Consider the following 57,671-nt stretch of genomic DNA (forward strand, 5'->3'; position numbering starts at 1 on the left):
GTTCTTGCGCGACACGCCTGGCGTGTCGCGCAAGAACTCCGCACTCACGGTTGGAGGGGCAGAGGTGGGGGTGGGGTCAGCGCACGTGCACCGTCCGGTGGACGGTCAGGTCGCGCGACGACGCCCCCACCGACACGGTCCGGTCACCCTGCGCGACGGTCCAGGCGTCGCGAGCGGTCGACCAGTACGACAGCTCCCGTTCGCCGACGGTCAGCGTCACCCACCGCGACCGGTGCGCCGGCACGGTCACCCGGTCGAAGGCCGCGAGCGCCTGCTTCGCGAACTGCGCGCCGGACGGCTGGTGGGCCGGGGCGCCCAGGTAGACCTGGGGCACGGCGTCACCGGAGGTGTGGCCCGTGTTCGTGACCTTGACGCGGACCCGGAGCGACCCGTCGTGCTGCTGACGGACGGTCAGGTCGGAGTACCGGAACGACGTGTACGACAGGCCGTACCCGAACGGGTACAGCGGCGTCAGGTTCTGCTCGTCGTACCAGCGGTACCCGACGAAGATGCCCTCGCTGTAGTCGGTCTCGCAGTTCGGCACGGTGCCGAAGCTGCCGGGGTCCGTGCAGGGCGTGGTCGTGCCGGGGTCGACGCCCTTGCTGGCGCGCTCGGGGTGCGCGGGGTCGTTCGCGACGCCCTGGGACAGCGCCGTCGGCCACGTGTACGGCAGGTGGCCGCCCGGGTTCGCCTTGCCGGTGAGCAGGTCGGCGAACGCCCACCCGCCCTCGTCGCCGGGGAACCAGCCCTCGAGCACGGCCTTGACGTCCCCGAGCCACGGCATCGCGACGGGGTTGTTGTTCTGTAGGACCACGATCGTGTTCGGGTTGGCCGCGGCGACCGCGCTGATGAGCGCGTCCTGCCCCTCGGGCAGCGGCGTGGAGAGGTTGCCGCTGTTCGTCGCGTAGGCGAAGACGACGGCGGTCGCGGCCTTCTTCGCGGCGGCGACGGCGGCCGCGGTGTTGGCCACCTGCTGCGACGGCGTCACCCAGTACAGGTGCACCTGGACCGGCGACCCCGAGATGTCGGCGATCTGGTCGACCTTGATGGTGTGGGCGCCGGCGCTCAGGTCGAGCTGGACGCGCTTGTTGTTGAGCCCGTCGGTGCTGGGCAGGACGCCCGTGTCACCGGCCTTGACCGTGCCGTAGCGCGGCGCGGCGGACAGGAACCCGTCACCGGTGATCACGGTCTTCCCGTCGACCTCCACGGTGCCCGACGTCCCGAGCTCGCCGAAGTTGAGCCAGTAGCTCCCGGACTCCGGCGCGGTCAGGGTCCCCGTCCAGGTGTGGTTCGAGCCCGCGGGCAAGGCGTCGTGCTTCGCCGTCGTGAACTCGAGCGTGGCGTCGACCTGGGTGGCCGACGAGCCCGCCGTCGTGCGCAGGAGGCCCGGCTTGCCGTCGTGGCTCAGCGCTGACGCCGGCACGACGGTCCCGGTGAGGTCGTCGCCGACGGCGTAGCTGATCCTCGCGTTCGGTGCCGCCTTCTTCAGCGTGGTCGCGGTGCCGACCCAGCGGTCGGCGCGGCCCGTCGAGCTCTCCCCGCCGCCGCCCGTGGCGATCGTCTGGCCGGCCCCGGGGCCGATGAGCGCGAGGTTCGCGAGGTCGCCGCGGCCGAGCGGCAGCGCGCCGTGGTCGTTCTTGAGCAGGACGGCGGCGTCGGTCGCGGTCCTGCGCACGACGGCGGCGTCCTGGGTCACGTTCTCGGGCGTGACCGTGTGCTTGCTCGCTCCCTCGAGCAGCCCGAACTTCTCGTACTGGCCGAGGATGCGGGACACCGCGTCGTCGACCTGGGCCTGCGTGACGGTCCCGGCCGCGAGGGCCGCCTTGACCTTGTCGGGCGCGAAGTACTGCGGGATCACACCACCCAGCCCGACGCCCGGCATCTCGAGGTCGAGGCCCTTGGCGAGGAAGTCGGTCGCGTGGTTGGCGCCCCAGTCGGACGTCACGAAGCCCTGGAAGCCGAGGTCCTTCTTGAGGATCTGGTTGAGCGTCGTGTCGTTGCCGCACGCGTCCTCGCCGTTCACGGCGTTGTACGAGCACATGATCGAGGAGACCCCGGCGTCGACCGCGTCCTCGAACGGCTTCACGTAGATCTCGCGGAGCGTCTGCTCGTCCACGACGACGTTGCCGCTCGCCCCGTCGTACGCGACGTAGTGCTTCGCCTGCGCCATGACGCCCTGGCTCTGGATGCCCTCGATCACCTGGGCGCCCATCGCGCCGGTGAGCAGCGGGTCCTCGCCGAACGTGTTCCACGTGCGGCCGCCCGCGGGGTCGCGGTCGATGTTGATGAACGGCTCGAGCATGACGTCCTGGCCGAGCGCCTTCGCGTCCTTGCCGATGACGACGCCGTTCGACCGGGCCGCGGACTCGTCCCACGTGGCCGCGACGCCCATGGTCGAGGTCATGCCGGTGGAGACGTCCTTCGTGGCGACCCCGGGAGGGCCGTCGGCGAGCCGGATCGAGGGGATGCCGAGCCGCGGGATGCCGGGCAGGTAGCCCGCGGCGAAGGTCTTGCCGGCCGGGTCGGTGCCCTCGTCGGCGCCGGTGATGAGCGTGAGCTTCTCGTCGAGCGTCATCTGCGCGAGGAGGCGCTGGACCGTCGAGGCCTTGCCGGGCGATCCGTGGCCGTGCCGGCCGGGGACGTTCGAGCCGTGGCCGTTGCCGGCGTGCTGGCCGGAAGCGCCGTGCGCGGCGGCTGCCGTGCCGGACGCGACCAGGCCGGTCAGGCCGAGCGCGGCCGCCGCGACGCAGGCCGCGACCTGCCGTGCGCGGGGTCGGTGGAACATCGTGTCGTTCATCTGCACCACTCCATCGGGGCGACGTGCCCCGGCGCCACTCGTGGGTCGGGAGTCGTTCAAACGACTCCGAGGCGGCACCAAGGCGGGACCCTGTGACGGTAGAAATCCACGCCGCGAAGGGTCAAGCATCTGTGCCGTTGCAGTCTGATCACTTTCGAACGAGTAAGCGAATAAGAACGAACGCCTCTGACTACGCTGGCGTCATGCCTGACCGCACGCGCGCCACGAACGAACGCATCGTCGCCGAGCTCGAGCACGCCGCCCCGCTCACCCGCCGCGAGCTCGCGACCCGCCTCGCGCTGCCCGTCACGACCGTCACCAGCGCCGTCGAGCGGCTGCTCCTCGACGGGACGCTGCGCGAGCACACCGACGAGCCCGGCCGCACGCCGGGCCGCGGGCGCCCGCCCCGCCACCTGGCCCTCGCGGCCCGGCAGCTCGTCGCCGTGGTCGTCGTCGGGCACCGGACGCTCGAGGCCGCGGTCGTGACGCTCGACGGCGTCATCGAGACGCGCGCCGTGCGGCCGTTCGACCCGCGCGCCGCCGACGACGTCGTCGGACCGGGCGTCGCCCTGCTGCGCCAGGCGCTCGACGGGTCCGGGCTCGACCCCGAGGAGATCGGCGGCGCCGTTCTCGCGCTCCCCCGCCCCTACCGCGCGGGCGCCGGATCGCCGTGGCCTGCGCGGTCGACGATCCGTGACCCGGCGGCGCCGCCCCCCGCGTGGCTCGCGACCGACCCGGCACCCGCGCTCGCCGACGCGCTCGGCGTCCCCGCGGTCGCCGAGAACGACGCCAACCTCGCCGCCCTCGGCGAGGTCGCGAGGGGCGCCGCGACCGGGCTCGACGACGTCGTCTACGTCGACCTCGTCCCCGGCTTCGGGGCGGGCGTGGTCGCCGGCGGCGCGCTGGTGCACGGCAGGCTCGGGTTCGCGGGCGAGCTCGGGCACGTCCAGGTCGACGAGCACGGCCCCCTCTGCGTGTGCGGGAACCGCGGCTGCCTCATCCGCGTCGCGACCGTCCAGCACGTCATCGAGCAGCTCCGCCCGACGTACCCGGCCTCGCTCACGTTCGAGGACGTCGTCGGGCTGGCGGAGGCCGAGGACCCCGACGTGCACCGCGTGCTCGCCGACCTGGGCCGGACCCTCGCGCCCATCCTCGCGACCGTGTGCCTCGTGCTCGACCCGCAGGCGATCGTCGTCGACGGGGCGCTGGGCGCGGGGAGCCGGGCCGTCGTCGCGGGCATCCGGGAACGGATCGAACGGGCGCTGCCGCGGCGCGTGTTCGAGGAGCTCCGGCTCGTGCCGGGGACGCTGGCCGACCAGGCCGAGCTCGTCGGCGCCGCGGCCCTCGCATCGAGCACCCGCCTGCTGCGCGCACCCCGGCGGGGCGGGGCCGACGAGTCTGCGGCCGTCGCGGGGTCGGTACCGGCATGACGAACGAACCACGGGTCGCCGAGCGGCCCCCCACCCCCTACGTCGGCGTCACGCGAACGGTCACCATGGCCACGATCGCGGAGATCGCCGACCAGATCCCGCGCGTGATCGAGAGCGCCGTCGCGCTCGGCCTCGAGCCCGCAGGCGCACCCTTCCTCCGCTACGACGTCATCGACATGGCGAGGGAGCTCGTGGTCGAGGCTGGCATCCCCCTCGCCCACCCCGCCCCGCCCGGCACTCCGCTCGGCGACCTCGAGGCCGGGGCGCTGCCCGGTGGCCGGTACGCGACGGTCGTGCACGTCGGGCACCCCGCGACCCTCGCCGACGCCACGGCCGCGCTGCTGCGCTGGGCCGCCGACGGCGGACTGGCGTTCGACGTGCTCACGGACGAGCGGGGCGACGTCTGGGGCTGCCGGCTCGAGAGCTACCTCACCGACCCGCGCGACGAGCCCGACATGAGCCGCTGGGAGACCGAGCTCGCGTTCCGGCTCGCAGGCGACCCGGCCTGAGCGCAGGCTGGTCGCATGACCGATGCCCAGCCCTCCGTCGAGATCCGCACCGTCGCCTACACCGTGTCCGCCGACTACCTGGCGAGCGTCGGCGGGGACTTCGACGCACGCGGCGTCGACGACGCCGTCCTCGACCGCCTCAACGCCGACCTCCCCGAGGGCGTCGTGGTGCACCGCGACGGGCGCGTGTTCGCCACGCCCGAGCTGGCCGCGACAGCGCGCGAGATCGACTTCGACCAGCTCCTCGCCGACATGGACCTCGACCAGATCCTCTCCGAGCACGGCCGCTGACCGCGAGGTAGACCGGCGGCCCGTCTACTTCGCGAGGTAGACCGGCGGCCCGTCTACTTCGGCGGGCGGGCAGGATGCGGAGGACGTGCGCCCGTGACACGGTCGAGGCATGTGGTTCCTCTCGTGGATCGTCATCGGCCTCATCATGGGCGCCATCGCGCGCGCCATCCTCCCCGGCCGCGCCAGCGGCGGATGGTTCATCACCCTCGTCGTGGGGGTGGTCGGCGCGATCGTCGGCGGGTTCATCGGGCGCGCGTTCGGCGCAGACCCGAACCAGCACTTCTGGTCGTTCTCGACCTGGTTCTGGGCCTTCGTGGGCTCGCTGATCGTCCTGTTCGTCTGGGGCCTGATCGCCGGCAGGCGCCGCACCTGAGCCGCCCTCAGACGAGCCCTGCCTCGTAGGCCGCGATCACGAGCTGCACGCGACCCCGGCAGCCGAGCTTGCGGAGCACCTCGGAGACGTGCGACTTCACCGTCTCCTCCCCGATCACGAGCTCACCCGCGATCTCCGCGTTCGACAGCCCCCGCGCGAGCCCCGACCGCGCGCCCTCCGCGCCACGAGATACCGAGAAACGGCCGAGATACCGATGCAGACTCGGTATCTCGGCCGTTTCTCGGTATCTCGCGGCCCGGGCGGGTGTCAGCTCGCCGACGACGCCGCGAGGGTCGGGAGCAGCTCGTCGAGGCGCTCGTACCCCTCGGTGAGCCCGCCCTCCATGCCGCTCGCGACCATCCCGTCGCGGTCCTCGACGCTCTGGTAGACGGCGTGCGTGGTGACGCGGGTGCGGCCACCGTCGAGCGGTTCGAAGCGGGCGGACTCGAGCGAGACGTGCCCCGGGTAGCCGTCGAACTCGAAGGTCTGGACGACGAGGTCGGGGGCGATGCTGTGGAACGTCCCGTGGAACCCGAACGCGCCACCCTGCGGGTCGCGATGGGTGTAGGCGTACGAGCCACCGGTGCGGGCGTCGAAGTGGTCGACGTCCATCTCGTAGGCGCGCGGGCCGAGCCACTTCCCGACGAGGTCCCGGTCGGTGTAGGCCCGGAAGACGAGCTCCGGCGGTGCGTCGAAGTCGCGGACGATGTCGATGAACGGAACGCCGGGCTCGGCGGTGACCGTGGTGGGGTTCGTCATGGTTCCTCCTGCGTGAGCGACGCCAGGACGGCGTCGAGGCGGCGGTGGCTGCGCTCGGTGGCGAGCCGGAGCCCGTCGATCCACGACGTGAGCTCCTCGAGGGCCGCGGGGTCGAGGTGGCACGGTCGGCGCTGGCCGTCGCGCGTGCGGGTGATGAGCCCGGCGTGCTCGAGGACCTGGACGTGCCGTGACACGGCCTGCTTGGTGATCGGGAAGAGCTCGGTGAGCTCGTTCACGGTCGCGGGGCCGCGCGAGAGGCGGGCGACGATCGTGCGACGCACCGGGTCGGCGAGGGCCGTGAAGGCCTGGTCGAGCCGGGCATCGCGGGGGTCGTCGTCGGTCATCGCATCCTTCTTAGTCAACCTGGTTGTTGATCAACCTATACGTTGACCATAGGCCCCGGCTAGGCCGCCGTCAACCCCGCCGGGCGCGGGCGGTCGCAGGTCAGGAGAGGGCGGGGGGTTTCACCCGCGCCCGCCGATGCCGGTCAGCTCGGCCCGCGCCACACTCGGCAGTGCCGGGGGGCACGTCGCGTCGAGATCCGATCGAGAGATCGTGCGAGCCTCCGCGGCCCGTCCGGACGGAACCCGCGCCCGACCGCGCGACGCACTGCGCCGCGCCACACCTGGGTCCCCGGGCCGACCCTTCCGAAGGGGATCGCCCCGACCGTACCCGCCCACGATCGACTCTCCAGGAGTTCCTCATGAGAAGGCACCTCACCGCCGGTCTCGCCGCCGTCTGTCTGGCGGTCGGCGCGGCATTCGCGATCGCACCGACCGCCTCAGCCGGGCCCCTCGACGCGACCTGCACCGGCACCGTCGCCGTGGACTACAGCCCTGGCCTCACGCTCACGGCCCAGACGGTCACCGCGTCCGCAACGAGCACGTACCCCTCGTGCCTGACCAGCCAGACCGGCGTCACCTCCGCGTCCGCATCGGGCTCGGTGACGGACACCCTCGACTGCAACTCGCTGCTCACGACGACGACCGGGGTCAAGACCTACCACTGGAACGACGGCACGACGAGTCGCTTCGAGTACACGCGGACCGGCACCCGCGTCCTGTCCCAGACGGTCGTCACCTTCACCGGCACGATCACGTCCGGCAAGTTCTCGGGCGACACCGCCGTCGAGACGAACATCGCGGCGAACCTCGGGTTGCTCGACTGTCTGGCACCCGGCGGCGTCACGCACGTCGACTTCACCGCGCTGGTCGAGCTGACCTGACGCTTGGCGAGCGGGCGCCGGCCGAGGGCCGTGCGGCCGCCACGGCGAGCACGGTCCCGCCCAGCGCATACAGGACCGCGGCCCGTCCGGATGACCGGACGGGCCGCGGTCTCGTGGTCAGCGTCATGAGGGCAGCGGGAGGGGTACCGCGTCACTCGCGACGGCGCGTCCACAGGGCCGCGAAGAACACCACGAGACCCAGCGCCAGCACACCCGCGGCGAACAGCCCCAGGTGCCACAAGTCTGCACCCGTGAGCGCGAGGCCACCCGTGCCGCTCGTGGCCGTCGGCGACGGCGGCGCCGCCCCGAACGTGTTGGTCACGGTGATCGCGACGCTCGAGCCGACGGGGACGGTGACCGTGCCCGGGTCGATCGTCGTGGCGTCGGAGCCGCCGTCCTTCGTCTCGGTCAGGGTGCACTCCGCGTTCGCGGGAAGCCCGGCGTAGGTCGCGTCCTTCGCGACCGAGACCGCGCGCGTCGCTCCGCCCGGGATCGTCACCGCGGTCGCCGTCCCGTCGACGTCCTGCGTGCAGGCCAGCGACACCGTGAACGTGTCGGACCGGTGCTCGGCCGCGCCGTCCCCGTCGAGCGCCTTGTGGACGACGATCGACCCGACGTCGAACGTGTTCGTCACGGTCACCGCGGCGGCCGCCGGCGAGGCGTCCGGCCCGGGCACGGTCACGCCGTCCTCCGGGGAGATCGCCGACGACGTCGCCCCGCCGGTCCGCGGCTCGGTCACGTCGCAGTGGGCACCGGTGGGCAGGTCGTCCACCGTCCAGGTGAGCGCACCCGGCTTCAGCTCGTGCGTCGCGTCGTAGACCGGGTCCGGGTCCGTGCCGTCGAGCGTGCAGACGAGCCGCACCTGGAACGGGCCGCTCCCCCACGCGTCCGCGCCGTCACCGTCGAGCTGCTTGGTGACGGTCACCGCGCCGACCGTGTAGTGGTTCGTCACGGCCACCGCGTTGACCTCGGCGCCGCCGTCGCGGAGCACGAAGCTGCCCGACGACGTCCCCGTGGTCGCGTCGCGCGCGTCACCGTCCTGCGTGATGACGACGGTCGTGGACGGCGCTCCCTGCGTGTCGGTCTCCTCGACGTGGCAGACCGAGTTCACCGGGACCCCGGTGACCGTGTGCGTCGCGCCGTCCTTCAGCGTGAACGTCCGGTCGGCGTCCGCGAGCTGCTCGGACCCGTTGAACTCGCACGAGGCGCTGAACGCGTACGTGCCCGTGTAGTCGACCGGGTCGCCGGACGCGTCCTTCGCGCCGCCGTCGTCCACCGTCTTGGAGACCGTGAAGCCCGTCGCGCCGAACGTGTTGGTGATGGTCACCGTGTTCGCGTCCGGGTCGTCGTCGGGCAGGACGACGGTCGCGTCGCCGTCCGGGGTGACGTTGCTGCCGGTGATCGTCGTCGACGTGGCACCGCCGTCGTCGACCTCCGTCACCGAGCACTCGGTGCCGATCGGCTCGGGGATCGTCGTGAACGGCTGGTCCGGCCCGATCTCCTCCTGCACGGGGCCCGGGTTGTCGCCGGCGTCCTCGACGGGCAGCGGCACCGGTCCGGCGGCCGTCGGGTAGAAGCACTGGATCGTCACCGGGAACGTGGCCGGTGCCGCGTCCGCCGCGTCGCCGTCGACGACCTTCTCGATCGTGAGCGGCTCGGTCCGGAACCCGTTGAGGCCGAAGACGGAGGCCGTGCCCCCTTCGCCGACCGTCACCGTGCGCGAGGTGACGAGGTGCAGCGGCGGCGCGCCGCCGTCGGGGAACAGCTCGGTGATCTGGCAGGTGGCGCCGGTGGGCAGGCCGGTCCAGCGGCCCACGGGGTCGGTCGCCGGCGTGACCTGGATCGGGTTGTCTCCCGGGATCTCGACCGGGACCGGGACGCCGTCGACGATCCGCGTGCACTGGATCGAGAACGTGTACGCGCGGGCCGCGGCCTCGTCGTACTGGGTGTCCCCGGGCTGGCCGAGGCCGGCGATGATCTTGCGGACCGACACGGCACCCTCGGTGAAGGTGTTGGTGACCGTCACGACCGCCGGGTTCTCGGCGTCGTCGCCCACGGTGACCGTGGGGTTGTCGATCGACGTGCCGTTGGCACCGCCGGTCCGCGGCTCGGTCACGGTGCAGCTCGCGCCGGTGGGCAGGTCGCCGACGGTCCACGTCTCGCCCGGGGTGAGCGTGTGGTCGGCGTCGTAGACCGGGTCCGGGTCGGTGCCGTCGAGCGTGCAGGTCAGGTGGACGGTGAACGGCCCCTGGCCCCAGTCGGCGGCGCCGTCGCCGTCCACGGCCTTGGTCACCCCGACCGAGCCGACCGTGTACGTGTTGGTCACCTCGACGCTCGTGGACACCTGGCCGAGCCGGTTCGCCGCGATGGTGAACTCCGACGACGTCCCGTCCGTCGGCTCACCCGTCTCGCCGCCCGCCGTCGTGGTCGTCGTGGTGGAAGCCGCGCCGCCGTCGTCGGTCTCCGTCACGGTGCAGTCAGCGCCCACGGGCAGGCCGGTGACCGTCTTGCTGTCACCGTCGTTCAGCGTGAACGTGCGGTCCGCCGCCGGGACGACCTCGTTGCCGTCGAACGTGCACGACGCCGTGAACGTGTAGTCCCGCGTGTACGCGATGGCGTTCCCGTCCTGGTCGACGGCGCCGCCGTCGTCCACGGTCTTGGTGACCGTGAAGCCGCCCGCGTCGAACGTGTTGGTCACGCCGACGGTCGCGGTCGCGGGCGAGTCGTCCGGGCCGGGCACGGTCACGCCGTCGGCCGGGGTGACCGTGGTCGACGTCGCGCCGCCCGCGTCCGGCTCGGTGACGTCGCAATGGGCACCCGTCGGCAGGTCGTCCACCGTCCAGGTGAGGTCGTCCGGAGGCGTGAGCGTGTGGTCGGCGTCGTAGACCGGGTCCGGGTCGGTGCCGTCGAGCGTGCACGTGAGGTGCACGGTGAACGGCGCCGTCGCGAAGTCGGCCGCGTCGCCGTCGATGGTCTTCGTCACCTGGACCGAGCCCACCGTGTACGCGTTCGTGACGAGCACGGAGTTCGTCACCTCGCCGTCCGCGTCGGGCGCGATCGTGAACGTCGACGTCGTCCCGTCAGCCGGGTCGCCTGTCTCGCCGCCGACGGTGGTCGTCGTCGTGCTCGACGCCGCCCCGCCCGTGTCGGTCTCCGTCACGGTGCACTCGGCACCGGCGGGGAGCCCGTCCACGGTCTTGGTGTCGCCGTCGTTCAGGGTGAAGGTACGGTCGGCCTCGGGCACGACCTCGTTGCCGTCGAACGTGCACGACGCCGTGAACGTGTAGTCCCGCGTGTACGCGATGGCGTTCCCGTCCTGGTCGACCGCGCCGCCGTCGTCCACGGCCTTCGTGACCGTGAAGCCACCCGCCGCGAACGTGTTCGTCACGGTGACCGCGGCCGTCGCGGGCGAGTCGTCCGGGCCGGGCACGGTGACGCCGTCGGCCGGGTCGATCGTGGTCGACGTCGCGCCGCCCGCGTCCGGCTCGGTGACGTCGCAGTGCGCGCCCGTCGGCAGGTTCTCGACCGTCCACGTCAGGTCGTCCGGAGACGTGAGCGTGTGGTCGGCGTCGTAGACCGGGTCCGGGTCGGTGCCGTCGAGCGTGCACATGAGGTGGACCGTGAACGGCGCGGTCCCGAAGTCCGCCGCGTCGCCCGCGAGCTCCTTGGTCACCTCGACCGACCCCACCGTGTACGCGTTGGTCACCGCGACCGCGTTGGTGACGGTCGTCGGGTCGGTCTGGTCGCTGTCCGGGGTGAGGGTGAACGTCGTCGACGTGCCGTCGACCGGGTCGGCTGCGCCGTCGCCCGTGGTCGTGGTGATGCTCGTCGACGCGGCGTCGCCCGCGTCCGTCTCCGTCACGGTGCACACGGAGCCTGCGGGCAGGCCGGTCACGGTCTTCGTGTCGCCGCCGCTGATCGTGAACGTCCGGTCCGCCTCGGGAACCACCTCGCTGTCGTTGAACGTGCAGGACGCCGAGAACGCGTAGTCCCGCGTGTACGCGATGGCGTTCCCGTCCTGGTCGGCCGCACCCCCGGCGTCGACCGTCTTGGTGACGCTGAAGCCCGCGTTCTGGTACGTGTTCGTCACCGTGACGCCGTTGATGGTGTCCGGGTCGGTCGAGATCGGGTGCGCGATGTCCGTGCGGTCCGAGTAGTCGCGCAACGCCTCGATCGACGCGGAACGCGCCGGGAGGATCGGCGACGACGGGTCGTAGGTCACCGTCGAGCCCTGCGGCGTCGGCTGCTCCTGGGCGTAGCACTCCGCACCCCACGGGAGGGTCACGTTCGACCACTGCGTCGTGTCAGGGTTCGCCCGGTCGTTGACCGTGATCGTCGTCCCGTCGGCCGGCACGTTCACGACGCTCTGGTCGGTCCCGTTCGTGTCGAGGATCTGGACGGGCACGGGGATGGGCTGGTCGACGGCCCCGACCGACGTGCAGAAGAGCTTGACCGGGTAGCTGTCCGGAAGGGGGAAGTCGGTGCCCGGCGGCGTCACGACGTCCTTCGTCAGCTTGATCGAGCCCGTCGCCATCGCGACGCCGACCTTCGGCGGCTCCGTCACGAGGCTCACCGGGTGCTGGACGACCGAGTCCGGGTCGTCCGGGTCGGTGTACGTGCCCTGCGCGCCCTCCGCGACCGAGTTCCAGGCGATCGGCTCCTGGCCGGCCGTGGTCTGGGGCGCGTTGGCGGGCGTCCGGGTGTCGAACGTCAGCGCGAGGTCGTCGCCGGGGGCGAGCCCCTCGTTGGCAGCGTTGTAGGTCAGCACGGCCTTGAGCGCCGTCGCCTGAGCCAGGTCGCTCTCCGGCGTCTGGCTCGTCACCGCCGTCCACGTGCGGCCCTCGACGTCGGCCTGGCAGCCGCTGTAGTCCGGGTCCGACCAGTCCACGCCGCCGGGCGTGGTCTCGTTGAGGATGTCCGCCTCGTTGCAGGTCTCGTCGAGCGTGTCCGTCGTGTAGTACAGCTTCATCGGCGTGTCGACCCCGACGGGCTGGCCGTCGTAGGTGAAGTTCCCGACGAGCCGCGGACGCCACTCCGAACCGCGCGCGGTCGGGACCACGACCCCGGTGTCGCCCGGCGTCGGGAGCACGTCGATGCCCGCGACGATGTGCGCCGGGATGTTGCCGGCGTTGACGAGCCGGACCTGCCAGCGCTCGATGCCCCCGGGCCGGGTGATCGGGACGCACGAGCTGCCGTAGTAGATGACGTCGCCCGCATAGTTCGGGACGCTCGGCTCCTGGCAGCCCGAGGCGTTCTGGTCGTTCGCGTTGACGTCGAGGACGCCGAGGTCGTCGTAGTTCGGGTCACCCGGGGCGGCATCCGGGTCGCCGGCGCCGACGCCCTTGACGGCCTTGGTGATCCGCAGCGGGGTCAGGGCGCGTGGTTGCGTGGTGGTGTCCGCCGTGCAGCTCGGGACGTTCGTCGTCTGGTCGTTGTTCACCGACGCGTTGTGCGTGCTGTCGCACGTGTCGTAGACGCGGTCGTCCGAGACCGTCACCGAGTTGACGACGTCGGTCCCCGGCGCGACCGGATCGGTCCCGCCGCGGTACTCGAGGGGGGTGTCCACGACGATCGCGTCGCCCGGCTGGAGCACGAAGCCCTCCGGCAGCGTCACGGCGATGGTGGGCGCTCCGTCAGCGCTCATGCAGTACTGGGCGCTCGCTCCCCCGATCGGTTCGTCCGGGCCGTCGGTCGTGCGCAGCGACACGACGAAGTCCGGGTCGGCCGGGGCGCAGGTCCCGTTGTCGGGGACCTCCTGCGAGGCGGGCACGAGCTGGGGTCCGCCGTCGTCGGTCGGCAGCGTGTCCACGATCGTCACGCCCGTCTGCGGCCACTGGCCGTTGTTCGTGACGACGAACTGATAGCTGATCGGGCTGTTCGGGGACTCGTTGGTCGGTTGGGCGTTGCCGTTGCCCGGCGTCTTGGTGACCTCGACGGAGTTGGGGAGGTGGAGGTAGTCGGTGTAGTCGTTCGCCGTGTCGTCGGCTGTCCAAGGACCCTCGACGTTGTTCCACGAGCCCTCGCTGTGCACCTGGATGGTGTTGTTGGTCCGCCCGAGGACGTCCTCGCCCGGGGCGTTGTCGTTCGTCGGCAGGTCGGACGGGACCGGCGTCACGTTCTCGCCGTCCGGGCTCCACCGGAGGTTGGTGCGCTGCTCCGCGGAGAACGTCGCGTGCGCGGTGGGGTTGGACGGGTGCTCCCAGTTGGGCTGGCCGTCACCGGCGTCGTAGGTGAAGCGAAGGCCCTCGACGTCCGCCGCGGCCACGCCGGCGGGCAGGGCGGGACTCGCCGCATCGGTGTAGTCGCCCTCGACCCAGCAGCTGCTCAGGTCGTCGGAGCCGTTGCACTGCTGGACGAGCGTGTCGCCGTCCAGCGAGTAGGTCACGCCCACGAGCGCGTCGACCTTGACGCGGCTGATGGGTGCGTTGACGGTCTGCGACGGGAACCCGGTGAAGTCGAACGCGTTCCAGTAGAGCGGGTCGTCGTCGGTGATCGTCAGGAAGGTGGTGCGCACCGTCCCGGTGGGCTTGCCCGTCAGGTCGACCGTGTACGCGTTGGTCTCTCCCTCGTACCGGCTCGCGGGGTCGATGGTCTTCGTCGCGTCGACGCCGTAGGTCGGCTCGGCGATGTTGACGGTGTCGTTCGCCGTCCCCGACGCGGTGTCCTCCGGGTTGGTCGCGGACGCGAACGAGTAGTTGTCGACGGCGTCCGCGTCGGTGATCGGCGTGCCGTCGCCGCGGTGGTCCGCCCGGAGCTGCATGTCGAGGACCACGCGGGCGGGCGTGGTGTCGTCGGTGGTCGTGACCATGAGGCCGTGGAACACCACGCGCACGCCGGTCACGTCGGCGAGGTCGCCCGCGGTGAGCGCGAGGGCGGCGTCGGCGGTGATGGCCGGCTGCTCCGTCCCGCCCACGGTGAGGAACACTTCGGTCGCGCTCGCGTCGGCCCCGGTCGGGGCGTCGATCGCGAGGAACCCCGTGAGGTTCATGAGGTCGAACGTGTTGGACGCGGGTGTGTCTGCCGTGACGGGCGCCGGGTCCTGGATCGTCATCGACCTGACCTTGGCGTTCGTGTCGTTGTTCGCTGTGAGGGTCAGGGCGTCCTTCGGGTAGTCGGCGGCCGCGGTGCCGTCGGGCGGCAGGCCGAGGGTGTCTTCGTCGAACTGCTTGGTGGTGCTGACGTTGACGGGCCGGTCGGTGATCGTGATGACCGCCGAGTCCGTGTCGTGGTAGTCCGCCGGGTCCGTGGTCGGGGTGCCGGGCGCCCAGCTGTCCATGCCGGCCGTGTTCGACACGAGGCCGTCGGTCCCGGTGTTGTACGGCTGGCTCCCGTTGTCCGGGTCGTTGCCGAGCACGGGGTCGCCCGAGACCCGCATGTCCTGTCGGATCCGGAACACGAGGTCCACCGGGCGGTCGTTGCCCACGGACTGGGCCACGCCGGAGCCGACCGGCGGGTCCGTGGGTGACGTGATGCGTGAGGCGCGGGTGGGGCTCTCGACGAACGTCAGCCGGACGCTGAGCGTCGACTCCTGCTGGGCGGTGGTCAAGGTGTACCCACCGAACGTCCCGTCGCACCCGTTCGCGCAGGCAGCCGCGGTGACGTCGACCCAGGCACCGGTCCCACCGCCTGCGGAGCCGTCGAACAGCTCGACCTTCGACACCTGGTCGAACGCGATGAGCGGGTCGGTCGACGTGGTGATCGGGGCGATGCGCACGAGGTCGAAGGCGTCGTAGACCGTGTCCGCGACGGCGTCCCCGGTCGCGGGGGCGGGCACGTCGGTCAGCTGCACCTGGCTCATCGGGTAGCCGCCGGTGCCCCAGCTGATCCGCGCGGTGCGCTGGTCGTCGGTGAGTGCCGGGACCAGGACGCCGGAGTCCAGGACGTCACCCGTGTCGGGGTCGACCCAGCCCTTGTCGACGGAGTCGCCCGGGCCGCTGCCGTCGGTCGGGTCGACCGTGATGTCGGCGTCGTCGTCGTCGGTCACCGGACTCGTGTCGGCGTCGGGGTTGTCGACCTGCGACTCCACGTCGTTCGTGTAGGTCACGGGGTCGGTGCCCGTGGGCAGCGCGGACGTGCCGGGGTCGCTCCGCAACGTCGCGCGGTGGCTGAACGACAGGTACGGCTCGACCTTGAAGCCGGGCGGGAGCCCGGCGTCCGGGTCGGTGGGCTCGAAGTCGAACTGGATGCCCTGGATGTCGTCGGGGCCCGGGTCGGTGCCGATCTGGTAGGTCCACGGCGACTGGTCGGAGGAGATCGGGCCGGCGAGCGGCACCCACGCGGAGCCGTTCCAGTAGTTGACCTGCAGCGTCGAGCCGGCCGGGATGTCCATGGGCCCGATCGAGGTGAGGTTCATGTGGTCCCAGAACTCGGTCGGCGTCGCGCCCGGGTTCGCAGGGTCGGAGACGATGAGGTCGTCCGAGGGGACGGTCGACGTCTGGTCGCAGGTGCCGGCGTCGACCTGGGCCTGGCCGCACACCTCGGCCGGGAGCTCGACGACCGTACGGGCCCCCGGGACGCCGAGGATCTCGTCGGGCGTGAACACCTTGTCGACGTTGGTGTCGATGCGCGCCGGCTCGCGCGTCGCGTCGTCGGAGGCGTCGTCGGTGCCGGACTGGCCCGCGTCGTCGGTGACCGTCGTCGTCGTGTTGTTCGTGGAGGTGACGTCGTCGGCGCCCGGGACCGCCTGCGCCGTCACGTCGAAGGGGATGCTCGCAGCGTCCCCGGGCTCGATACCGTCGGGGTCGTCGCTGGTGAACGTGATGTGGAAGCCGACGACGTCGGCGTCCGTGTGCCCCGCGGGCACCGGCGGCATGGTGTCGCGCGTGGTGGACGTCTGCGCGTCGCTCGACGTGCCGTCCGAGTAGTCGTAGACGATCGACACGGAGTCGGCACCGGCCGGCCACGCGACGCCGGCGCCGAAGCCGCCGAACGTGAGCCCCTGGTCCGCGAGGTCGTCGTCGCCGTCCGTGGGCTCGTCGATCACCATCGTGGTGACCGGCTGCGACCCCACCTCGGACCGGATCGTCGCCGTCGTCGAGTCGCCTGCGAGCAGGTGGTCGTCGGCGAACTCCTTGCTCGTGGTCACCGACACGTCCGCGCTCACCACGTCCACGGTGGCGTCGTCGGTGTCGTCCGCCGTGTCGTCACCCTTCGTCACGTCCGACTCGGCCGTGTTGGTGACCACGGTCGTGCCCGTCTCCAGGTCGGCGACGTTGTCGCGCGTCTCGGTGTCGAGGACGATCGTCGCCTCTCCGTCGATCGGGATGCCGTCGGGACCCGTGAACGTGAACGTGATGCCGTGCACCTGCGTCAGGTCGATGCCGGCGAGGAGCGTGTTCGGGTCGTCGGGGATCGGGGACACGGGCGTGCCGGTGTGCGTGGTGCCGGCGGCGTCGACCCAGTCGACCTGCACGGTGTCGGCGCCCTCGGGCGGGGTGAGCGTGGAGATGCCGGTGAGCGCGAGGTACTGGAACGGGTCGTCGCCGTCGGCGGAGGGGTCCGATACGACGAGCGAGTCGACGCTCGCGTTCGACGTGTTCTGCGCGTGGATCGTGAACTGCACGGCACGGCCGGGGACCGCGGGCACGGACGCGGGGCTCGCGTCCTTCGTGACCGTCGTGTCGAGCGTCGTGGGAACGTCGATCGTGACGTCCGCCGTGTCCGAGTCCGAGTTGCCGCCGGTCTGCTGGACGTTCGCCGTGTTCGTGACGGTGCCGTTGTAGTCCGCCGTGGCATCGGACGGCACCCGGACGCGGATGCTGATGTTCGCGATGGTGCCCGGCGCCATCCCGGTCCCGCCGTCCGCCTGCGGCTGCGTCGCGAGGACGTCGACCGTCGTGCCTCCGTCACCGTCGGTCCCCGACGTGTCGTAGGTGCCGCCGCCGCCCGCGGTGACCTGGACGGCGTCGTCGCCGTCGAGCACCAGAGGTGGGGGGAGCGTGTCGGTCAGCTCGGCATCCGTGCACGACGCGGACTGGCACGTCACCTGGATCGAGTAGGTGAACGTGTCGCCGGGCCCGTAGGGGCCGGGCGAGTCCACCGACTTCGTGACCTCGAGCGTCCCTCCGGCCGCCTCGGCTGCGGGCGCGAGCAGGACGCCGGCCACCGTGAGCGGCAGCGCCAGCGCGAACGCGAGGATCGATGCGATCAGTGCACGGGTCTTCGTCACGCGTCCCCCAGACGCCCGTCCGACGGCCGGTCCCCCCGGTCGTTTGCGAACCACTCTGTTCGCGGGTGAAGCAAGTCACAACCGGTGAGACGCAGAACCACCCTGGACGGATGAGGCGCCCGGATCAACCGGAACCGCCCCTCGACCGGCCCTTCGAGAGTACGAAGCGAGCGCACACGGCGCACCCGGACGCGCCCTGCACCGTCGTCGCCGGCCACGCGGGGGCTGCCCGGATGGGACGCTGTGCACGTGGACGTGACGACGACAGCGGGTGCCGTGGTCGCCGTCGTCGTCCTCGTGGCGGTGCTGGTCTTCGCGGTGGTCCGCCCGCGCGGCCTCCCCGAGGTCGCGGGCGCGCTGCCGGGAGCCGTCCTCGTGGTGGTGCTCGGCCTGGTGCCGTGGTCCGCGGCGGTGGACGAGGCGCGCACCCTCGGCCCGACCGTCGGGTTCCTCGCGGCGATCCTCGTGCTGGCGGAGCTCGCGCGCGAGGACGGCGTGTTCGCCTGGGCGGGCGGCGTCATGGCCCGGCGGTCGCACGGGAGCCCGCGCCGCCTGCTGGGCGCGGTGTTCGTCGTCGCGTCGATCACGACGGCGGTGCTGAGCCTCGACGCGACGGTCGTGCTGCTCACCCCGGTCGTCCTCGCGACGGCCACCCGGATCGGCGCCCGCGCGCGCCCCGGCGTCTACGCGAGCACCCACCTCGCGAACACGGCGTCGACGCTGCTGCCGGTCTCGAACCTCACCAACCTCCTCGCGTTCGGCGCGAGCGGCCTCACCTTCGCGGGGTTCGCCGGGCTGATGGCGCTCCCGTGGCTCGCGACCGTCGCCGTCGAGTACGCCGTGTTCCGGTGGTGGTTCCGCGGCGACCTCGCCACGCCCGCGCACCCGGTCCCCGCCGACGACGTCCCCCGGGCTCCCCGGTTCGCGCTCGTCGTCCTGGGCGCGACGCTGGTCGGGTTCGCGGTCGTCGAGCCGTTCGGCGTCGCGCCCGCCTGGGTCGCCGCGCTGGGCGCGCTCGTGCTCGCCGCACCCCGGCTCGTCCGCGCACCACGGCGCGAGGCCACCGTCGTCGTGCGCGCCGCGAACGTGCCGTTCCTCGTGTTCGTGGTGTCGCTCGGGGTCGTCGTCCTCGCGGTGCGCGGCGGTCCCGTCGGCGACGGCGTCGCCCACCTCGTCCCCGACCGCGGCGACTTCCTCGGGCTCCTCGCGGTCGCAGGGCTGGCCGCGGTGCTCGCGAACCTGCTCAACAACCTGCCCGCGACGCTCGTCCTCGTCCCGCTCACCGCCCACTCGCCCGGGCTGCTGCTGGCGGTGCTGCTGGGCGTCAACATCGGCCCGAACCTCACCTACGTGGGCTCGCTCGCGACCCTCCTGTGGCGGCAGGTCCTCCACGCGCACGACCACACGCCGTCCGCGGGGCGGTTCGTGCGGCTGGGGCTCGCGACGGTTCCCGCGTGCCTCGTCGTCGGCGTCGCGGCACTCTGGGTGGGACTACGGGTCACCGGTCGGTAGGAGGAACGGATGCGGGTGCTCGTCTGGCTCACGGAGGGGACGTGGGAGTCAGCGGTCGACGCCGCCCGCGAGCTCGCCGAGGGGCGTGACGCGGAGGTCGTGCTGCTGCACGTCGACGACGCCGCCACAGCCGACGCCTGGCACGCCGGGCCCGCGGGGCTGCTGGGGCGGGGCGGCCCGCCTGCCCCGGAGGCGCCGCTCCACGACGCGGCGACCCGGCTGATGGACGCCGCGCAGGCCCGGCTCGGTCTTCCCTCGACCCCCGACGAGCGGACGCCCCACGACCGCGAGCGCGTCGAGACGGTCGTCGTCGACGCGTGCCGCGACGCCGACGTGCTCGTCTGCGCCCGCGACGGCGACCGGCCCGGGCCGCACAGCCTCGCGCCGCCGACCCGGTTCGTCGTCGACCACGCGCCGTGCGACGTCGTGCTCGTCTGGGCGCGCGGCTGACCGGCCGGGCTCAGGGCGCGGCCGCGAGCCCCAGACCCGTCGCCGCGCCGACGGTGTCGCTCACGGTGGCCGCGCCGAGCGCCGCCTCGGTGCGCGCGGACGGCTCGGCCTCCACCCAGGCGTCGTAGAGCACGAGGGCGATGTCGTCGGGGGCGCCGTCCGGCCGCATCGTGCGCGACAGCAGGTCGCCGACCTCGCTCCGGTCCGCCCCCCGGACCACGGGCGCACCGATCTCGGCGAGCCGGTCCAGGCCCGTCCGCAGGTTCTCACCCCGGCGCTCGACGAGCCCGTCGGTGTAGAGCAGGAGCGCGTCCCCCGGCCGGAGCACATGGGTCGCCTCGGTCCGCCGGTCCTGCCGGAGCGCCAGCAGACCGCCGCGTCCCCCACGCAGCCACTCGTGGCCGTCCGGGCCGACCACCAGCGGGAACGGGTGGCCGGCCGCCGAGTACGTCAGCACACCGGTCCGCTCGTCGACGACCGCGCAGACGACGGTCGTGAACTCCGCGCCCGGGACCGTGGCGGCGTACCGGTCGAGGCCGTCGAGCGTGGCCGCCGGGCCGTGCCCGGTGAGCAGCAGCGCGCGCGCCGCCGCCCGGAGCTGACCCATGTGCGTCGCGGCCTCGAGCCCGTGCCCGACGCAGTCGCCCACCACGACCCCCCAGCGGGAGTCGCCCAGCGAGACCACGTCGTACCAGTCGCCCCCGACCTCGAGCGACGACTCGGCGGGTTGGTAGTGCACGTGCCAGCGGCCCTGCGGGAGCGGCTCCGGCAGCATCGCGTGCTGCAGCACCTCCGACACCGAGCGCAGGTGGTCGACCTCCCGCTCGTGCGCGAGCATGACCCCGATCGCGTTGCCCAGCTTCGAGGCGACGAGCGCCTGGAACTCGCGGTTCCCGCCGTCCAGCGGACGGTGGCTCGCCGGGCGCAGCGCCAGCGCGCCCGTCACGTCGCGCCGCAACGCTCCGAGCGCGTGCACGACGACCCCGTCGTGCTCGGCGAGCCGCCTGCCGCGCGCCACCTCCTCGAGCACCGCGACCGGGACCAGCGCGCGAGCCGGGTCGGTCCCGCCACGGACCACCTCGGGTTCGCCGCCCGACGGCGTGTGCTCGAGCCACAGCTCGGCCGCGGAGACGTCCGCGCTGCCCGCCAGCACGTCCATCGCGGCGTCGACGACGTCCTGGACGCCGCCCTCGATCTCGAAGAGCCGCGACGCGAGGTCGCTGATGGTGTCGAGGCGCCGCGTCGCGACGACGCGGTCCGTGGTCTCCGAGGAGATGTCGAGCATCCCCCGGACCACGCCGGCGTCGTCACGCAGCGGCGAGTACGAGAACGTGAACGTCGTCTCCTCGTCGTACCCCGACCGGTGCATGAGGAACGGCTTGTCGACGTGCCACAGCGCCCTGCCGGCGAGGACGTCGTCGTACAGCGAGCCGACCTCGTCCCAGATCTCCGACCACACCTCGGCGAACGGCGCCGCGAACGCCGCGGGGTGCTTCTCGGTGCCGAGCATCTCGCGGTAGCCGTCGTTGTAGATCAGCGTCCGCTCTTCGCCCCAGGCCAGCATGACCGGGAACCGGGTCGAGAAGCACAGCGTGACGGCGGACCGCAGCTCCGACGGCCACGTGTCCGGGTGGCCCAGCGGGCCGGCGGCCCAGTCCTCGGCGGCGGCGAGGCGTGCGCACTCGCTGTCCTCGATCGCGGCGAGGGCGTCGTCGAGCCAGGTCGTGGTGTCCATCTGGCTCCCGCCGTCGCGACCGTCGGCGCCCGCGCTGCTGGAGAGCCTCCGAGGAGCATAGACGGTCGGGGCGAGCGGTCCGGCTCCGCGCCGGACCGCCCGCCCACGCGGTTCAGGGGGTGACGATCGGGAAGTCCTGCTCGAAGTCGACGAGCAGCGCGCCGTACGCGTCGAGCGCCGACGCGTCGCCGTCGACGGAGACCTTGCCGGCCGCGGCCAGCTTCGAGGCCACGGCCGGCTGGAGGACCGCGCCGAACACCGCCGCCTTGGGTCCTGTGACGGTGGCCGCCGGCTCGCCCCACAGACCCTCGCGCGCGTTGAGGACGCCGTTCCCGAGCCAGGCCGTCCAGGTGGTCCCGCCGTCGCCGACGTCGGTGAACGTGAACGCGAGCCGCACGTCCGCGTCGGCGGCCTTGACGCCGTCGACGTGGATGGCAGCGAAGTCGAACAGGATGTCGATCGGCATCCCGAGGACGGTGTCCGAGCTCACGGTCGTGAAGTCCGCCGCGAGGATCCCGTCACGCAGCTCGCGGGCCGCCGTGAGGAAGATGCCCCGCCACTGCGGGCCCTCGGCCTGGTACCCGAGCTGCTCGTAGGCGTCGGCCTGGAGGTTCTTGGCCTCGGCGTCGTCGGGGTCGGCGAACACCAGGTGGTGCAGGACCTGCGTGGCCCAGCGGTAGTCACCCGCCTCGACCGCCGCACGTCCGGCCGCCAGGATGGCGTCGCGCCCGAACGCCTCGACGTACCGCCGGGCGGTGTCGACGGGCGGGTGCGGGTGCAGCGAGACGGGGTCGCCGTCCCAGAACCCGAGCTCCTTCGCGAACACGGCGCGCACGTCGTGGTGCAGCGTGCCGTGGTAACCGCGGTTGAACCAGCGCCGGCCCAGCGAGTCCGGCAGCTCGATGACCTCCGCGGCCTCGAGCGGCGTCCAGCCCTGGTTGGCGTAGCGCAGCGCCTGGTCGTGGATGAACTTGTAGGTGTCCCGCTGCGAGCCGATGAAGTCGACGATCGCCTCGTTGCCCCACACGGGCCACGTGTGGGGGCCGAAGTGCACCTCCGCCTCGTCCCCCCAGCGGACGAGGGTCTCGTCGAGGTAGCGCGCGAAGTTCCGGGCGTCACGCGTCCTCGCCCCACGCAGGGTCTGGATGTTGTGCAGCGAGTGGTTGGCGTTCTCCGCGCAGGTCAGCGCCTTGATCGCGGGGATCCAGATGTGCATCTCCTCGGGCGCCTCGGTGTCCGGCGCGTAGAGGAACTCGAACTCCCACCCGCCGAGCGTCCGGGTCTCCCCCGTACGCGTCACCGGGTCCGTCGGGGAGATGTAGGAGATCACCGGGTTGTTCGTCGACGCGATGCCGATGCCGCAGCTCGTCCGGGCCTGCGGCCCCTCCCCGAGCAGACCGCCGAACGCGTACTGGGCGCGACGCGACATGGCGTTGCCGGCGACGACGTTCTCCCCGATCGCGTACTTGTCGAAGCTCGCGATGGTCCCCGGCGCGACGATCGGGACCTTCCCCGCCTTGACGTCCGCCTCGTCCACCACGCCCTTGACGCCGCCGTAGTGGTCGATGTGCGTGTGCGTGTAGATCACCGCGACGACCGGCTTGTCGTTGACGTGCTCCCGGAACAGCGCGAGGCCCTGGGCTGCGGCCTCCACGGCCGACGTGCAGTCGATGATCACGAGCCCGTCCGGCGCGTCGACGATCGTGAGGTTCGCGATGTCGTTGCTGCGCACCTGGTAGAGCCCGTCGACGACCTTGAACAGCCCCGCCTTCTTGATCACCTGGGTCTGGCGCCACAGGCTCGGGTTCACGGTGTCCGGCGCGGCGGCGTCGTCGGGGAACTGGTCGAACGCGTGCAGGTCGACGATCGTGTGACCGTCGTCGCCGCGGAGCACGTCACCCGGGATCGGTGCGATGAAGCCGCGCTCGGCGTCGGGGAAGTCCTGGCGGTCGTCCATCGCGTATCGAGCGACGGCGTCGCGGTTCTCGGCCGCGGTGACCGCCGTGGCGCCCTTCGGTTCGTACGTCATCGAGCCCTCCGGTGAACGGTGCCGTGCGCCCAGCACGCACGGGACTCCCTCAAGCCTCCGACGACGGCGCCGCCCTCCGCCTCATCCGTGGCGCATGAGGCGGGTGCCCTTCGCGCGCGCGACGGTGGGACGACGCGCAGCGCCCCTCCCGTGCGCGGGACCACCCATCGCGGATGAGGCGCCGCGCAGCGCGGGTGACCGAGAGTGGACGCAGGACGAGGAGGTGGGCCGGTGATGTACAGCATCCGGGTGGGGGGACGTCTCACGGACATCCCCCTGCACGACTACATCGAGGTCGTCGAGCGGACGCCCGCGGACGACCCCGACGAAACCGTGCTGACCTGCCGCGTCGTCGACGCGGCGGCGCTCACGGGCGTCGTCGCGCTCCTGCACGACCTCGGCCTGACGGTCACGGAGATGCACGCGATTCCCGACGTCCCGACGTCCTGACCCGCGAGGAGGAGCCGGACCCGTGAGCACGGACCAGGTCGCCCCGCCCGACGACGCCGCCTCCGAGGAGGACTCGGGTCGCCCGCTCCAGCACGACTCCCGGCGCCCGCCCCGGTGGTTCACGCGCGGGCTCGTCATGGCGGCGATCACGGTCTTCGTCGCCGCGTTCGCCTGGCACGCGTTCTTCCAGCTCAAGGGTCTCATCGTCAACATCCTCATCGCGTTCTTCATCGCGCTCGCGCTCGAGCCGATCGTGCTGTGGCTCGTGCGGCACGGCTGGAAGCGCGGCCTCGCCGCGGGGGCTGCGCTCCTCGGGACGATCCTGTTCGCGCTGGCGATCGTCGCCCTCTTCGGCAACCTCTTCGTGCAGCAGCTGCTGGCGTTGTTCCGCAACGTCCCCGCGATGTACGCGGACCTGCAGGACTGGCTCGCGCGGACGTTCGACGTGTCGATCCCCGACTCGGCGGACCTCGTCAAGGAAGCGATGGGCCGCTGGGGCGACGACGTCGCGTCGGGGGTGCTGCTCGTCGGCACGAGCGTCGTGTCGGCACTCTTCGCGATCACGACGATCCTGCTCGTCGTCTACTACCTGTCGGCCGCAGGCCCGCGGTTCCGCGCGGCCGTGTGCGCACGGCTCACGCCGAACCGGCAGGCCGAGGTCCTCATGCTGTGGGAGACGGCGCAGCGCAAGGCGTCGGACTTCATCACGTCGCGCGTCGTGCTGGCCGCGCTGTCGAGCGTGTTCACGTTCGTCTTCCTGACGATCCTGCGGACGCCGTACGCGCTGCCGCTCGCGCTCTTCACCGGCATCGTGTCGCAGTTCGTCCCGACGATCGGCACCTACATCGGCGGCGCGCTGCCCGTCATCGTGGCGCTCACGTCCCAGGGGATCCCGCAGGCGATCGCGGTGCTGGCGTTCATCGTCGCGTACCAGCAGATCGAGAACTACATCTTCTCGCCCAAGGTCTCCGCGAAGGCCCTCGAGATGAACCCGGCGGTCGCGTTCCTCGTGGTCCTCGCCTTCGGGGCGGTGTTCGGGGCGATCGGCGCCTTCCTCGCCCTCCCCGTCGCCGCGACGATCCAGGCCGTCATGGACACGTACTGGAAGCGGCACGAGCTCGTCGAGTCGGAGATGCTGCGCGACCCCGAACGCGTGCCGCCTCGCGACCGGTGGCAGCGGGTCCGCCGTCGCGGGGACGAGGACGAGACCGGCACCGCTACCCCCGCCGACCCGTCCGACGCGCCCCAGGACGACGCCTAGCGACCTCCAGCTGATCGGCCGGCCGCGGCCGCGCTGTGCGCCGGCGCTCTCGACCCTTTTGCGTACCGGACGAGGTCGGCGTTCGCTGGACGGGGGCGTCGTTGCGCTCAAGAAGCGGACGTGGCGGCGTCTTCCCCACCGACGCGGTACGTCAGCTGAGCTCGAGCAGCGCCACGGCGTCCTGCGAGCCGCCCTCCCGAGCATTCGCGACGACGCGGCGGGCGAGATCGCGGAGCGGCACGTTGGTGCGCATCGACTCCTCGCGCAGGACGTCGAACGCCTCCTCCGGGCCGGCGCCGAGCGCCATGCAGAGAATGCCCTTGGCCTGCTCGATCGCCGCGCGGGTCAGGTCGGAGGCGAGGATCTGCTCCGACGCGATCACCTCGGCGATCGCGGTCACCCGGCAGGTGACGTCGGTGAAGCCCCCCGCCAGGACGTGCGGCCGCCCGCCGCGGAACTCCATGCCCTGTCCGCTGAGCACGACGTGCCGCGTCGCCCCGGTGGCGTCCATGATCCGGTGCATGCTCCCGAACGGTTCGCCCGTACGCCGTGACCGGGTCAACATCGCCTCGACCCGGTCACGGTCGTCGGGGTGCTTGTGCGCCAGCAGGAGCGCCGTCGTCGGCACCACCTCGCCCGGCTCGAAACCGTGGATGCGGTAGGTACCCTCCGACCACCACCAGCGGTCGTCGTCGATCTCGTACCGGAACCGTCCGGTGGGGTCTCCTTCGTGCGCGGATCCGGCGTCGTCACGCTTCGATGCTGGCGTGTGCTTCATGGCCCTGCCCTCGATCGGTGGGCCCCGGCCACTGCTTGACCCGAGACGTTTCGACGCTAAACCGGGCGGGAACGAAGCGCAACGGCCGGTGCCCGGGAGAACCACGGTGGGGGCCGTGCGGGCGGCGGGTGCGGACCCGATCTACGAGGGCGACCCGGGCTACAGCAGGAAGCTCGACCGGGACGGCGACGGCGTCGCCTGCGAGTAGCTCCGCGGCGGCCCGGGGGCTCGGTCGCGGTCGACACGTTCCAGGTCCCCTGGCAGCCGGGACCGGCGCCCTCGGCGCCACGGCCGCCCGCGCTCCTCACCCGGCGCGGGTGATTCCGCGGAAGGCACGCGGTCGTTAGCGTGGCGAGCATGTCCTTCCAGGCGTGGGTCCGGACCGTGGCGCCCCGCCGCGAGGACGTGCGCGGTGACCTCGTCGCCGGGCTCACCGGGGCCGTGAGCGCCGTCCCCGACGGCATGGCCTGCGGGCTCCTCGCCGGCGTCTCCCCGGTCCACGGGCTTTACGCGACGTTCATCGGGCCGATCGCCGGGGGGCCGGGTGCGTCGACCCAGCTCATGCGCGTCACGACGACGAGCGCCGCGGCCCTCGCCGCTGCGTCGGCCCTCACGGCGGTCCCAGCGAAGGAACGGGTCGACGCGCTCGTCCTGCTGACGCTGTGCGCCGGGGTGCTCATGGTCGTCGCCGGCGCGCTCAAGCTCGGCCGGTACGTCCGGTTCGTGTCGCAGTCGGTGATGCTCGGGTTCCTCACGGGCCTCGCGCTCAACATCGCGTTCGGCCAGCTCGACGAGCTCACCGGGTCCCAGGCGCACGGGAGCATCGCGCTCACCAAGGCCTGGAGCGTCGTGACGAACCCGAGCGCGTGGAGCTGGCCGTCGCTCGCCACCGGCGTGGGGGCGCTCGCGATCCTCGTGGGTCTCTCGCGCACCCGGCTGTCCCGGGTCGCCGCCGTCTTCGCGCTCGTCGTCCCGACGCTCGTCGTGGTGCTCACAGGGGCCGACGTCGCGCGCGTCCACGACACCGGCGAGATCCCTCGCGGGTTCCCGCTGCCCTCGCTGCCCACGCTCTCCGCACTGTCGCCCGACGTGCTCGTGGGCGCGGTGACCGTCGCGTTCGTGGTCCTCGTCCAGGGCGCGGGTGTGGCCGAGGCCGCCCCCAACCCCGACGGCAGCCGGTCCCGGACCAACCTCGACTTCAGCGCGCAGGGAGCGGCGAACGTCGCGTGCGGGCTCTTCGGGGCGCAACCGGTCGGGGCCTCGGTCAGCGCGACGGCGCTCAACATCACGGCCGGCGCACGGAGCCGCTGGGCGTCGATCTTCGCGGGCGGTTTCGTCCTGGTCTTCCTCGTGGCGCTCTCCGGGATCGTGGGCGCCGTCGCGATGCCGACGCTGGCCGCGATCCTCATCTTCGCCGCGGCCAGCTCGCTGCGTCCGCGGCAGGTCCGCACGCTGCTCTACGCGGGCAGCACGCCGGCGATCGCCCTCGTGGTCACGTTCGTCGCGACCCTGCTGCTGCCCGTCGCGGCAGCGGTCGGGGTCGGGGTCGTCGTGTCGCTGCTGCTGCAGCTCAACCGGGAGGCCGTGGACCTGCGGGTGGTCCGGTTGATCCCCCGCGTCGACAGCGCCGGCCCGCTCGAGCGCCGGTCACCCCGCACGCTCGAGGACCACGACGTCGTCGTCCTCGACGTGTACGGCTCGCTCTTCTACGCGGGCGCGCGCACCCTCGAACGGCAGCTCCCGGACCCCGCCGGGGCGACGGACGCCGCGGTCGTGCTGCGCCTGCGGGGCCGGACGACGCTCGGCGCGACCTTCTTCGTCGTCATCGCCCAGTACGCCGACAAGCTCGAGGCCGGCGGCAACCGGCTGTACCTGTCAGGGCTGTCCCCCGAGGTGCTGCACGTCTGGGAGTCCCGCGTGCTCGCGGAGCACCTCGTCAACGTCCGGCTCTATCCGGCGACCGAGGTCGTGCTGGGCTCGACGCACGCCGCCTGGCTCGACGCGCGCGCCCGTCGCGTGGGCCGTCCCGGCCCGCCCTCGTCGTAGCCCTGGCGGACCAGTCGTGACGTCGTCTCGTTCTGGGACATCCCACGCTCCTCGGTGCTCGCCGCCCCGGCGACACCAGGAGGCGGGCGTCGCCCGACCCCCGGGCGTCCAGAGTGCCGCGGCGGCGGGAGGCGTCGCCTCATGCGCCGCGGTGAGCGCACCGCCGCCGGCGTCGACACGTCGGAGAGCGGCTCAGCCGATGATCGCGGAGCTCTCGGGGAGCCGGAACAGACGCCGGCGCTCTCGCAACGCGAGGGCAGTGCCGAGAGTGATGGGCCCGAGCCGGCCGAGAAACATCAGGCCGACCAAGATCAGCTGGTGTCCCCACGCGAGCTGGGCGGTGATCCCCGTGGACAGCCCGGTGGTCGAGAACGCGGAGGTGACTTCGAACAACACGCGGTCGAGCCCGTAGCTCGAGGTCGCGGTGATGACGAGGGTCGGCACGATCACGGCGGCGACCCCGAGCAGTGCGACGGTGACGGCCTGCCGCTGGGTGGCGGAGGCGATCCGACGGTCGAACGCGGTCACATCGGGGTCGCCACGGAGCTCGGACCGGATGACGAAGGCGAGGACGGCGAAGGTCACTACCTTGATACCGCCCGCCGTGCCGGCGCTGCCCCCGCCGACGAACATCAGGACGTCCGTGCCCAGCCACGTACCTTGGTTCATCGCGGAGGTGTCGACCGAGTTGAAGCCTGCCGTGCGGGACATGACCGACTGGGTGAATGCCGCCAGGAGCTTGCCGGGCCACGACAACGGTCCGAGCGTCTGACTGTTCCCGGCCTCGAGCGCCAGGACGAACAGCATGCCGCCGACGAGCAGCGCCCCGCTCGTCAGAAGCGTGAGCTTGGTGTGCAGCGACCACCGCGAAGGCCTGGCCCGTCTGCGGTAGAGCTCGAAGATCACGGGAAACCCGATGCCGCCCAGCACCACCGCGGCGCACAGCGGCAGGCACACCCACGGGTCGGAGACGAATCCCGTCAAGGAGTCGGAGTACAACGCGAAGCCGGCGTTGTTGAAGGCGGACACGGCGTGGAAGACACCGGACCACGCGGCCTCGCCCACGCCCGCACCGCGGGCGACGAGCCGGCCGAAGAGCGCAATCGCGACCAGCCCCTCGACGAGCACCGTCACGCGGAGGACACCGATCAGGACCGAGCGAACGTCTCCGAGCTGAACGCTGCGGGTAGAGGCCTGCGCAACCATCCGGGTCTGCAGGTTGAGGCGGCGTGAGACGAACAGGCCGAGCAGAGAGGCCATCGTCATCACACCGAATCCGCCGATCTGGATCAGCGCCAGGATGACGACCTGCCCGAAGGGCGTCCAGAACGTGGGTGTGTCGGCCACGGCGAGCCCGGTCACGCAGGTCGCCGAGGTCGCCGTGAACAGCGCCTCGAGCCACGTCGCCGACCGTCCGGTGGCGGCGGCGGGGAGCATGAGGAGAACGGTCCCGACGCCGATAGCTCCCGCGAACCCGGCGACCACCAGACGCCCGGGGTCGCTGCGCTTGCGCCGACCCGCGGGTGCTCGCCACCCGATGACGGAGCGTCGTGCCAGAGTGCCGAGCGTTATCACTCGCACGGGTCTATCACGACGAAACCCGCGACGAGGCGATCTTGACGGATCCTTGACGGCCGGCTCTCCATCTTCGGCGTGCCGAATCCGGGCGCCCACCGATGGCGTGAGCGGGCCGCAACGCCTAGCGTCTGGGCGAGGGGGACGACGCGACCGGAAGGGCCCGAACGTGGGAAGTCCGACAAGCTCCGGCGGGCGCCGGCGCTCGCCCGCCTGGCGCCTCCTGGCGGCGGTCGCCGGCCTCGCGCTCGCCGGGCTGACCGTCGCAGCACTGCCGCCCCACCCGGCCTCGGCAGCCGACGTACCGACCGGCACGCTCTCGTTGTACAAGAGGATCGAGAACCTCGACACCGGCTCGGGCTTCGGTGACCGTTCCGTCTGGACGATGCACGCCGAGAACGTCGACACGGGCGAGACGTTCGAGGGCGACGGGCTCAACGGCTTCCAGACGCGGACCGTCCCGGAAGGGACCTACCGCATCTCCGAGTCCGGCACGGTTGCCGGCTACCGCTTCAACAACTGGTCCTGCAGCAACGGGTCGCCGACCACGGAGCGGGAGCCCCTCGTCTACGTGGGTGAGGGCGACTCGCTGACGTGCACGGTGGAGAACGTCGCGATCAAGCCGTCGCTGACGCTCCGCAAGCAGGTCTCCGGGGGCGACGCCGACCCGACGCTCTGGCAGCTCCACGCGCGCGGCCCGGACTCCCTCGACGGCCCGACCGGCAGCGACGCCGTGACGAACGTCCCCGTCCGGATCGGGACCTACACGCTCTCCGAGGACGCCGGACCCGCCGGGTACACGGCGGGAGACTGGGCGTGCGACGTCCTGGAGGTCGGCGGCGACACGCGCCGGGAGACGGTCCCGCAGGGCGGCTCGCTCGACGTCGTCCTGGGCGACCGGATCGTGTGCACCGTCGTCAACAGCACGCAGGGCCCGCACCTGACGCTGCGCAAGGTCGTCGACAATGCGGGCGGCGGCACGGCCACGGCGTCCGACTGGACGCTCACCGCGGCAGCGACGAGCGGCGGCACGACGATCTCGGGGACGAGCGGCTCGTCGCCGGTCACGGACGCGGGTGTGCCCGCGGGTCGCTACGACCTGTCCGAGTCCGGCGGTCCGGCCGGCTACACCGCGGGGGCGTGGGTGTGCGACGGCGGGACGGGCGCGAACGGCACCGCGATCACGCTCGGCACCGACGACGACGTCACGTGCACCGTGACCAACACGTGGTCGCCGGCGCACCTCACCCTCGTGAAGAACGTCGTCCAGACGCGGCTCCCGGCGGGCCGCGCGGCGCCGTCGGACTGGACCCTGAGCGCACGCGACGACGCGGGTGACGGGTTCTCGGGGACGTCCGGCGAAGCTTCCGCGACGGGGGTCGCGGTGGCGCCCGGCACCTACACGCTGAGCGAGGACGGACCCGCGGGCTACCAGGCGAGCGACTGGACCTGCGACGGCGGGACGCTCGACGGCAGCGCCCTGACGCTGGCCACGGGCGACGACGTCACGTGCACGATCACCAACACGCTCGACCTGCCCGACCCCGCCCAGCTCACGCTCGTCAAGGCCGTCGAGGGCGGCCCCGACGTGGTGTCGGACTGGACGCTCACGGCGACCCGGGTCGTCGGGACCGGGCTCCCGGCGTTCTCGGGTACCGGGGGCAGCGGGCAGATCCGCAACGTCGCAGTGCTCCCCGGCACGTTCGAGCTCACCGAGGCGCCGTCGGACGGTGCGCCCGCCACGGTCGCGGGCTACACCGCGTCCGACTGGACGTGCGACGGCGGGGACCTGACGACCGTGGACGGGAACCAGCGGGTCACGCTCGCGGCGGGCGACGTCGTCACGTGCACGGTGACGAACACCTGGCAGGGCGGCACCCTGACGCTGGTCAAGGACGTGGACAACGCCTGGGGCGGCACCGCGACGCCCGCGGACTGGGTCCTGCGCGCGACCCGCACCGGGGCGACGCTCCCCACGCTCGTCGGACGCACGGGCAGCGACGCGGTCACGGACGTGGACGTCGTCGCGGGCACGTACGACCTCGCCGAGTCCGCTGGCCCCGTGGGGTACGCGTCGCAGGGCTGGAGCTGCACGTCCGGCCTCGAGGGCTCGGCGGTCACCGTCGGCGCGGGCGACGACGTCACGTGCACCGTGACGAACGCCGACCAGCCCGCGCACCTCACGCTGATCAAGCGCCTCGACCCGCTCCGGGCCGACGGCGCCGAGCCGACCGACTTCACGCTCACGGCGACGAACGGCACCACGACGATCACCGGACGCACCGGCGAGGACGCGGTCACGCGCGTCGCCGTGCCCGCGGGCAGCTACACGCTCACCGAGACCGGCCCCGGAGGGTTCCGCTCGGTGTGGGCGTGCCTCGGCGCCCGCAGCCAGCGCTCGGCGGGCAACGTCATCGGGGCGCCGGGGAACGTCGTCGTCGGCCTGGGGCAGGACGTGCGGTGCACGGTCGTCAACGCGGTGCCGGGTCCGGTCCCCACGCCCACCCCCACCCCCACCCCGACGACCCCCACCACGAGCCCGACCCCGTCCCCCACGGCCACGACTCCCGCCGGCCCGACGACGCCGGGCACGACGCCCAGCAGCAGCACGACGGTCGCCGGAGGGGGCGGCGGGGGCGGTCTCGCGATGACGGGCGCGCCGCTGGCGCTCGTCGGCGGGCTCGGGGCCCTGCTGCTGCTCGCCGGGACCGCCGCCCTGCTCGCCCGGCGGTACTGGCTCCGGCATTGACGACGAGCCCGGGAAGGCGTCCGCATCTGGCACGATGCTCCGCATGAGTCTCAAGGACCTGACCGAGGGCGAGGACGTCGTCCTGGAGCTCCGGACGCACCCCAAGGCGCTGTTCTGGCCCCTCGTTCTGCTCGTCGTGCTCGTCGCGGCGGTCGCCGTGACGGCGGCGCTGGGCGCTCCCGCGGTCGCCGTGGAGGTCGTCGCGGTCGTCGCGTTCCTCCTCGCCTGCCTCGTGGTGCTGCCCCGGTGGGCGCGCTGGCTCACGACCCGGTACGTCGTCACGACCAAGCGCGTCCTCGTGCGCTCGGGCATCGTCACCCGCGTCGGTCGTGACATCCCGCTCTACCGGATCAACGACATCGGGTCGGAGCAAGGGCTCCTGGACCGGATGTTCGGCTGCGGCACCATCACGGTGTCCGACGCGAGCGACAAGCCCGGGCTGGTCCTGCACGACGTCCCGGACGTCGATGCCGTGCAGACGCGCCTCCACGAGCTCCTGTTCGCGCACGACGACAACTCCGACGAGGGCGAGTTCCCGCCCGGGGAGCCCGCGCGCCGTCGGACGCGCTGAGGTCAGGGGCCGAGCAGAGCCGCCGGCACGACAGCGATGCCGTCCGGCCTGCGGTACGCCTCCGGCCCGGTCGTGACGACGACGGCGTCAAGGAGGTCGTCTCCGAGCTGGTCCCGTAGCCAGCGCAGGTGCTTCACGTCGTCGTCCTGAGCAGTCCGCGCGAGCTTCACCTCGATCGCGAGCACGCGAGAGCACCGGCCCACTCACGCTCCGGAAGCGCGCGGATCCCGGGAAATCCGGACCGGACGATCTCGTCCGCGTAGTCCCGCAGTCCGAACGTCGTCGACCCGCCGACGTCAGGCCGATCGCCGGCCATGAGGGCCGCCATCGACACCGTCGGCTCGACCGGTCTGCACCGTCAAACGCCACCGTTCTGCAGCGTCAAACCCCGGGAACGTTGCGAGACGACGACCGGCCCGCCCCGCAGGAGGGCGGGCCGTCGCCTCGCGGCGTCACACGTCGGGTGTCAGGGCGTGACGATCGCGAAGTCCGGGTCCCCCGGCGACAGGAGCCCCGCGAGCGTGTGGAGCACCGCGACGTCGCCCGCGATCTCGGTGCCCGACGCCGCGAGCTTCTCGGGCGTGAGCCCGCCGCCCAGCGCCACCGCGGGCAGCGCGCGCTTCGTCGTCGTGATCGTGACGTCGGCGTCGCCGGCCTGCCGCGCTGCGCTGTAGGTGAGGGCGCCGTTCGCGAGCCGGAGGCGGTAGCGCTCGTCGACGTCCGTGAGCACGACGTCGACCGTGAGCTTCTCGTCCCAGGCGCGGGGGCCGTCGATCTGGATCGCGAGCGCGTCGAAGAGCATCGCCGGCGTGAGGGCGCCGACGATGTCCGCCGACGCGGTCTGCGTCGGGGTGCCGAACGCGCCGTCACGCAGCTCCGTCGCACCCGAGAGGAAGAAGTCGCGCCAGGTCCCGTTCTCCGAGCCGTAGCCCAGCTGCTCGTAGGTGTCGGCGAGGAGCTCGCGCGCGCCGGCGTGGTCGGGCTGCGCGAAGACGACGTGGTTGAGGACCTCCGCGACCCAGCGGTAGTCGCCGGACTCGAACGCCGGACGCGCCTTCTCGACAACGGCCCCCGCGCCGCCCATGAAGTCCACGTACCGCTTGGCCTTCTCGACGGGCGTGTGCTCCCACAGATGGGCGGGATTGCCGTCGAACCAGCCCATGTACCGCTGGTAGATGGCCTTGACGTTGTGGCTCACCGACCCGTAGTAGCCCCGCGCGTTCCAGGCGTTCTCGAGGGCCGGCGGGAGCTGGATCGTCTCGGCGATCTCCGCGCCGACGAGGCCCTGGTTGAGCATCCGGAGCGTCTGGTCGTGCAGGTATGCGTACAGGTCGCGCTGGAGGCCGAGGAACTCGACGGCGCGCTCGTTGCCCCACGTGGGCCAGTGGTGCGAAGCGAACACGACCTCGACGTCCGCGCCGAACAGGTCGATGGTCTCGGTGAGGTAGTTCGACCACACGTGGGGGTCGCGGACGACGGCGCCGCGCAGCGTCAGCAGGTTGTGCAGGTTGTGGGTCGCGTCCTCCGCCGTGCACAGCGCCTTCTTGTCAGGGAAGTAGAAGAGCATCTCGGCGGGCGCCTCGGTGCCCGGCGCCATCTGGAAGACGATCCGCACGCCGTCGACCGTGAGCTCGTCGCCCGTCGAGACGACGGACTCGGTCGGTTCGATGAGCGTGACCGTGCCGGTCGACGTCGTCTGGCCGAGCCCGGCGCCGACGCCGCCCTGCGGACCGCGCGCGAGGGCCGCGCCGTACATGTAGCCCGCACGGCGGCCCATCGCGGTCCCGGCGTAGACGTTCTCCGCGATCGCGGGCTCGAGGAACCCGTCCGGCGCGATGATGCGGACCTTGCCCGCGTCCACGTCCTCCTGGCTCGTGACCCCCTTGACCCCTCCGAAGTGGTCGACGTGGCAGTGGCTGTAGATGACCGCGACCACCGGCCGTTCGCCGCGGTGCTCGCGGTAGAGCGCGAGCGCGGCGGCGGCGGTCTCGGTGGAGATCAGCGGGTCGATGACGATGACGCCCGTGTCGCCCTCGACGAAGCTGATGTTCGACAGGTCCTGACCGCGCACCTGGTAGATGCCGTCGGTGACCTCGAAGAGCCCGGCGGTCGCGACGAGCTGCGACTGACGCCACAGGCTGGGGTTGACCGTGTCGGGCGCGTCGCCCTGGAGGAAGTCGTACGTCCCGTTGTCCCACACCACCCGGCCGTCGTCCGCTGTGGTCGCGCCCGGCAGCGGGGCGACCAGGCCCCGGCGGGCGTCCTCGAAGTCCCGGGTGTCGGAGAACGGCAGGCGCTCCCGGAGCGCCGCCTGCTGCTGGACGATCGCCGGTGCGGCCGGCTTCGGTGTGCTCATGGCCCCAGCCTCGCGGCCGCGCCGCTCCCCCGCCTCACACGTCGAGGGTGAGACACGGACGTCAGCCGGCGCGGAACCGCTCCGCGTCCCGGCGCAACGCCAGGCCGTGGCCGGCGACGCTCGGGTCGGGACGCAACCGGCCCGCGGTGGCGGGCAGCACGCCGTCGAACAGCATCGCCTCGAGCCGCACGTGGTCGGCGAAGTACTCGAGGTGGCGCACGTTCGGCGCCGCGCAGCCCACGTGCGCCGAGAGCTGCGGGGCGCAGTGCGCGGACACGTCGGTGTGATGGGCCTCGGCGACGGCCGCCGCGCGCAGCCAGGTGGTGATCCCGCCGCAGCGGGTCACGTCCGCCTGCAGGCAGTCGACCGCGCCCGCCGCGAGCATCCGTTCGAAGTAGCCGAGCGTCCAGCCGTACTCCCCGGCAGCGACGTCGGCGACCGCGCGGCTCCGGACGTGCGCGAGCCCGGGCAGGTCGTCCGACGACACCGGTTCCTCGAACCACGACACGTCGTGCTCGCGCAGCCGGCGCTCCACCCGCACGGCCTGCCCGACGGCGTAGCCCCCGTTCGCGTCGACGAACACCTCGACGTCCGGCCCGGCGACCCGCCGGACCAGCGCGACCCGTTCGAGGTCGCGCTCCACCCGCGTGCCCCACGACTCGCCGATCTTGATCTTCACCGCCGTGACGCCGTCGTCGGCGAGCCACCCCTCGACCTGGCGGCTGGTCGTGGCGTCGTCGAACGTGGTGAAGCCGCCGCTGCCGTAGACGGCGACGGACTCCTGGGCACGCCCGAGCAGACCGACGAGCGAGACGTCGAGCGCGCGCGCCTTGAGGTCCCAGAGCGCGACGTCGACGGCGGAGACCGCGCACGCCGCGACCCCGGGCCGCCCCGCGTTGCGGACCGCACGCGTCATGGCCTCGTTCCCGCCGGGGACGTCACACACGTCTCTGCCCCGCACCACCGGCGCCAACGTTCCTGCGACCACCTCGCCGGCGGAGCGTTCGGCGTACGTCCAGCCGAGGCCCGTGGCCCCGCCGGCGCGGACGATCACGACGACGACCGTCGTCGCGTCCCAGGCGAACGTGCCGTCAGCCTCCGGCTGCTCGGTCGGGACGACGTACACGCGCGCCTCGACGTCGTCGACGACCAGACCGCTGGTCCCGGTCCCGCTGCCCATGAGCTTCCCTCCGTCGCGACCGTCCCTCCTGGATACACCCGACGGCGCCCTCTCGCCGGTGCGGGGACGCCCACCTGCGTGGCTCCGGGGCCCGACCTACGGTGAGAAGAGCTCGGGGCACGGACGACGGAAGGACACGGTTCATGGGCCTGCTGGGTCGGCGCGGGGCGGTCGCGGAGGTCGAGCGGGGTGCCCGCCACGCGGCGTACGAGATCGCGCACGGGCGCTTCGAGCGCTCGCTGTCCGGGCTGACGGCTGCCGCCGCCGTCCTCACCACCGTCGAGGTGTACGCGGAGCACTACAAGGCGAGCTTCGGCAACAAGTGGATGTGGGCCCCCATCGTGGTGACGCCGCCCGTCGTCGTCGCGGGAGTGGCCGGCGTGTACAGCCGCCGCTGGGCGAAGACCGCGCTGCCGGTCGCCGCCGGCGTCTACGCCGCGACCGGGCTCGCCGGCGAGTACTTCCACGCCCGGGGGATCGCACGGAAGCCCGGCGGCTGGAGGCTCGTCAGCTACAACGTGCCGATGGGGCCGCCTGTCGCCGCGCCCGGGCTGATGTCCGTCGTGGGTGCGATGGGTCTCCTCGCCGCGCTGCTGCGGCGGGAGAAGTGATGGTCGACCGCGACAAGGGCGAGCACCTGCCGAACCTGCGCGAGGACGGGCAGCCGCCGCACCCGTCGTGGCTGCCCCGCCAGCGCCGCGGCACCACGCCGCAGATGATCGGCCGCTATCCCGACTACGACGTGCTCGACGCCGTCGACACGTGGGACGACGCGACCAAGGACGTGGTGCTCGCCCGGCTCGAGGCACCCGGGCCGCTGCGCTTCTTCGGCCCCGAGGAGGAGGCGACGCTGCGGGCCTTCTGCGACGTCACCATGGCCCAGGACCGTGAGCCCCGGGTGCCGGTGGCCGAGTTCGTCGACGCGAAGCTCGCCGACGGGATGCTCGACGGCTACCAGTACGCGACCATGCCCGACGACCGGGACACCTGGCGGCTCGTGCTCGCCGGCCTCGACCGCACGGCCCGCGAGCGCCACGGGGCGTCTTTCGCGTCGTGCGGTTTCGAGGCGCAGGAGGCGATCGTCTCCGACCTCGCGGACGGCTCGCTCACCGGCGGCGAGTGGGACCGGCTCGACGTCGCGCGCGCATGGAGCGTGTGCATGCGCGCCGTCCTCGCGGGGTTCTACTCGCATCCGTGGGCGTGGAACGAGATCGGGTTCGGCGGGCCCGCCTACCCGCGCGGTTTCATGCGGACCGGCCCGACGAGCGTGCTGGAGCCGTTCGAGAAGCCCGGCGCCACCTCCGAGGACCCTGCCCGTGCCGTGGACGAGGATCCCGAGGAGCTCTTCGGATGAGCGTGCGCAGCCTGCTCAAGGGCTCGGTCGGCCCGCGCGACAACGACTCGCGCTTCCTGCTCGACGTCCACTCCCGCCAGCTCCCGGGCGAGGCGACCATGCGCCGCTACGACGAGCGGACCGAGGTGGACCTCGTCGTCGTCGGCGCCGGGGCAGGAGGCTCGGTCCTCGCCCAGCGCCTCGCGCGGCAGGGCTGGCGCGTCGTCATCCTCGAGGCCGGCCCGTTCTGGCACCCGGACGACGACTGGGTGTCCGACGAGGTCGGCTCGCACGACCTGTACTGGACCCAGAAGCGGATCATCGGGGGCGAGGACCCGGTCGAGCTCGGCAAGAACAACTCGGGCCGCGGCGTCGGCGGCTCGATGGTCCACTACGCCGGGTACACGCCGCGCTTCCACCCGTCCGACTTCGAGACGGAGACGCTCGACGGCGTCGGCGCGGACTGGCCGATCCGCTACGAGGACCTGCTGCCGCACTACGAACAGGTCGAGCGCGAGCTCCCGGTCGCGGGCCAGGACTGGCCGTGGGGTCACCCCCACCACTATCCGTTCAGCCCGCACCCGGTCTCGGAGGGCGCGAGCAGGCTCTGGCGGGGAGCGCTCGAGCTCGGCATCGAGATGCGCGTCGGACCGGTCGGGATCGTGAACGGGACGTTCGGGAACCGGCCGCACTGCATCTACCGCGGGTACTGCCTGCAGGGCTGCAAGGTCAACGCCAAGGCGAGCCCGTTCGTCACGCACCTGCCCGACGCGCTCGCCCACGCGGTGGAGATCCGGTCGGACTGCATGGCGACGCGGGTCGAGCTCGACGAGACCGGGAGGGCGGTCGGCGTCGTCTACCTGCGCGAGGCGGGCGGGGCCGAGCACCTGCAGCGCGCCCGGTTCGTCGCCGTCGCGGGCTACTCCATCGAGACGCCGCGACTCCTGCTGAGCTCCACGAGCACCCGCTTCCCGGACGGCCTCGGCAACGACCACGACCAGGTCGGCCGCTACGTCATGGTCCAGGGCGCCACGCAGACGGCGGGGCGGTGGGCCGACGAGCTGCGGCCGTACAAGTCGCCGCCCCCGGAGGTCTCGAGCGAGGACTTCTACGAGACCGACGACGCGCGGGGCTTCAAGCGCGGCTTCTCGATCCAGACCGTCTCGCCCCTCCCGGTCGGCTGGGCCGAGCACGTCCTCGCCGACGGCCACTGGGGCCGCGCGCTGCGCGAGTACATGCGCGACTACAACCACTGGGCCACGGTCGGCGTGCTCAACGAGCTGCTCGCCCAGCCCGACAACCGCGTCACCCTCGCGGACGAGGCCGATCCCTACGGTCTGCCGGTCGCCCGGATGGACTACACGCTGTGCGACAACGACAAGGCGAACATCGCTTACTCGACGAAGGTCATCACCGACCTGCTCCGTGCGGCCGGGGCGCAAGACGTCCTCACGATCCACCGCTACGCCCACCTGATCGGGGGCTGCCGGATGGGCAGCTCCCCGGAGGACAGCGTCGTGGACGCGAACCAACGTTCCTGGGCCGTCCCGAACCTGTTCCTCGCGGACGGCTCGGTCTGCCCCACGCAGGGTTCGGCGAACCCCGCGCTCACCATCATGGCGCTCGCGTCGCGGCTCGCCGCGCGCATGGCGGACGGCAGCGCCATGAGCGACGACCCCGCGGACCGCGCGGGCAGCGCCCCCGTCCGCCGCCATCCCTGAGGAGGACACCATGAGCAGCACCGTCAGCGACTTCGTGATCGACCGGCTGATCGAGTGGGACCTGCACCGGTTCTACGGCTTCCCGGGCGACGGGATCGGCGGCCTCGACGGCGCGCTCGAACGCGCCGAGAAGGAGGGCAAGGACTTCTCCTACCTGCGGCCGACGCACGAGGAGATGGCCGCGTTCATGGCGACGGCGCACGCCAAGTTCACCGGCGAGGTCGGGGTCTGCATCGCGACGTCCGGGCCGGGCGCGACCCATCTCCTCACGGGGCTCTACGACGCGAAGCTGGACAACCAGCCGGTGCTGGCGATCGTCGGGCAGCAGGGGCGGGTGTCCTTCGGCAGCCACACCCAGCAGGAGCTCGACCTCGAGCGGGTGTTCCAGGACGTCGCCGGCTTCGTCCAGACCGTGACGACGCCGATGCAGGCGCAGCTCGTGCTGGACAAGGCGATCCGGGTCGCGCACGCGGAGCGCTGTCCCGCCGTCGTCATCCTGCCCGCGGACGTGCAGAAGCTGGAGATGGCCGCGCCGGCCGCCGAGCACTGGGTGTCGCGCAGCGGCGTCGGGCACTCCTCGACGGCGCTGACGCCGCCCGAGGACGAGCTGCGTCGAGCGGCGGACGTCCTCAACGCCGGCTCGAAGGTCGCGATGCTCGTCGGCGAGGGCGCCCGGGGGGCGACGGACGAGGTGCTCGCCGTGGCGGAGAAGCTGGGCGCCGGGATCGTGACGGCGCTGCTCGGCAAGGACGTCGTGCCCGGCGACGTCCCGTTCCACACCCAGCAGCTCGGGCTGCTCGGCTCGAAGCCGAGCTACGAGATGATGCAGGGCTGCGACACGCTGCTCATGGTGGGCAGCAACTACCCCTACGCGGAGTTCCTGCCCCCGACCGGCCAGGCCCGGGGCGTCCAGATCGACCTCGTGCCGCGCCGCCTCGGCATCAGGTACCCGATGGAGGTCAACCTCGCGGGCGACGCGAAGGCGACGCTCACCGCGCTGCTCCCGTACCTCCACGCCCAGGACGACCGGTCCTGGCAGGACGGCATCGTCTCGGACATGAAGACGTGGGACGACGTCGTCGAGGCCGAGGCCATGACCGACGCGGACCCGGTCAACCCGCGGCTGGTGTTCCACCGGCTCAACGAGCGGCTGCCCGAGAACGCGGTGGTCACGGCCGACGCCGGCTCGACCGCCGACTGGTACGGCCACCACGTCCGGCTCGGGCGCGGCATGCGCGGCAACCTGTCCGGGATGCTCGCCTCGATGGTCGGCGCGATGCCGTACGCGATCGCCGCGAAGTTCGCGTTCCCGGAGCGGCCGGTCGTCTGCACGATCGGGGACGGCGCGTTCCAGATGCTCGGCATGAACGAGCTGCTCACCGTCAAGCGGCACTGGAGGAGCTGGGCGGACCCGCGGTTCGTCGTCCTCGTCCTGCACAACGACGACCTCACCCAGGTGTCCTGGGAGATGCGCGAGGTCGGCGACCCGCGCTGGGACACGTCGCAGAAGCTCGAGGACATGGACTACGCGGGCTACGCCGAGCTGCTCGGGTTGCGCGGCATCCGGGTCGACACCCCCGACCAGGTCGCCGGCGCGTGGGACGCGGCCTTCGCGTCCGACCGGCCCGTCGTGCTCGACGTGCACACCGACGCCAACGTGCCGCCGCTGCCGCCGCACATCTCGTTCGGCGAGGCCAAGGGCTTCCTCGCCTCGCTCGTCAAGGGCGACCCCGCCGAGGGCAGCGTCATCGCGAACTCGGTGCGCGCCGTCGGCGCCCAGCTCTACGAGTCGGCGAAGGACGCGCTGTCCCGCAAGGACGACGACAAGTAGCGGACGCCGGGAGCCCGCCCGCGGGCGGGCTACTCCAAGAGTCCCGCGGCGAGGGCCGTCTGGAGCGCCTCCCTCCGACCGCGGACCCCGAGCTTCCGGTAGATCGAGCGCGTGTGCGTCTTGACGGTGTTGACCGAGACGAAGAGCGTCGCGGCGATCTCGGTCGTCGACCGCGTCGACCGGAGCTCACGGAGCACCTCGAGCTCGCGTGCCGACAGCTCCTTCGCCACCGCGGGCTGCCGACGCGGACGTGCGGCGTCGCCGCGCCCGTCGAGGAGCTCGGCGACGAGCGCGTCGTGCGCCGTGCCGCGGGCGAGGTGGGCGCGGAGGAGCGGCTCGACGTCGTCCCGCTCGGCGAACGGGCGACGGATCCCCCGGTCCGCGGCGTCGTCGAGCGCACGGGCGAGATGCCCGTGCGCGGCCTCGGTGTCGCGCTCGCCCCAGGCGAGCATCGCGGCCGTGGTCTCCCAGTTGACCGAGAGCTGCGCGGTGCGCTGGGTGGCATCGACCTCGTCGAGCGAGCGCCAGGCGTCACCGGGCCGGCCCGCCCTGCGGTACACCTCGGCCGCCCAGACGTGGGACACGGTCAGCCTCGGGCCCGCGGGCAGGGCGTCGAGCGCGTCGGCGCCGTACCTCGCGCGTCCGCCGAGCGCCTGATCGAGCGCCTCGATCACGGCGGCGCAGTCGACGACGGCGGGAGACGCCCCCGCCTCGGGAGCCAGGACGACGGCCCGCGCACGCAGCAGCCCGCCCCGGTCCCCGAGCCCGACACAAGCGGCCATGAGCGCCGCGCCCGCCCGGGACCGTGCGACGGCGGCGCTCGCCGGCAGCGCGGCGAGTCCGTCCTCGAGGTACCGGCAGGCGTCCTCGAGCTCGTCCCGCATGTAGCTGACGAAGCCCTTGACCACGCGCGGGCTCGCGAGCAGCTCGGGCGACGACCAGCCCGCTGCCGCGACCCGCGCCTCGACCGACTCCGCGAGCGCCCACGAGCCGGGGACGTCGCCGCCGCCGAGGAACGGCAGGGTGCTCTCGGCGAGGCACGCCAGCTCGAGCGCCGTCAGCCCGTGCGCGGCCGCCAGCTCGGCGCCGCGCTGCAGGTGGGCGAGGGACCGGGCGTCGTCGTACTCGCTGTACGCCTCGGCGCGGCCGACGAGGTAGTAGGCGAACGCCGCCCCCAGGGGCGTGAGCTCCGCCTCCCGCTGGAGGATCGCGCGGCCGCGCTCGATCGCCTCCGTCAGCCCGGCGCGCGGGGCGAGGAACAGCTCGAGCAGCGTGGCGGTGGTCTCGGCGGCCCGGCGCCGGTCGTCCGGCAGCTCGGGGAACGACCGGACGGCACGCGCGAGCTCGTCGAGGGCGAGGTCGCCCCGGCCCTCGACCGCCGTGACCCCGGCGCCGATCAGGGCGAGCTCCGGGCCGTCGCGCCATGGGGACGGGACCTGGCGCAGCAGCCCACGGAGCGTCCCGTGCTGGCCCGCGACCAGGCGGTCGGCCCAGCGGTCGCGCAGGACCTCGGCCGCGAGCTCGCCGTCCTCGGCGGCGAGCGCGTGCCCGACCGACGCCGCGAGATCCGTGGCGTCGAACGCCCGGACGAGCTCGCGGTGCACGGCGCGGTACGCCTCCGGGTCGGTGCGGCGCAGCATCGCCTGGCACTGGGCCGCGAACAGCGCGTGCCACCGCAGCACGGGCTCGCCGTCGCGCTCGCCCACGGGCGTGAGGAACAGAGCCCGACGACGGCACTCGTCCAGCTGCGCCGGCCCGTCCGCACCGCCGACGAGCAGCGCGGTCGCAGCATCGATCGTCTCGACGGCCGTCGCGCGGAGCACGAAGGTCGCGAGGGCGTCGGGCAGACCGCGCAGCACCTCCTCGACCAGATAGTCGGCGAGCGGGAGGCCGCCACGGTCCATGGCGCCGAGCGTCGCGCCGGGGGCCGCGCCGCGGAGAGCCGTGAGCGTGAGGCGCAGAGCGACCGGCCAGCCGCCGGTGAGCTCCCCGAGCCGGTCGACGTCCCCCTGGTCGAGAGACGCCGGCTCGGCGCTCACGAGCGCGCCCGTCTCGGCGCGGTCGAACGCCAGCTCGTCCTGCCGCAGCTCTCCGAGGACGCCCTCGTCCCGCAGCCGCCGCAGCGGCAGCTCCGGGTCGGACCGGCTCGCGAGCACGAGCCGCACGTTCGCCGGCAGCCGCTCGACGACGGCGCCCAGAAGACGGGCCGAGCCGTCGGCGTGGAGCTCGTGGACGTCGTCGAGCACGAGGACGAGGTCGCCGCTCCTGTCCTCGAGCGCGTCGAGGAGGGCGTCGACGTGCGCGTCGGAGAGCTGCTCGCCCAGCGCCGGGGTGGCCAGGGTGTCGAGGAGGGGCTCGGGGCCGAGCGCGCCTCGCAGGGCCTCGAGGAGCCCTCCGTGCAGCCGCGCCGGGTCGTCGTCGAAGCGGTCGACCGACAGCCAGGCGACGGGCGTCGTGCTCTCCGCCGCCCAGGCCGCGAGCGCCGTCGTCTTGCCCGTACCCGCCGGCCCGACGACGACGGTCAGCGGGTGCGCGGCGACGAGCGCGGCGAGGCGTGCGTCGACGCGGGGCCGCCCGACGACGGACGGCGCGAGCGCGGGCACGCTGACGCGCGCCCGGGGCTGCCGGGCCGAGGCCGCACGTGCCGCGTCCGTCGCCATGCAGCCACCCTAGGAGGCGACCGCTGCGGGGGCGCCGTGACACCCCGCCCTCGGCGGGGTGTCACGTCACCGACGGGCTCAGCTCGCCGTCTTCAGTCGCCGACGCGCACGAACGCGCCGGGCTTGTACCCCCGGTCGAAGAAGACCTCGGTCGGCCCGTAGAACCGGAAGAGGCTGAACCAGCCGCGTCCGGGGACGGTCTTGAGCCAGTTCGCCGCCCCCTCCGGGCGCTCGGGTCCGATGTAGAAGGTGGTCGAGCCGTCCTCGTTGTGCTCGAGGTCGTTCATGGAGTTGAGCGAGGGGTACTCCTGTCCCTCCGCGTCGACGCCCGCGGCGGTGTCGGCGTCGTAGAGCGTCACCGACCAGAACAGCCGCGCGGGCGGGTCCGCAGGCATGTCGAGCCGGTACGTGCGCTCACCACGCAGGTGCTCGCCGTCGCTGTCCTTGTACGCGCCCCCGTACTTGGCGCCGAGGCCCGGCACGGACGAGATCATGGCGGTGCTGATCGAGTAGTGGTTGACGAACATGTGCGCCTTGGCATCGACGTTGGTGTGCCCGGTGTCCCGCCAGCGCCACTGCTCGTCGAGCAGCGTGTGCCAGAAGTCGTCGAGTTCCGTCAGGGCGTGCGCGACCCACTGCCGGTCCTCCCACCACAGGCCCTTGTGCTGGGCGTCGAAGCTCGCGGCGATGTTCTTGGCCATCTTCCAGCCGGTGACGGCCGCGGCGTCGAGCAGCTCCCGCTGCCGGTCGGTCGGGGCGAAGGCGTCCCCCTTGCGGATGCCGACGGCGGCGAGGACGCCGTGCATGTACGGGTCGACGGCGTCCACACGGTCGTTCTGGATGAACTGGTCGAGCAGGTCGAAGTAGGCCGCCCCGCGCGGGAAGAGCGCGTCGACGGTCTTGTCCGAGATGTGCTCGAAGCGCATGGGCCGCGCCTCGCCGTGGAGAGGACGGATCCGGATGCCCTCCACGGACGCGACCCCCGGCGCCAGGTCCTCGTTGGAGCGGAAGAACCCGCGGACGAAGACGAAGACCCCGTCGGTGGGGCTCGTGAAGACGAAGTACTCGTCCTCGTCGACCTCCCCCTCGTAGCCCTCGGGCACGATGAGGTACTTGCCGCCCTCGCCGTGGTCGGGGCCGGGGATCCCGACGTCACCCAGGTAGGTGGTTCCGTCGATCGTGGGGCCGGTGAGGGGCCGGTGCCAGAAGTCGTCGAGGAGTGCCTGCAGGCGCGGCGGGGCCTCGATGACGAGCGGCCCCGTCTCGGCGAGGTTCGCGAAGGTCAGGCCGTAGATCACGTCGGAGTTCGGCGTCGTGATGACGGTGCGCGGCTTGAGCCGCTGCTCCGGGACGGACATGACCTCGTACCCGGCGCCCGACACCTTCTCGAGCCCGACCTTCATCGCGTACATGTTCACCGCGGGCAGCGCCCACAGGTAGGTCTGGGTCGCGCGCTGGAAGTACAGCTCGTCGTCGAGGGCGCGGCGCGCCTCCTCGGTCGGGTACCCCCCGTCGAACGGGCTGTCGGCGATCTCCTGGTAGCGGTCGTGGGCCATGGTCGTGCCTTCCTTTCTTCGGCGTCGGCCGGGCTCGCCGCGGCCGACGGGTCGGGGTGCCGGGGCGCGGGGCGGTGGACCCGCGTGCGCATCCGGTGCCGTCCGTCAGATCGCCGTGATGCCGTCGCCGATCATCTTGGCGCCGATGACCAGCAGCAGGATCGCCATGATCACCGCGTTGTTGTGGATCATCCAGGTCTTGAGCCCGTCGAGGATCGTGGCCGCACGCTCGCCCATGGCGAGGTACACCACCACGGGCGCGACCACCCCGAGGGACGCGATCACCGTGAACACGACGAGCGCGCCGAGCTGGGTGCCGGTGCTGCCGGGGGCAGCCGCGGAGATCGCAGCGGCGCCCGACACGACGAGGAGCAGGTTCTTCGGGTTGACGGCGCCGAGCAGCGCCCCGAGACCTATCGCGGCCGGCGGCTTCATGGAGTCGATGGCCTGCATCCACTTGGGCGTCGGCGGCTCGGCGTCACCGCGCGGTCGGCCTGACCACTGCCGGAAGGCCACGAGGAGCAGCAGCACGCCGAGGACGATCTTGACCCACGCGACCCAGCCGGGCTTGTCGTCGCTCGGGGTCGCCGCGCCCGCCACGAGGATCACGATCACCCCGAGGACGTAGATCCCGACGAGCCACCCGAGCAGGAACGACAGGGCGTTCGCCTTCGCCCGGGGCGTGACGAGCATCAGGACGACGGCGACGATCGGCAGCGGGCTGACGAGCACCCCGACCGCCACGGGCAGGGACTGGCCGATCGCTGCGCCCATGCGCACCTCCGTCGTGGGGCGGACGGCCGGTGCCGGTCCGCGGACGCTTCCACCCTGGCCGAGGCCGCCGGACGATGCCTCATCCCTGGAGGATGAACCATCGTCGTCGGATCGCTGCGGCGTGGGGGCACGGTCGGCGCAGGGTCGCAGGGTCAGACGGTCAGGTGGTCGACCAGCGGACGGACTCGTTCGTCGAGCTCGGGAAGACGTACGGCACCGCGCCGGGCCACCATCTGCTCGCACCGCAGGACCGGGACGGCCGGCGCGCCTGACGGGCGGACCGGAGGCGGCACGTCAGCGTGCCGCCTCCAGCCCGGCGGCGCGGCAGAGCGCGGCGAACCCGTCGGGTGTCCCCGTCCACCGGTCCCGGAGCGGCTCGAGCCCGACCCGCCGCACGACGGCGCGCAGCACGGCCACCGCGACGATCGCGTCGTCGGCGTACCCGAGGACGGGCACGAAGTCGGGGACCAGGTCGATCGGGAGCGCGAGGTAGACCAGGAGGAGCCAGAGCCGGACCCGCACGCCCCGCGGGAGGGACCGGTCCGTCGCAAGGCTCTTCAGCAGTCGCAGAAGGTCGGGCAGGATCCGCAGCGCCTCGCGCAGGACGCTCCCCTGCGGCCGGACGAGGAGCAGCGCGACGAACAGCGCCAGCCACGCCGCTACGACGGCGACCGCGAGCCCGACCAGCAGCTCACGCCAGTCCACGGGTCATCCCGCCGCCGCGGCGTCGGTGATCGCGCGCAACGCCTCCGCGGCGCGGCCGACCGCGCCGTCGACGAGCGAGTAGTACGACCAGCGTCCCCGCTGCTCCCGGGTGAGGAAGCCGGCGTCGACCAGGATCTTCAGGTGGTGGCTGACGGTCGCCTGGGCGAGGCCGACCGGGCCGGTGAGGTCGCAGACGCATGCCTCCCCGCCGTCCTGCGCCGCGACGATCGAGAGGAGCTGGACGCGGGTCGGGTCACCCAGGGCCTTGAAGGTCAGCGCGAGTGCGCGGGCCGCCTCGGGATCGAGGCCGGCTTCGCCCGTGCCGCACCCGCAGCCCGGGTTGCCGGCGACCGGGGTGAGAGTGAGCTCCGCGAGCGACGTCATGCCCTCATCTTGCCATCCATCGAGAAATGTCGATACGTTGAGCCTGCGATTGATCGACATTCTTCGATGGGAGTGGTGATGGGCGAGGTCACGAGGTCGGAGCTTCCGGTGGTGGTGATCGGCGCGGGCCCCGTGGGGCTCGCCGCGGCGGCGCACCTGCTGGAGCGAGGGCTGGAACCGCTGGTCGTCGAGGCCGGGGACCGGGTCGCCGCCGCCGTGGCGTCGTGGGGGCACGTGCGCCTGTTCTCCCCGTGGCGCTACGACGTCGACGGAGCCGCGCGGCGCCTGTTGGAGCCGACCGGGTGGGTCGAGCCGCAGCCGGACGAGCTGCCGACGGGGCGCGAGCTCGTCGAGCGGTACCTCGCGCCGCTCGCCGCGACCCCGCAGCTCGCGCCCCGGCTCCGGCTCGGGACCCGCGTGCTCGCCGTCGCCCGCGACGGCGCCGACAAGACCCGGTCGCTGGGCCGCGAGCGCCGCGGCTACCTCGTCCGGACGGTCGACGCCCAGGGTCACGTCGTCGACGTGCACGCCCGCGCGGTCCTCGACGCCTCGGGAACCTTCGAGGCGCCGAACCCGCTCGGACGTTCCGGGCTGCCGGCCGACGGCGAGGCCGCGTCCGCCCCGTTCGTCACCGGGCCGTTGCCGGACGTCCTGGGGGCGCAGCGCGAGCGTTTCGCCGGAAGGCACACGCTCGTCGTCGGGATGGGGCACTCGGCCGCGAACACGCTGCTCAGCCTCGTCGAGCTCGCGGAGACCGAGCCGGGAACCCGGATCACCTGGGCGATCCGCGGCGGGTCCGCGCGCCGCCTGTTCGGCGGGGGCGCCGACGACGAGCTCCCCGCGCGCGGCCTGCTCGGCACCCGCCTGAAGGCCGCCGTCGAGGCGGGCCGCCTGACCCTGATGACCTGGGCGACGATCGAGCGGCTCGTCCCCGGCGAGGACGCCGTCCGCGTGCTCGGGACGACCCGGGACGACGCGTTCGACGTCGAGGTGCACCAGGTCGTCAACGCGACCGGGTTCCGCCCCGACCTCGACATGCTGCGCGAGCTGCGCCTCGACCTCGACCCCGTGGTGGAGGCGCCGAGCGCGCTCGCGCCCCTGATCGACCCGAACCAGCACTCGTGCGGGACGGTGCCGCCGCACGGCGAGGCCGTGCTCTCCCACCCGGACGACGGCTTCTACCTCGTCGGCATGAAGTCCTACGGCCGCGCGCCGACGTTCCTCCTCGCGACCGGGTACGAGCAGGTCCGCTCGATCGCCGCGGCGCTGGCTGGTGACCGGGCGTCGGCGGACGCGGTCGAGCTCAGCCTGCCCGCGACGGGCGTCTGCTCGAGCGACCAGGCGCTGGGCACCGACGGCGGGTCGTGCTGCGGGACAACGCCGGCCGAGCCGCAGCTCGTCGAGCTCGGGCTCCGCGCCCCCCTGCCCGTCGCGGTGGGGTTCGCGACCGGAGTCGCCCACGGCAGGTCCGGCGACGCCGACGCGTAGCACCGCGAGCGCCACGAAGGCCGGGACCCCTCACGGGCCCCGGCCTTCGTCGTCGGCCCTGCCCTCAGACGGAGGCGACCGGTGCCACGCCGAGCTCTCCCAGCAGCACGAGGATCCGCGCGCGGATCTCGTCGCGGATCGGGCGGACCGCGTCGATGCCCTGGCCGGCCGGGTCGTCCAGCTCCCAGTCCTCGTACCGCTTGCCCGGGAAGATCGGGCAGGCGTCGCCGCAGCCCATGGTGATCACGACGTCGGAGGACTGCACGGCGTCGGTGGTGAGGACCTTGGGGCGCTCGGCCCGGATGTCGATGCCCTCCTCGAGCATCGCCTCCACGGCGACGGGGTTGATCTGCGCGGCGGGCATCGAGCCGGCCGAGCGGACCTCGACGGCCCCGCCCGACAGGGCGCGCAGGTAGCCCGCGGCCATCTGCGAGCGGCCCGCGTTGTGGACACAGACGAACAGTGCGGACGGCTTCGTGCTCTCGGTGGTGCTCATCAGGATCTCCTGGGGCGGTGGGTCGACGGCGGGTGTCTCAGGGGTGGCCCGGCGCCTCGTGGGCGGCGTGGGTCGCGGGCTCGAGCTGGAAGGTCGAGTGCTCGACGGGCACGTCGAACCGGGTCGCGACGCAGTCCTGGAGCGCGTCGAGGATCTGGGGCGCGTGCCCGTCGCGGAAGCACCCGCCGTCGACGACGACGTGCGCGCTGAGCGTCGGGAGCCCGGTCGCGATGAGCGAGGCGTGCAGGTCGTGGACGTCGCGCACGTGCTCGACCTGCAGGAGCTGGGCCCGGACCGCGTCGAGATCGAGGCCCGCGGGCGTGGTCTCGAGCAGCACCGACGCCGTCTCGCGGAGGAGCTTGAACGCGCGCGGGAGGATGAGCGCGCCGATCAGGAGACCGGCGACGGCGTCCGCGCGGTACCAGCCGGTGGTCGCGATGACGACCGCCGCGACGATCACGCCCACCGACCCGAGCGCGTCGTTCAGCACCTCGAGGAACGCGGCGCGCAGGTTGAAGCTCGCCGAGCGACCGCCGCTCAGCACCGCGAGCGACACGAGGTTCCCCACGAGCCCGACGACACCGAACACGACGAGCGCCGCGGACGGCACCTCGGGCGGGTGCACGAGCCGCGAGATCCCCTCGATCAGGACGTAGACCCCGACCGCCAGCAGGATCGCCGACTGGGCGAGCGCAGCGAGGACCTCGAGACGCCGCAGCCCCCAGGTGCGGCGCGGCGTCGGCGGGCGGAGGACCAGGCGGGAGGCGACGAGCGCGACGAGCAGGCCGCCCGCGTCCGTGAGCATGTGCGCCGTGTCGACGAGCAGCGCGAGGCTCCCCGTGACCAGGGCACCGACGGCCTCGGCGACGAGGATCGCCGTCGTGATCCCGAACGCGACCGCGAGCCGGCGCCAGTGGCCCGCGTCGCTCGCGTCCCCCGCGCCGTGCGCGTGGTCGTGTGTCGTCCCCACACGACGATGCTAGGTCCCGGCGCGCCGGCCCCTGCCCACGCCCCCGCCGAGTGCGACGCCGGTGTTCGCCGAGTGCGTCGCACTCGGCGAACGAGGTACGCCTACGCTGGGATCGACGCGCAGGCGTCGGAGACGAGGAGGTTCCGCGTGAGTGGCACGTCCGTCCCCCAGCCCGGCCTCGAACGCATGGTGCCGTTCCCCGGCCACCCCCTCGTCGTCGGCGTCACCCCCGGGCAGGACCCGCTCGTCGTCCGCACCGCCGCCGCGCTCGCGAGCGCCGTCGGCGTCCCCCTCTTCTTCGCGTACGCGGACACGTCCCGGTTCGTCGTCGAGGAGCACCCCGACGGCACGGTCCGGCACTCCTCGATCGACCCCGACGGCGTCGACGACGCCTGGGAGGACGCCGAGGCCGCGCTCCGCGACTCGCTCGCGGACCTCATGCGCGACGACGACCTGCACTGGGAGCTCCGGTACCTCGCGGGCCGGCCCGACCGGGCGCTCACCCACCTGGCCCGCGCCGTCGACGCGTCGGCCATCGTCGTCGGGACCCGGGCCACCGGCACCGGACGCCACCTGCGCGACCTCCTCGAGGGCTCGGTCGCCGCCCACCTCTCGCACCACCAGCACCGGCCCGTGGTCACCGTGCCGCTCGCCGTCGTCGACTGGAAGGAGATCCGGGCGCCCTGGGCGACGCGCTGAGCCTCCTCTCGCCTCATCCCTCGCGGATGAGGCGCGAACCCCCTGGTCGCGGGACCGTGAGGGGGTAAGCACGCGACCGCCGCGCGGGTCGGCGGCTTCTCCAGGGAGGAACCATGGCACAGAGGGTCACCGCATGGGTGGGCTGGATCTGGTTCGCCGGCATCGTCATGTTCATCGCCGGCATCTTGAACTTCTTCTACGGTCTGGCCGCGGTGCTCGGGCCGGACAAGGGGTACGTCGCCGTCAACGGCAAGCTGCTCATCCTCAACATCGACGGCTGGGGCTGGGCGCACCTGATCTTCGGGATCATCGTCGCGGTCGTCGGCCTCTTCGTCCTCACGGGGCAGGCCTGGGCCCGGATCACGGCGATCGTCCTGGTCGCGCTCAACGTCATCACGCAGTTCCTGTGGCTGCCGGTGCAGCCCTGGTGGTCGCTCATCGTGATCATCCTGGACTTCTTCGTCCTGTGGGCGCTGATCGTGCACGGCGAAGAGGCCGAGCGCGTCTGACGCCGCACCCGTGACGCAGGAACCGTCCGCTGCGCGCGGCGGGCCGGACGAGCAGTCCGAGCCCGCCGCGCGTCGGCGCGTGCTCCAGGGTCACGGCGCGGGGGTCGCCGGCTTCCTGTTCGCGATCCTGTTCACCTGGGGCTTCCTGCTCCTCGACCAGGGCCCCGGCCGCACCGCCGGCAACGACACCCTCGTCTCGTACTACCAGGGCTCCGGCGGGACGGCGATCCTCCTCGCGGGCTTCTACCTCGTGCCCTTCGCCGGGCTCGCGTTCCTGTGGTTCATGGCGGCCAGCCGCCACCGCATCGGCCAGCTCGCGCACCACGAGCACACCCTGTTCGCGACGGTCCAGCTCGCGTCCGGCATCGCGTTCGTCGCCATGTTCTTCGCCGCTGCGGCCGCCGCGGTCTCGGGCGTCGCGGCCTCCCGGCTCGGGGGCGTCCCCGCGGGCGACCTCGTCGGCACGACCCGCACCATGCTGACCTACGGCGACGCGCTCCTCATGATCTTCGGGTTCCGCATGGCGGGCGTGTTCATCCTCGTCACGACGACGCGCGCCCTGCGCGCCCACCTGTTCCCGCGCTGGTTCGCGGCACTCAGCTATGCGGGTGTCCTCGTCCTGCTCTTCTCGCTCAGCTACGTGCGGTGGATCGTGCTCATCATCCCCGTCTGGGTGTTCGCCGCGACCGCGATCACGCTGTTCCGACGGAGGACCGGGAAGCAGCTCGAAGCATGAACCTCGGATCCTGGATCGACTTCGACGCGATCTCCGGCTGGACGATCGTCTGGCTCGTCGTCACCGCGGTCGCGACCTGGCTCGCGGCGCGGTACGGGCGCAAGGCGGTCGCGCGCCTGCTTGCCCGCATCGACGGGCTGAGCACCGACTACAGCGTCACCGCGGCGCGGCTCGCGGGCTACCTCATCGTGCTGCTCGGCATTGGGATCGCCCTCACGATCCTCGGCGCCAACGTGCAGCCGCTGCTGATCCTCGTGCTCATCGTCGGCGTCGCCGCCTTTCTCGCGCTCCGGGGCGTCGCGGACAACTTCGGCGCGAGCCTGATCCTCCAGACCCGCAAGCCCGCCCACATCGGCGACCTCGTCGAGTCGCTCGACTACCTCGGGACGGTCGTCGAGCTCAACGGCCGGTCCGTGGTGCTGCGGACCTTCGACGGTCACATCGTCCACCTCCCCAACGGGAAGGTGCTGGCCGAGCCGCTCGTGAACCGCAGCTCCCCGACCGGGAACCGGTCGATGATCGAGGTCCGCACGACTGAGCTGAAGCGCGTCGACGAGCTGCGCGACGTCCTGCTCGGCGCGGTCCGCCACACGAACGGCGTCCGGACGGACCCGCCCCCGGACCTCGTGTGGGTCGGGAGCAGCCCCGACCGGCTCGTCGGGCGGCTGCGCGTCTGGCACGCCCCTCTCGACGACACCGCCGTGATCTCGGCGGTCGTGCTCGCGGCGTCCGAGGCGCTGCGCGACGCCGGGCTCGCCGTCACGCTCCTCGCTCCCCCGCCGCCCCCGCCGTTCACGCCCCCGCCGGCGCTCTGATGAGCGCCTCTCTTCCGGCCATGACTCCCGACGGCGCCCGGTCGCCCGCGCCGGCGGCCCGGCGCGGGCCGTGGCACGCCGTCCGGCGCCTGGTCCGCCGCGCCGACGACTTCGTGGTCGTGCTCGTGCTGCTCCTCACGACCTACGTGCTGTACTCGGCGAGCGGCCACGTCGCGGTGCAGGCCGTCGTGACCGGGCTCTACGTGCTGACGTTCCTCGTCGCGTTCCAGGCGTCGGACCCCACGCACCGTCAGAAGGTCGCGATGGCCGTGACGTTCGCGGCCGCGGTCGTCGCCGTCGGGCTCAGCGCCTGGCTCCTCCCCCACGGCGACGCACGCGGGGTCGCGAACGCGTTCGTCGCGGCGATGCTCGTGGTGACGCTGGTCGCCGTGCTGCAACGTGTGCTGCACCACCCTCGCGTGACCGTGCAGTCGATCGCGGGCGCGCTGAGCGCCTACCTCCTCGTCGGGATGACGTTCAGCGCGGTCTACGCCGTCGTCGCCTGGTTCGGGCCGCACCCCTTCTTCGCGGGGGGCGGGCACGAGGACGCGCGCTCGTTCCAGTACTTCTCGTTCACGACGCTCACGACGACCGGCTACGGCGACCTCGCGCCGTCGAGCCCCGCCGGCCGCAGCCTCGCGAACATCGAGGCGCTGACCGGCCAGATCTTCCTCGCGACGCTCGTCGCGAGCCTCGTCGCGTCGTACGGGCTGCGGGCCTGGCGGCAACCACCCGCCCCGCCCGACGACGCGCCGCCCGAGGGACCTGACACGGTCCCGTAGCGGACCTCAGGCGCCCGTCAGCAGACCGCGCTCGAAGGCGACGCGGACCGCGTCCCGCCGCCCCGTGACGCCGAGCTTGCGGTAGATCGCGCGCTGGTGGGTCTTGACGGTGTTCACGGACACGAACAGGGCCGCCGCGACGTCCGCCGCGGTCATCGGCGACCGCAGGTACAGCAGGATCTCGCGCTCGCGCTCGGTGAGCTCCCAGTAGGCGGCGGTCCGGCGGGTGTCGTCGTGGGCCGCCAGTGCGCTGAGGCGCGCCCCGATGAACGCCTCGTGCTTCGTGCCCCACGTGAGGTGCGCCCCGAGGAGGTCGACCAGCTCAGGACCGCGCTCCCCGAACGGCCGCAGGAGCCGGCGCTCCTCGGCGTCGTCGAGCGCGCCCTCCAGGGCCTCGTGCGCGAGGCGCGCGTCCCCGCACGCGTCGTGGAGCAGGGCGGTCGTCAGCGCGAACGTCACGGAGATCTCGGCGTGCCGGAGCTCGGCCGGCACCTCGGAGAGCGCGGCCCACGCCTCCTCGCGCAGCCCCGCCCGGCGGTGCACGTCCGCGGCCCACACCCGGGCGAGCGGCATGCGCGGCCCGGCGGCCCGGCGACGCAGCAGGTCGGACGCGCCCCGCGCGTCCCCGCCCTCGACGAGCACCCGTGCCTCGATGACCTGCACGAGGTCCGCGATGGTCGGCTCGGCGGCGAGGAGGTCCTCCCGGGCGGCGACCTCCGCACGCGCCCGTGCCAGCCCCGCGGCGTCACCCGCGCCGAGGCAGGTCGTCATGAGCACGACGGCGGCCCGCAGCCCGACGACGCGGCCGCGCGTCCGGGTGAGGTCGAGCGCGCGCCCGAGGGCGGCACGGGCGACGTCGAACTCGTCGCGCGCGTAGCCGACCATGCCCAGCACGAGGTAGGCGGGGGCGACGGCGGAGGTCTCGCTCCAGCCGAGCCGCTCGGTGCGCCGCAGCAGGTCGTTCGCCTGACGCGCCGCCCCGTCCAGGTCACCCGCGCCGAACAGGGGCACGGTGGCCTCCGCGAGGCAGGCGACCTCGATCGCCGCGCAGCCCGCCTCGGCCGCGAGCCGCGCGCCCTCGCGCAGGTGCACGAGCGCCTCCGCGTCGTCGTACGCGAGGCGGGCCTCAGCGCCCCCGACGAGGTAGTAGGCGAGCGCACGCGTCGACGGCGCCAGGAGGTCGGCGGCAGCGAGCAGGCCGCGGTCGCCGTCGAAGCGGCCCGGGTCCGTGCGTGCCCCGCACTCCCGCGCGACGTACAGGCTGACCAGCGCCTCCGCGACGTCGAACGCCGCCCGCCGGTCCGCGGGAAGCCGGTCGCGCCGGCTGCGCGCGAGCGCGAGGAGCGTCTCGGCGGCCGGGTCGCCGTCGGCCACGCGGCACGCGGCCTCCACCAGGACGACGTCGGCGGCGTCGCGCTCGGGGCCGCCCACCGCGTCCACGAGCCGGCGCAAGGTGGCGGTCTCGCCGGCGACGAACGCGTCCGCCCAGCCGGCGAGCAGCACGCGCGTCGCGAGCGCGGGGTCCTGCGCGGTGGCGGCGTGCCCGACGGCGGCCGCCAGGTCCGACGAGCCCAGCGCCTCGGCGGCGGCGCGGTGGACCTGCGCGAACCGGGCCGGGTCGGAGCGGCGCAGCACCTCCTGGCACTGCGCGGCGAACAGCTCGTGCCACCGGTACGCCGTGGGCGCGCCCGACCGCTCGAACGCGGCGAGGAACAGCCCGGAGCGCACGCACCGCTCGAGCAGCGCCGGCCCGCTGTCGCCGTGGAGCGCCCGCGCGAGGTCCGCGTCGATCCGCTGCACGGCCGTCGCGTCGAGCACGAACGCCGCGACCTCGGGCTCGAGCGTCTCGACGACCTCTTCGAGCAGGTAGTCGGCGAGGGGCGTCGGCGCGACCGCGAGCTCGCGGATACGCGCCGCCGGGTCGGCCGCGTCGCGAAGAGCGAGACCCGTGAGCCGCACGGCCGCGGGCCAGCCGCCGGTCGCCCGGGCGAGCTCCTGCACGGCGTCGGGGTCGACGTCGAGGCCGAGCTCCGCGACGACCAGCTCCACGTGGTCGGCCGACAGCGCGAGGTCCTCACGACGCAGGACGCCGAGGTCACCGGCCGCCTGCAGCCGCTGCACGGGCAGCGGAGGGTCGTACCGCGAGGCGACGACGAGGTGGACGTCGTCGGGCAGGTACCGGGCGAGGCTCGCGAGCAGGTCGCGGGACCCGGGCGCGTGGAGGACGTGGACGTCGTCGAGCACGAGGACGAGCGGGCGGGCGGCCTCCTCGAGCGCGACCAGCAGCGCGTCCACGTGGGACTGGCGCAGGCGGGCGCCCGCCGCCGGCGCGCGCAGCGCGTGCAGCGACGACGACGCCCGTGCCGGACCGGCGGACCCGGCCGGGTCGAGCGCGGCGCGCAAGGAGGCGAGCAGCCCTCCGAAGAGGCGACGCGGCTCGTCGTCGAACGGGTCGAGCGAGAGCCACGCGACCGCGCGCTCGTCCTTCTCCGCCCACTGCGCCAGCGCCGTCGTCTTGCCGTAGCCCGCGGGCGCGGACACGACCACCACGCGGTGGTCCCGCGTGAGTCCGTCGAGTCGTCGCCGCAGCGCCGGACGATCGACGGTCCGCGCCATCGCGTGCGGCACCGTGATCTTGACGCTGGGGTGCCCTGCCGCCCCTGTCATGGCTCGAACGTACCGACGGCTCATCGGTCGCGCGCGGCGAACGGGCGGCCGCGTCGAGCAGGCCGCACGGCGACGACGCGGTCACCCCACGCTGCCGGCGCTCCCGTCGACGCGGGACGCGTCCGACGACGTCGCGCCCGGCGCCAGCGCGTCGATGGCCTCCCGGATTCCCCGGTACACCGGCGGCTGGTCGTGCGCGTCGAGCGCCGCGCGCAGCTCGTCACGCACCGGCCCGACGTCGCGCGCGACCGCCAGCCGTGCACCTGTCCGGGCGAGGTCGGTCTGCAGCGTCGAGAGCATCTCGGCCGCGTCGACGTCGACGAAGGGCACGGTCGCCGCGTCGACGACCACCAGCCGCGGGTGCTGCTTCGCCGCGAGGCCGCGGACCTCGCCCCGGATCCGGTCGGCGTTGGCGAAGAAGAGCCCGGACTCGGGCCGCACGACCAGCACCCCGTCGACGGGCCGGACGGCCCGACCCAGGCTCGCGGCGCGCTGCGAGTCGACCCACGCGCCGACGTCGTCGAGGACGAGCACCGCGACCCGTGCGTGGGAGGCGCGCACGAGCAGCAGGAGGAGCGACAGGACGATGCCGATGACGAGACCGGGCAGCGTGTCGAAGACGAGGACACCGAGCGCAGCGGCGAGCGCCGCGAGGAAGTCGTCTCGCGCCGCCGTCCCGTAGAGCGCCCGCACGGACGGCGTCGCGAGGCCCCACAGGCGCCGCAGCGCCGCCACGTCCACGAGCTCGATCACTGCGGCGATCACGACCGCGGCCAGCACCGCCTCGGGCAGCGACTCGAACAGCGGCGTCAGGAACAGGAGCGTGAGGAGCGTCAGCACCGCGGAGGTGAGGCCCGAGACCTGGCTCTTGGCGCCCGCTCCCCCGTTCACGGCCGTCTTGGAGAGCGACCCGTTGACGACCATGCCCGACGCGAGGCCGGAGCCGAGGTTCGCGGCACCCATGCCGATCAGCTCGCGGTTCGGGTCGATGTCGTAGCCCTCCCGCGCCGCGTAGGTCTTGGCGGCGCCGAGGGCCTCCGCGAAGCCCACGAGCATCACCCCGATGCACGGCCCGATGAGGTCGGTGAACTGCGTCCAGGTCGCGTCGGGAAGACCGAGCGCCGGGAGCCCCGCGTCGATGTGCCCGACGATGTCGACGCCGTGGTCGTCCAGGTGGAAGACCTTGACGGCGAGGATCCCGAGGATCACGACGACGAGCGAACCCGGAAGCTTCGGGACGACCCGGCGCAGGAGGAGGACGACCACGAGGCTGCCCGCGCCGAGCGCCGCGGTGACCCACT

General features: G+C 73.0%; 43 protein-coding genes and 1 pseudogene (1 of these 44 running past the window's edge). 23 read left to right on the plus strand and 21 right to left on the minus strand.

What is annotated here, in order from left to right; translation table 11 throughout:
• Positions 1-76 precede the first annotated feature (76 nt).
• Positions 77-2,797: a glycoside hydrolase family 3 protein gene (locus tag ACFT5B_RS10450; protein ID WP_386797941.1), complete on the minus strand. Its 2,721-nt coding sequence runs from the start codon at positions 2,795-2,797 to the stop codon at positions 77-79.
• 203 nt (positions 2,798-3,000) lie between these two features.
• On the opposite strand from ACFT5B_RS10450, the gene ACFT5B_RS10455 reads away from it, so the two are divergent.
• From ACFT5B_RS10455 to ACFT5B_RS10470, 4 genes are all read left to right on the plus strand, one after another.
• Positions 3,001-4,227 (plus strand): ROK family protein, encoded by a 1,227-nt coding sequence (locus tag ACFT5B_RS10455; protein WP_386797942.1) that lies wholly within the window; start codon positions 3,001-3,003, stop codon positions 4,225-4,227.
• Positions 4,224-4,736, plus strand: coding sequence for a GyrI-like domain-containing protein (locus ACFT5B_RS10460; protein ID WP_386797943.1), 513 nt, complete (start codon positions 4,224-4,226; stop codon positions 4,734-4,736). The genes ACFT5B_RS10455 and ACFT5B_RS10460 overlap by 4 nt, the downstream gene beginning before the upstream one ends.
• A 15-nt stretch (positions 4,737-4,751) precedes the next feature.
• A complete protein-coding gene (locus tag ACFT5B_RS10465; protein ID WP_386797944.1) occupies positions 4,752-5,027 on the plus strand; it encodes a hypothetical protein in 276 nt (91 codons plus the stop codon).
• A gap of 109 nt (positions 5,028-5,136) precedes the next feature.
• Positions 5,137-5,400, plus strand: coding sequence for a GlsB/YeaQ/YmgE family stress response membrane protein (locus ACFT5B_RS10470; protein WP_386797945.1), 264 nt, complete (start codon positions 5,137-5,139; stop codon positions 5,398-5,400).
• A 7-nt stretch (positions 5,401-5,407) separates the two neighbouring features.
• Here the strand turns inward: ACFT5B_RS10470 and ACFT5B_RS10475 are convergent.
• The 3 genes and pseudogenes from ACFT5B_RS10475 to ACFT5B_RS10485 all read right to left on the minus strand — a co-directional run.
• Positions 5,408-5,560 (minus strand): annotated as a pseudogene (locus ACFT5B_RS10475) (response regulator transcription factor); the annotation flags it as partial.
• 107 nt (positions 5,561-5,667) lie between these two features.
• Complete coding sequence (locus ACFT5B_RS10480; protein ID WP_386797946.1) at positions 5,668-6,159, minus strand: SRPBCC family protein; 492 nt, start codon at positions 6,157-6,159, stop codon at positions 5,668-5,670.
• On the minus strand, positions 6,156-6,503 hold the full coding sequence (locus tag ACFT5B_RS10485; protein WP_386797947.1) for an ArsR/SmtB family transcription factor: 348 nt from the start codon (positions 6,501-6,503) through the stop codon (positions 6,156-6,158). The genes ACFT5B_RS10480 and ACFT5B_RS10485 overlap by 4 nt, the downstream gene beginning before the upstream one ends.
• Positions 6,504-6,862: 359 nt before the next feature.
• Between ACFT5B_RS10485 and ACFT5B_RS10490 the strand changes: the two genes are divergently transcribed.
• The gene (locus tag ACFT5B_RS10490; protein ID WP_386797948.1) at positions 6,863-7,384 is read left to right on the plus strand and encodes a hypothetical protein; all 522 of its coding nucleotides are present in this window, start codon (positions 6,863-6,865) and stop codon (positions 7,382-7,384) included.
• 151 nt (positions 7,385-7,535) lie between these two features.
• Here the strand turns inward: ACFT5B_RS10490 and ACFT5B_RS10495 are convergent, their stop codons facing one another.
• Complete coding sequence (locus ACFT5B_RS10495) at positions 7,536-17,552, minus strand: DUF5979 domain-containing protein (protein ID WP_386797949.1); 10,017 nt, start codon at positions 17,550-17,552, stop codon at positions 7,536-7,538.
• A 249-nt stretch (positions 17,553-17,801) separates the two neighbouring features.
• Between ACFT5B_RS10495 and ACFT5B_RS10500 the strand changes: the two genes are divergently transcribed.
• Both ACFT5B_RS10500 and ACFT5B_RS10505 read left to right on the plus strand, forming a co-directional pair.
• The gene (locus ACFT5B_RS10500) at positions 17,802-19,064 is read left to right on the plus strand and encodes an ArsB/NhaD family transporter (protein WP_386797950.1); all 1,263 of its coding nucleotides are present in this window, start codon (positions 17,802-17,804) and stop codon (positions 19,062-19,064) included.
• Positions 19,065-19,073: 9 nt separating this feature from the next.
• Positions 19,074-19,514, plus strand: coding sequence for a universal stress protein (locus ACFT5B_RS10505; protein WP_386797951.1), 441 nt, complete (start codon positions 19,074-19,076; stop codon positions 19,512-19,514).
• Between the two features lie 10 nt (positions 19,515-19,524).
• Here the strand turns inward: ACFT5B_RS10505 and ACFT5B_RS10510 are convergent, their stop codons facing one another.
• Positions 19,525-21,249: a PP2C family protein-serine/threonine phosphatase gene (locus tag ACFT5B_RS10510; protein ID WP_386797952.1), complete on the minus strand. Its 1,725-nt coding sequence runs from the start codon at positions 21,247-21,249 to the stop codon at positions 19,525-19,527.
• A 112-nt stretch (positions 21,250-21,361) separates the two neighbouring features.
• The gene (locus ACFT5B_RS10515; protein ID WP_386797953.1) at positions 21,362-23,278 is read right to left on the minus strand and encodes an alkyl/aryl-sulfatase; all 1,917 of its coding nucleotides are present in this window, start codon (positions 23,276-23,278) and stop codon (positions 21,362-21,364) included.
• 231 nt (positions 23,279-23,509) lie between these two features.
• Here ACFT5B_RS10515 and ACFT5B_RS10520 point away from each other — a divergent pair, with 231 nt between their 5' ends.
• Both ACFT5B_RS10520 and ACFT5B_RS10525 read left to right on the plus strand, forming a co-directional pair.
• Positions 23,510-23,728 (plus strand): hypothetical protein, encoded by a 219-nt coding sequence (locus ACFT5B_RS10520; RefSeq protein ID WP_386797954.1) that lies wholly within the window; start codon positions 23,510-23,512, stop codon positions 23,726-23,728.
• 22 nt (positions 23,729-23,750) lie between these two features.
• On the plus strand, positions 23,751-24,989 hold the full coding sequence (locus tag ACFT5B_RS10525) for an AI-2E family transporter (RefSeq protein WP_386797955.1): 1,239 nt from the start codon (positions 23,751-23,753) through the stop codon (positions 24,987-24,989).
• A gap of 151 nt (positions 24,990-25,140) precedes the next feature.
• Here ACFT5B_RS10525 and ACFT5B_RS10530 read toward each other — a convergent pair whose 3' ends face one another.
• The gene (locus ACFT5B_RS10530) at positions 25,141-25,767 is read right to left on the minus strand and encodes a PAS and ANTAR domain-containing protein (RefSeq protein ID WP_386797956.1); all 627 of its coding nucleotides are present in this window, start codon (positions 25,765-25,767) and stop codon (positions 25,141-25,143) included.
• 115 nt (positions 25,768-25,882) lie between these two features.
• Between ACFT5B_RS10530 and ACFT5B_RS10535 the strand changes: the two genes are divergently transcribed.
• Together ACFT5B_RS10535 and ACFT5B_RS10540 are read left to right on the plus strand one after the other, a co-directional pair.
• Positions 25,883-25,975: an excalibur calcium-binding domain-containing protein gene (locus ACFT5B_RS10535; protein ID WP_386797957.1), complete on the plus strand. Its 93-nt coding sequence runs from the start codon at positions 25,883-25,885 to the stop codon at positions 25,973-25,975.
• Positions 25,976-26,124: 149 nt separating this feature from the next.
• Entirely contained in the window at positions 26,125-27,813 is a 1,689-nt protein-coding gene (locus ACFT5B_RS10540) for a SulP family inorganic anion transporter (RefSeq protein WP_386797958.1), read from the plus strand.
• A gap of 192 nt (positions 27,814-28,005) precedes the next feature.
• Here ACFT5B_RS10540 and ACFT5B_RS10545 read toward each other — a convergent pair whose 3' ends face one another.
• Positions 28,006-29,250 (minus strand): TrkH family potassium uptake protein, encoded by a 1,245-nt coding sequence (locus tag ACFT5B_RS10545; RefSeq protein WP_386797959.1) that lies wholly within the window; start codon positions 29,248-29,250, stop codon positions 28,006-28,008.
• Positions 29,251-29,557: 307 nt separating this feature from the next.
• Here ACFT5B_RS10545 and ACFT5B_RS10550 point away from each other — a divergent pair, with 307 nt between their 5' ends.
• Positions 29,558-32,137, plus strand: coding sequence for a hypothetical protein (locus ACFT5B_RS10550; RefSeq protein WP_386797960.1), 2,580 nt, complete (start codon positions 29,558-29,560; stop codon positions 32,135-32,137).
• Between the two features lie 43 nt (positions 32,138-32,180).
• Complete coding sequence (locus tag ACFT5B_RS10555) at positions 32,181-32,708, plus strand: PH domain-containing protein (protein ID WP_386797961.1); 528 nt, start codon at positions 32,181-32,183, stop codon at positions 32,706-32,708.
• A gap of 2 nt (positions 32,709-32,710) precedes the next feature.
• Here ACFT5B_RS10555 and ACFT5B_RS10560 read toward each other — a convergent pair whose 3' ends face one another.
• From ACFT5B_RS10560 to ACFT5B_RS10570, 3 genes are all read right to left on the minus strand, one after another.
• The gene (locus ACFT5B_RS10560) at positions 32,711-32,893 is read right to left on the minus strand and encodes a hypothetical protein (protein WP_386797962.1); all 183 of its coding nucleotides are present in this window, start codon (positions 32,891-32,893) and stop codon (positions 32,711-32,713) included.
• Between the two features lie 281 nt (positions 32,894-33,174).
• Entirely contained in the window at positions 33,175-35,064 is a 1,890-nt protein-coding gene (locus tag ACFT5B_RS10565) for an alkyl/aryl-sulfatase (protein ID WP_386797963.1), read from the minus strand.
• A 61-nt stretch (positions 35,065-35,125) separates the two neighbouring features.
• Positions 35,126-36,244: an enolase C-terminal domain-like protein gene (locus ACFT5B_RS10570; protein WP_386797964.1), complete on the minus strand. Its 1,119-nt coding sequence runs from the start codon at positions 36,242-36,244 to the stop codon at positions 35,126-35,128.
• Positions 36,245-36,387: 143 nt separating this feature from the next.
• On the opposite strand from ACFT5B_RS10570, the gene ACFT5B_RS10575 reads away from it, so the two are divergent.
• The 4 genes from ACFT5B_RS10575 to ACFT5B_RS10590 are packed head-to-tail and all read left to right on the plus strand — an operon-like array spanning position 36,388 to position 41,129.
• Positions 36,388-36,855 carry a hypothetical protein gene (locus ACFT5B_RS10575; RefSeq protein WP_386797965.1) on the plus strand — a complete coding sequence of 156 codons (468 nt, stop codon included), beginning with the start codon at positions 36,388-36,390 and terminating at the stop codon, positions 36,853-36,855.
• Positions 36,855-37,598: a gluconate 2-dehydrogenase subunit 3 family protein gene (locus tag ACFT5B_RS10580; protein WP_386797966.1), complete on the plus strand. Its 744-nt coding sequence runs from the start codon at positions 36,855-36,857 to the stop codon at positions 37,596-37,598. The genes ACFT5B_RS10575 and ACFT5B_RS10580 overlap by 1 nt, the downstream gene beginning before the upstream one ends.
• Positions 37,595-39,298, plus strand: coding sequence for a GMC family oxidoreductase (locus tag ACFT5B_RS10585; protein ID WP_386797967.1), 1,704 nt, complete (start codon positions 37,595-37,597; stop codon positions 39,296-39,298). Before ACFT5B_RS10580 ends, ACFT5B_RS10585 begins: the two co-directional genes overlap by 4 nt.
• Before the next feature lie 10 nt (positions 39,299-39,308).
• Complete coding sequence (locus ACFT5B_RS10590) at positions 39,309-41,129, plus strand: thiamine pyrophosphate-requiring protein (RefSeq protein WP_386797968.1); 1,821 nt, start codon at positions 39,309-39,311, stop codon at positions 41,127-41,129.
• 29 nt (positions 41,130-41,158) lie between these two features.
• Here the strand turns inward: ACFT5B_RS10590 and ACFT5B_RS10595 are convergent, their stop codons facing one another.
• The 5 genes from ACFT5B_RS10595 to ACFT5B_RS10615 form a co-directional block, all read right to left on the minus strand.
• On the minus strand, positions 41,159-43,789 hold the full coding sequence (locus ACFT5B_RS10595) for a LuxR C-terminal-related transcriptional regulator (protein ID WP_386797969.1): 2,631 nt from the start codon (positions 43,787-43,789) through the stop codon (positions 41,159-41,161).
• A 92-nt stretch (positions 43,790-43,881) separates the two neighbouring features.
• Positions 43,882-45,345, minus strand: a complete 1,464-nt coding sequence (locus tag ACFT5B_RS10600; RefSeq protein WP_386797970.1) for a DUF1254 domain-containing protein — start codon at positions 45,343-45,345, stop codon at positions 43,882-43,884.
• A 105-nt stretch (positions 45,346-45,450) separates the two neighbouring features.
• Entirely contained in the window at positions 45,451-46,119 is a 669-nt protein-coding gene (locus ACFT5B_RS10605) for a GAP family protein (RefSeq protein WP_386797971.1), read from the minus strand.
• A gap of 294 nt (positions 46,120-46,413) precedes the next feature.
• Positions 46,414-46,824: a DUF1232 domain-containing protein gene (locus tag ACFT5B_RS10610; RefSeq protein WP_386797972.1), complete on the minus strand. Its 411-nt coding sequence runs from the start codon at positions 46,822-46,824 to the stop codon at positions 46,414-46,416.
• A gap of 3 nt (positions 46,825-46,827) precedes the next feature.
• Complete coding sequence (locus ACFT5B_RS10615) at positions 46,828-47,208, minus strand: ArsR/SmtB family transcription factor (RefSeq protein WP_386797973.1); 381 nt, start codon at positions 47,206-47,208, stop codon at positions 46,828-46,830.
• Between the two features lie 78 nt (positions 47,209-47,286).
• Here ACFT5B_RS10615 and ACFT5B_RS10620 point away from each other — a divergent pair, with 78 nt between their 5' ends.
• A complete protein-coding gene (locus tag ACFT5B_RS10620; RefSeq protein WP_386798007.1) occupies positions 47,287-48,696 on the plus strand; it encodes an FAD-dependent oxidoreductase in 1,410 nt (469 codons plus the stop codon).
• A 64-nt stretch (positions 48,697-48,760) separates the two neighbouring features.
• Here the strand turns inward: ACFT5B_RS10620 and ACFT5B_RS10625 are convergent, their stop codons facing one another.
• Together ACFT5B_RS10625 and ACFT5B_RS10630 are read right to left on the minus strand one after the other, a co-directional pair.
• Complete coding sequence (locus ACFT5B_RS10625) at positions 48,761-49,192, minus strand: arsenate reductase ArsC (protein WP_386797974.1); 432 nt, start codon at positions 49,190-49,192, stop codon at positions 48,761-48,763.
• Positions 49,193-49,229: 37 nt separating this feature from the next.
• Positions 49,230-50,162 carry a cation diffusion facilitator family transporter gene (locus ACFT5B_RS10630; RefSeq protein ID WP_386797975.1) on the minus strand — a complete coding sequence of 311 codons (933 nt, stop codon included), beginning with the start codon at positions 50,160-50,162 and terminating at the stop codon, positions 49,230-49,232.
• Between the two features lie 147 nt (positions 50,163-50,309).
• On the opposite strand from ACFT5B_RS10630, the gene ACFT5B_RS10635 reads away from it, so the two are divergent.
• The 5 genes from ACFT5B_RS10635 to ACFT5B_RS10655 all read left to right on the plus strand — a co-directional run bounded on the left by ACFT5B_RS10635 (position 50,310) and on the right by ACFT5B_RS10655 (position 53,703).
• Positions 50,310-50,861 carry a universal stress protein gene (locus tag ACFT5B_RS10635; RefSeq protein ID WP_386797976.1) on the plus strand — a complete coding sequence of 184 codons (552 nt, stop codon included), beginning with the start codon at positions 50,310-50,312 and terminating at the stop codon, positions 50,859-50,861.
• A 113-nt stretch (positions 50,862-50,974) separates the two neighbouring features.
• Positions 50,975-51,370, plus strand: a complete 396-nt coding sequence (locus tag ACFT5B_RS10640) for a hypothetical protein (RefSeq protein ID WP_386797977.1) — start codon at positions 50,975-50,977, stop codon at positions 51,368-51,370.
• 10 nt (positions 51,371-51,380) lie between these two features.
• Positions 51,381-52,106 (plus strand): hypothetical protein, encoded by a 726-nt coding sequence (locus ACFT5B_RS10645; protein ID WP_386797978.1) that lies wholly within the window; start codon positions 51,381-51,383, stop codon positions 52,104-52,106.
• Complete coding sequence (locus tag ACFT5B_RS10650; protein WP_386797979.1) at positions 52,103-52,921, plus strand: mechanosensitive ion channel family protein; 819 nt, start codon at positions 52,103-52,105, stop codon at positions 52,919-52,921. Before ACFT5B_RS10645 ends, ACFT5B_RS10650 begins: the two co-directional genes overlap by 4 nt.
• A gap of 20 nt (positions 52,922-52,941) precedes the next feature.
• A complete protein-coding gene (locus ACFT5B_RS10655; protein WP_386797980.1) occupies positions 52,942-53,703 on the plus strand; it encodes a potassium channel family protein in 762 nt (253 codons plus the stop codon).
• A gap of 6 nt (positions 53,704-53,709) precedes the next feature.
• Here ACFT5B_RS10655 and ACFT5B_RS10660 read toward each other — a convergent pair whose 3' ends face one another.
• Complete coding sequence (locus ACFT5B_RS10660) at positions 53,710-56,370, minus strand: LuxR C-terminal-related transcriptional regulator (protein WP_386797981.1); 2,661 nt, start codon at positions 56,368-56,370, stop codon at positions 53,710-53,712.
• 81 nt (positions 56,371-56,451) lie between these two features.
• A protein-coding gene (locus ACFT5B_RS10665) for a SulP family inorganic anion transporter (RefSeq protein ID WP_386797982.1) crosses the window boundary here: on the minus strand, positions 56,452-57,671 show its 3' portion. Its footprint extends 571 nt past the window's final position; 1,220 of the gene's 1,791 nt are visible here — the last part of the coding sequence; its start codon lies beyond the right edge, outside the window — the gene reads right to left on this strand; its stop codon occupies positions 56,452-56,454.

It is taken from the genome of Luteimicrobium sp. NPDC057192 (assembly GCF_042670205.1).
Lineage (GTDB): Bacteria > Actinomycetota > Actinomycetes > Actinomycetales > Cellulomonadaceae > Luteimicrobium.

What these genes read in the sequence shown, in the direction of transcription:
- ACFT5B_RS10450 (WP_386797941.1), bottom strand. Translation starts at nt 2,797, where the DNA reads ATGAACGACACGATGTTCCACCGACCCCGCGCACGGCAGGTCGCGGCC.
- ACFT5B_RS10455 (WP_386797942.1), top strand. Translation starts at nt 3,001, where the DNA reads ATGCCTGACCGCACGCGCGCCACGAACGAACGCATCGTCGCCGAGCTC.
- ACFT5B_RS10460 (WP_386797943.1), top strand. Translation starts at nt 4,224, where the DNA reads ATGACGAACGAACCACGGGTCGCCGAGCGGCCCCCCACCCCCTACGTC.
- ACFT5B_RS10465 (WP_386797944.1), top strand. Translation starts at nt 4,752, where the DNA reads ATGACCGATGCCCAGCCCTCCGTCGAGATCCGCACCGTCGCCTACACC.
- ACFT5B_RS10470 (WP_386797945.1), top strand. Translation starts at nt 5,137, where the DNA reads ATGTGGTTCCTCTCGTGGATCGTCATCGGCCTCATCATGGGCGCCATC.
- ACFT5B_RS10480 (WP_386797946.1), bottom strand. Translation starts at nt 6,159, where the DNA reads ATGACGAACCCCACCACGGTCACCGCCGAGCCCGGCGTTCCGTTCATC.
- ACFT5B_RS10485 (WP_386797947.1), bottom strand. Translation starts at nt 6,503, where the DNA reads ATGACCGACGACGACCCCCGCGATGCCCGGCTCGACCAGGCCTTCACG.
- ACFT5B_RS10490 (WP_386797948.1), top strand. Translation starts at nt 6,863, where the DNA reads ATGAGAAGGCACCTCACCGCCGGTCTCGCCGCCGTCTGTCTGGCGGTC.
- ACFT5B_RS10505 (WP_386797951.1), top strand. Translation starts at nt 19,074, where the DNA reads ATGCGGGTGCTCGTCTGGCTCACGGAGGGGACGTGGGAGTCAGCGGTC.
- ACFT5B_RS10510 (WP_386797952.1), bottom strand. Translation starts at nt 21,249, where the DNA reads ATGGACACCACGACCTGGCTCGACGACGCCCTCGCCGCGATCGAGGAC.
- ACFT5B_RS10515 (WP_386797953.1), bottom strand. Translation starts at nt 23,278, where the DNA reads ATGACGTACGAACCGAAGGGCGCCACGGCGGTCACCGCGGCCGAGAAC.
- ACFT5B_RS10530 (WP_386797956.1), bottom strand. Translation starts at nt 25,767, where the DNA reads ATGAAGCACACGCCAGCATCGAAGCGTGACGACGCCGGATCCGCGCAC.
- ACFT5B_RS10540 (WP_386797958.1), top strand. Translation starts at nt 26,125, where the DNA reads ATGTCCTTCCAGGCGTGGGTCCGGACCGTGGCGCCCCGCCGCGAGGAC.
- ACFT5B_RS10545 (WP_386797959.1), bottom strand. Translation starts at nt 29,250, where the DNA reads ATGCTCCCCGCCGCCGCCACCGGACGGTCGGCGACGTGGCTCGAGGCG.
- ACFT5B_RS10555 (WP_386797961.1), top strand. Translation starts at nt 32,181, where the DNA reads ATGAGTCTCAAGGACCTGACCGAGGGCGAGGACGTCGTCCTGGAGCTC.
- ACFT5B_RS10565 (WP_386797963.1), bottom strand. Translation starts at nt 35,064, where the DNA reads ATGAGCACACCGAAGCCGGCCGCACCGGCGATCGTCCAGCAGCAGGCG.
- ACFT5B_RS10570 (WP_386797964.1), bottom strand. Translation starts at nt 36,244, where the DNA reads ATGGGCAGCGGGACCGGGACCAGCGGTCTGGTCGTCGACGACGTCGAG.
- ACFT5B_RS10575 (WP_386797965.1), top strand. Translation starts at nt 36,388, where the DNA reads ATGGGCCTGCTGGGTCGGCGCGGGGCGGTCGCGGAGGTCGAGCGGGGT.
- ACFT5B_RS10580 (WP_386797966.1), top strand. Translation starts at nt 36,855, where the DNA reads ATGGTCGACCGCGACAAGGGCGAGCACCTGCCGAACCTGCGCGAGGAC.
- ACFT5B_RS10585 (WP_386797967.1), top strand. Translation starts at nt 37,595, where the DNA reads ATGAGCGTGCGCAGCCTGCTCAAGGGCTCGGTCGGCCCGCGCGACAAC.
- ACFT5B_RS10590 (WP_386797968.1), top strand. Translation starts at nt 39,309, where the DNA reads ATGAGCAGCACCGTCAGCGACTTCGTGATCGACCGGCTGATCGAGTGG.
- ACFT5B_RS10595 (WP_386797969.1), bottom strand. Translation starts at nt 43,789, where the DNA reads ATGGCGACGGACGCGGCACGTGCGGCCTCGGCCCGGCAGCCCCGGGCG.
- ACFT5B_RS10600 (WP_386797970.1), bottom strand. Translation starts at nt 45,345, where the DNA reads ATGGCCCACGACCGCTACCAGGAGATCGCCGACAGCCCGTTCGACGGG.
- ACFT5B_RS10605 (WP_386797971.1), bottom strand. Translation starts at nt 46,119, where the DNA reads ATGGGCGCAGCGATCGGCCAGTCCCTGCCCGTGGCGGTCGGGGTGCTC.
- ACFT5B_RS10615 (WP_386797973.1), bottom strand. Translation starts at nt 47,208, where the DNA reads ATGACGTCGCTCGCGGAGCTCACTCTCACCCCGGTCGCCGGCAACCCG.
- ACFT5B_RS10620 (WP_386798007.1), top strand. Translation starts at nt 47,287, where the DNA reads ATGGGCGAGGTCACGAGGTCGGAGCTTCCGGTGGTGGTGATCGGCGCG.
- ACFT5B_RS10625 (WP_386797974.1), bottom strand. Translation starts at nt 49,192, where the DNA reads ATGAGCACCACCGAGAGCACGAAGCCGTCCGCACTGTTCGTCTGTGTC.
- ACFT5B_RS10640 (WP_386797977.1), top strand. Translation starts at nt 50,975, where the DNA reads ATGGCACAGAGGGTCACCGCATGGGTGGGCTGGATCTGGTTCGCCGGC.
- ACFT5B_RS10650 (WP_386797979.1), top strand. Translation starts at nt 52,103, where the DNA reads ATGAACCTCGGATCCTGGATCGACTTCGACGCGATCTCCGGCTGGACG.
- ACFT5B_RS10655 (WP_386797980.1), top strand. Translation starts at nt 52,942, where the DNA reads ATGACTCCCGACGGCGCCCGGTCGCCCGCGCCGGCGGCCCGGCGCGGG.
- ACFT5B_RS10660 (WP_386797981.1), bottom strand. Translation starts at nt 56,370, where the DNA reads ATGACAGGGGCGGCAGGGCACCCCAGCGTCAAGATCACGGTGCCGCAC.